The 55,918-nt window shown below is 59.9% G+C and carries 58 protein-coding genes (1 of these 58 only partly in view); 36 read left to right on the top strand and 22 right to left on the bottom strand.

Annotation, left to right across the window (positions count from 1 at the left end; all coding sequences use genetic code 11):
* Window positions 1–221, bottom strand: the beginning of a protein-coding gene (locus CAL20_RS11870) for a glutathione peroxidase (protein ID WP_094821201.1). 271 nt of this gene lie to the left of the window's left edge; only the first 221 of its 492 coding nucleotides appear in the window; the start codon lies at window positions 219–221; its stop codon lies off the left edge, out of view.
* A 263-nt stretch (window positions 222–484) separates the two neighbouring features.
* Between CAL20_RS11870 and CAL20_RS11865 the strand changes: the two genes are divergently transcribed.
* The 3 genes from CAL20_RS11865 (at window position 485) to arsC (ending at window position 2,760) form a co-directional block, all read left to right on the top strand.
* Window positions 485–811: a tetratricopeptide repeat protein gene (locus CAL20_RS11865; protein ID WP_094837958.1), complete on the top strand. Its 327-nt coding sequence runs from the start codon at window positions 485–487 to the stop codon at window positions 809–811.
* Window positions 812–927: 116 nt separating this feature from the next.
* A complete protein-coding gene (locus CAL20_RS11860; protein WP_094837957.1) occupies window positions 928–2,376 on the top strand; it encodes a CoA transferase in 1,449 nt (482 codons plus the stop codon).
* Between the two features lie 33 nt (window positions 2,377–2,409).
* A complete protein-coding gene (arsC, locus tag CAL20_RS11855) occupies window positions 2,410–2,760 on the top strand; it encodes an arsenate reductase (glutaredoxin) (protein ID WP_094837956.1) in 351 nt (116 codons plus the stop codon).
* Between the two features lie 2 nt (window positions 2,761–2,762).
* Here the strand turns inward: arsC and CAL20_RS11850 are convergent, their stop codons facing one another.
* The 7 genes from CAL20_RS11850 to CAL20_RS11820 form a co-directional block, all read right to left on the bottom strand.
* A complete protein-coding gene (locus CAL20_RS11850) occupies window positions 2,763–3,326 on the bottom strand; it encodes a peroxiredoxin (protein WP_094837955.1) in 564 nt (187 codons plus the stop codon).
* 26 nt (window positions 3,327–3,352) lie between these two features.
* On the bottom strand, window positions 3,353–3,757 hold the full coding sequence (locus CAL20_RS11845) for a DoxX family protein (protein ID WP_094821196.1): 405 nt from the start codon (window positions 3,755–3,757) through the stop codon (window positions 3,353–3,355).
* Window positions 3,758–3,844: 87 nt separating this feature from the next.
* Window positions 3,845–4,861: an XdhC family protein gene (locus CAL20_RS11840; RefSeq protein WP_094821195.1), complete on the bottom strand. Its 1,017-nt coding sequence runs from the start codon at window positions 4,859–4,861 to the stop codon at window positions 3,845–3,847.
* A 52-nt stretch (window positions 4,862–4,913) separates the two neighbouring features.
* Entirely contained in the window at window positions 4,914–5,555 is a 642-nt protein-coding gene (locus CAL20_RS11835) for a nucleotidyltransferase family protein (protein ID WP_254924022.1), read from the bottom strand.
* Window positions 5,556–5,643: 88 nt separating this feature from the next.
* The gene (gene ampH, locus CAL20_RS11830) at window positions 5,644–6,831 is read right to left on the bottom strand and encodes a D-alanyl-D-alanine-carboxypeptidase/endopeptidase AmpH (RefSeq protein ID WP_094837954.1); all 1,188 of its coding nucleotides are present in this window, start codon (window positions 6,829–6,831) and stop codon (window positions 5,644–5,646) included.
* A gap of 75 nt (window positions 6,832–6,906) precedes the next feature.
* Entirely contained in the window at window positions 6,907–8,481 is a 1,575-nt protein-coding gene (locus tag CAL20_RS11825; protein WP_094837953.1) for a serine hydrolase, read from the bottom strand.
* 70 nt (window positions 8,482–8,551) lie between these two features.
* Window positions 8,552–9,739, bottom strand: coding sequence for a hypothetical protein (locus tag CAL20_RS11820; RefSeq protein ID WP_141217679.1), 1,188 nt, complete (start codon window positions 9,737–9,739; stop codon window positions 8,552–8,554).
* 259 nt (window positions 9,740–9,998) lie between these two features.
* Here CAL20_RS11820 and CAL20_RS11815 point away from each other — a divergent pair, with 259 nt between their 5' ends.
* From CAL20_RS11815 to CAL20_RS11745, 15 genes are all read left to right on the top strand, one after another.
* On the top strand, window positions 9,999–10,559 hold the full coding sequence (locus CAL20_RS11815; protein WP_254924021.1) for a DUF4142 domain-containing protein: 561 nt from the start codon (window positions 9,999–10,001) through the stop codon (window positions 10,557–10,559).
* 41 nt (window positions 10,560–10,600) lie between these two features.
* Window positions 10,601–11,287, top strand: a complete 687-nt coding sequence (locus CAL20_RS11810; protein WP_094821190.1) for a PIG-L deacetylase family protein — start codon at window positions 10,601–10,603, stop codon at window positions 11,285–11,287.
* Window positions 11,284–12,207 (top strand): glycosyltransferase family 2 protein, encoded by a 924-nt coding sequence (locus CAL20_RS11805; protein ID WP_094821189.1) that lies wholly within the window; start codon window positions 11,284–11,286, stop codon window positions 12,205–12,207. Before CAL20_RS11810 ends, CAL20_RS11805 begins: the two co-directional genes overlap by 4 nt.
* On the top strand, window positions 12,204–14,936 hold the full coding sequence (locus CAL20_RS11800) for an ATP-binding cassette domain-containing protein (protein WP_094821188.1): 2,733 nt from the start codon (window positions 12,204–12,206) through the stop codon (window positions 14,934–14,936). Before CAL20_RS11805 ends, CAL20_RS11800 begins: the two co-directional genes overlap by 4 nt.
* Before the next feature lie 205 nt (window positions 14,937–15,141).
* Window positions 15,142–16,413: a glycosyltransferase family 4 protein gene (locus tag CAL20_RS11795; protein WP_094821187.1), complete on the top strand. Its 1,272-nt coding sequence runs from the start codon at window positions 15,142–15,144 to the stop codon at window positions 16,411–16,413.
* 12 nt (window positions 16,414–16,425) lie between these two features.
* Entirely contained in the window at window positions 16,426–17,154 is a 729-nt protein-coding gene (locus CAL20_RS11790; RefSeq protein WP_094821186.1) for an SDR family oxidoreductase, read from the top strand.
* Window positions 17,145–17,735, top strand: a complete 591-nt coding sequence (locus CAL20_RS11785; protein WP_094821185.1) for a D-glycero-alpha-D-manno-heptose-1,7-bisphosphate 7-phosphatase — start codon at window positions 17,145–17,147, stop codon at window positions 17,733–17,735. Before CAL20_RS11790 ends, CAL20_RS11785 begins: the two co-directional genes overlap by 10 nt.
* Window positions 17,736–17,737: 2 nt before the next feature.
* Window positions 17,738–18,853, top strand: a complete 1,116-nt coding sequence (locus CAL20_RS11780; protein WP_094837952.1) for a glycosyltransferase family 9 protein — start codon at window positions 17,738–17,740, stop codon at window positions 18,851–18,853.
* On the top strand, window positions 18,841–20,580 hold the full coding sequence (locus tag CAL20_RS11775) for a carbamoyltransferase family protein (RefSeq protein ID WP_094821183.1): 1,740 nt from the start codon (window positions 18,841–18,843) through the stop codon (window positions 20,578–20,580). The genes CAL20_RS11780 and CAL20_RS11775 overlap by 13 nt, the downstream gene beginning before the upstream one ends.
* Complete coding sequence (locus CAL20_RS11770) at window positions 20,577–21,569, top strand: glycosyltransferase (RefSeq protein ID WP_094837951.1); 993 nt, start codon at window positions 20,577–20,579, stop codon at window positions 21,567–21,569. Before CAL20_RS11775 ends, CAL20_RS11770 begins: the two co-directional genes overlap by 4 nt.
* Window positions 21,566–22,639, top strand: a complete 1,074-nt coding sequence (locus CAL20_RS11765; protein WP_094837950.1) for a glycosyltransferase family 9 protein — start codon at window positions 21,566–21,568, stop codon at window positions 22,637–22,639. The genes CAL20_RS11770 and CAL20_RS11765 overlap by 4 nt, the downstream gene beginning before the upstream one ends.
* Window positions 22,636–23,607, top strand: a complete 972-nt coding sequence (locus tag CAL20_RS11760) for a glycosyltransferase (protein ID WP_094837949.1) — start codon at window positions 22,636–22,638, stop codon at window positions 23,605–23,607. The genes CAL20_RS11765 and CAL20_RS11760 overlap by 4 nt, the downstream gene beginning before the upstream one ends.
* On the top strand, window positions 23,604–24,599 hold the full coding sequence (locus tag CAL20_RS11755) for a UDP-glucuronic acid decarboxylase family protein (RefSeq protein ID WP_254924020.1): 996 nt from the start codon (window positions 23,604–23,606) through the stop codon (window positions 24,597–24,599). Before CAL20_RS11760 ends, CAL20_RS11755 begins: the two co-directional genes overlap by 4 nt.
* Before the next feature lie 145 nt (window positions 24,600–24,744).
* The gene (locus tag CAL20_RS11750; RefSeq protein WP_176456497.1) at window positions 24,745–25,296 is read left to right on the top strand and encodes a ferritin-like domain-containing protein; all 552 of its coding nucleotides are present in this window, start codon (window positions 24,745–24,747) and stop codon (window positions 25,294–25,296) included.
* Between the two features lie 86 nt (window positions 25,297–25,382).
* Window positions 25,383–26,120 (top strand): HAD family hydrolase, encoded by a 738-nt coding sequence (locus CAL20_RS11745; protein WP_141217678.1) that lies wholly within the window; start codon window positions 25,383–25,385, stop codon window positions 26,118–26,120.
* Between the two features lie 97 nt (window positions 26,121–26,217).
* Here the strand turns inward: CAL20_RS11745 and CAL20_RS11740 are convergent, their stop codons facing one another.
* Window positions 26,218–26,910 (bottom strand): TetR/AcrR family transcriptional regulator, encoded by a 693-nt coding sequence (locus CAL20_RS11740; protein WP_176456496.1) that lies wholly within the window; start codon window positions 26,908–26,910, stop codon window positions 26,218–26,220.
* Between the two features lie 129 nt (window positions 26,911–27,039).
* On the opposite strand from CAL20_RS11740, the gene CAL20_RS11735 reads away from it, so the two are divergent.
* From CAL20_RS11735 to CAL20_RS11725, 3 genes are all read left to right on the top strand, one after another.
* A complete protein-coding gene (locus tag CAL20_RS11735) occupies window positions 27,040–28,488 on the top strand; it encodes an amidase (RefSeq protein WP_218830708.1) in 1,449 nt (482 codons plus the stop codon).
* A 2-nt stretch (window positions 28,489–28,490) separates the two neighbouring features.
* Window positions 28,491–28,715: a hypothetical protein gene (locus tag CAL20_RS11730; protein WP_094821175.1), complete on the top strand. Its 225-nt coding sequence runs from the start codon at window positions 28,491–28,493 to the stop codon at window positions 28,713–28,715.
* Between the two features lie 204 nt (window positions 28,716–28,919).
* Entirely contained in the window at window positions 28,920–29,900 is a 981-nt protein-coding gene (locus tag CAL20_RS11725) for a Bug family tripartite tricarboxylate transporter substrate binding protein (protein WP_094837947.1), read from the top strand.
* A gap of 151 nt (window positions 29,901–30,051) precedes the next feature.
* On the opposite strand, the gene CAL20_RS11720 is transcribed toward CAL20_RS11725, so the two are convergent.
* The 4 genes from CAL20_RS11720 to CAL20_RS11705 all read right to left on the bottom strand — a co-directional run bounded on the left by CAL20_RS11720 (window position 30,052) and on the right by CAL20_RS11705 (window position 33,590).
* Entirely contained in the window at window positions 30,052–30,723 is a 672-nt protein-coding gene (locus tag CAL20_RS11720; protein ID WP_094821173.1) for an isochorismatase family protein, read from the bottom strand.
* A 58-nt stretch (window positions 30,724–30,781) separates the two neighbouring features.
* Entirely contained in the window at window positions 30,782–31,759 is a 978-nt protein-coding gene (locus CAL20_RS11715; RefSeq protein WP_094837946.1) for a Bug family tripartite tricarboxylate transporter substrate binding protein, read from the bottom strand.
* 165 nt (window positions 31,760–31,924) lie between these two features.
* Window positions 31,925–32,818 (bottom strand): LysR family transcriptional regulator, encoded by an 894-nt coding sequence (locus tag CAL20_RS11710; protein WP_094821171.1) that lies wholly within the window; start codon window positions 32,816–32,818, stop codon window positions 31,925–31,927.
* Window positions 32,819–32,879: 61 nt separating this feature from the next.
* Window positions 32,880–33,590, bottom strand: coding sequence for an IclR family transcriptional regulator (locus tag CAL20_RS11705; RefSeq protein WP_094821170.1), 711 nt, complete (start codon window positions 33,588–33,590; stop codon window positions 32,880–32,882).
* Between the two features lie 119 nt (window positions 33,591–33,709).
* Between CAL20_RS11705 and CAL20_RS11700 the strand changes: the two genes are divergently transcribed.
* Window positions 33,710–34,615 carry an isocitrate lyase/PEP mutase family protein gene (locus CAL20_RS11700; RefSeq protein ID WP_094821169.1) on the top strand — a complete coding sequence of 302 codons (906 nt, stop codon included), beginning with the start codon at window positions 33,710–33,712 and terminating at the stop codon, window positions 34,613–34,615.
* On the opposite strand, the gene CAL20_RS11695 is transcribed toward CAL20_RS11700, so the two are convergent.
* The gene (locus CAL20_RS11695) at window positions 34,612–35,493 is read right to left on the bottom strand and encodes a LysR family transcriptional regulator (RefSeq protein ID WP_094821168.1); all 882 of its coding nucleotides are present in this window, start codon (window positions 35,491–35,493) and stop codon (window positions 34,612–34,614) included. The two genes, CAL20_RS11700 and CAL20_RS11695, sit on opposite strands and share 4 nt — an antisense overlap.
* A gap of 144 nt (window positions 35,494–35,637) precedes the next feature.
* Between CAL20_RS11695 and CAL20_RS11690 the strand changes: the two genes are divergently transcribed.
* From CAL20_RS11690 to CAL20_RS11680, 3 genes are all read left to right on the top strand, one after another.
* Window positions 35,638–36,762 (top strand): mandelate racemase/muconate lactonizing enzyme family protein, encoded by a 1,125-nt coding sequence (locus tag CAL20_RS11690; protein ID WP_094821167.1) that lies wholly within the window; start codon window positions 35,638–35,640, stop codon window positions 36,760–36,762.
* 39 nt (window positions 36,763–36,801) lie between these two features.
* Entirely contained in the window at window positions 36,802–37,752 is a 951-nt protein-coding gene (locus CAL20_RS11685) for a dihydrodipicolinate synthase family protein (protein ID WP_094821166.1), read from the top strand.
* Window positions 37,753–37,859: 107 nt separating this feature from the next.
* Window positions 37,860–38,855 carry a Bug family tripartite tricarboxylate transporter substrate binding protein gene (locus CAL20_RS11680; protein ID WP_094837945.1) on the top strand — a complete coding sequence of 332 codons (996 nt, stop codon included), beginning with the start codon at window positions 37,860–37,862 and terminating at the stop codon, window positions 38,853–38,855.
* A 104-nt stretch (window positions 38,856–38,959) separates the two neighbouring features.
* Here CAL20_RS11680 and CAL20_RS11675 read toward each other — a convergent pair whose 3' ends face one another.
* On the bottom strand, window positions 38,960–39,808 hold the full coding sequence (locus CAL20_RS11675; protein WP_094837944.1) for an SDR family oxidoreductase: 849 nt from the start codon (window positions 39,806–39,808) through the stop codon (window positions 38,960–38,962).
* A 123-nt stretch (window positions 39,809–39,931) separates the two neighbouring features.
* Here CAL20_RS11675 and CAL20_RS11670 point away from each other — a divergent pair, with 123 nt between their 5' ends.
* Complete coding sequence (locus CAL20_RS11670) at window positions 39,932–40,336, top strand: winged helix-turn-helix transcriptional regulator (protein ID WP_094821163.1); 405 nt, start codon at window positions 39,932–39,934, stop codon at window positions 40,334–40,336.
* Window positions 40,337–40,375: 39 nt separating this feature from the next.
* Here CAL20_RS11670 and CAL20_RS11665 read toward each other — a convergent pair whose 3' ends face one another.
* Entirely contained in the window at window positions 40,376–41,293 is a 918-nt protein-coding gene (locus tag CAL20_RS11665; protein WP_094821162.1) for a LysR family transcriptional regulator, read from the bottom strand.
* Between the two features lie 137 nt (window positions 41,294–41,430).
* Here CAL20_RS11665 and CAL20_RS11660 point away from each other — a divergent pair, with 137 nt between their 5' ends.
* From CAL20_RS11660 to CAL20_RS11645, 4 genes are read left to right on the top strand one after another with little or no spacing between them, the layout of a single operon-like run.
* On the top strand, window positions 41,431–42,459 hold the full coding sequence (locus tag CAL20_RS11660; protein ID WP_141217677.1) for a ketopantoate reductase family protein: 1,029 nt from the start codon (window positions 41,431–41,433) through the stop codon (window positions 42,457–42,459).
* Window positions 42,459–43,217: an SDR family NAD(P)-dependent oxidoreductase gene (locus CAL20_RS11655; protein WP_094821160.1), complete on the top strand. Its 759-nt coding sequence runs from the start codon at window positions 42,459–42,461 to the stop codon at window positions 43,215–43,217. The genes CAL20_RS11660 and CAL20_RS11655 overlap by 1 nt, the downstream gene beginning before the upstream one ends.
* Before the next feature lie 3 nt (window positions 43,218–43,220).
* Window positions 43,221–44,159 carry a polysaccharide deacetylase family protein gene (locus tag CAL20_RS11650; RefSeq protein ID WP_094821159.1) on the top strand — a complete coding sequence of 313 codons (939 nt, stop codon included), beginning with the start codon at window positions 43,221–43,223 and terminating at the stop codon, window positions 44,157–44,159.
* A 17-nt stretch (window positions 44,160–44,176) separates the two neighbouring features.
* Window positions 44,177–45,184, top strand: coding sequence for a Bug family tripartite tricarboxylate transporter substrate binding protein (locus CAL20_RS11645; protein ID WP_094821158.1), 1,008 nt, complete (start codon window positions 44,177–44,179; stop codon window positions 45,182–45,184).
* A gap of 95 nt (window positions 45,185–45,279) precedes the next feature.
* Here CAL20_RS11645 and CAL20_RS11640 read toward each other — a convergent pair whose 3' ends face one another.
* Window positions 45,280–46,401: an NADH:flavin oxidoreductase/NADH oxidase gene (locus CAL20_RS11640; RefSeq protein WP_094821157.1), complete on the bottom strand. Its 1,122-nt coding sequence runs from the start codon at window positions 46,399–46,401 to the stop codon at window positions 45,280–45,282.
* 188 nt (window positions 46,402–46,589) lie between these two features.
* Between CAL20_RS11640 and CAL20_RS11635 the strand changes: the two genes are divergently transcribed.
* The gene (locus tag CAL20_RS11635; protein WP_094821156.1) at window positions 46,590–47,795 is read left to right on the top strand and encodes a M20 aminoacylase family protein; all 1,206 of its coding nucleotides are present in this window, start codon (window positions 46,590–46,592) and stop codon (window positions 47,793–47,795) included.
* Between the two features lie 123 nt (window positions 47,796–47,918).
* Here CAL20_RS11635 and CAL20_RS11630 read toward each other — a convergent pair whose 3' ends face one another.
* The 4 genes from CAL20_RS11630 to CAL20_RS11615 form a co-directional block, all read right to left on the bottom strand.
* Complete coding sequence (locus tag CAL20_RS11630) at window positions 47,919–49,064, bottom strand: alpha-hydroxy acid oxidase (RefSeq protein ID WP_094821155.1); 1,146 nt, start codon at window positions 49,062–49,064, stop codon at window positions 47,919–47,921.
* Between the two features lie 61 nt (window positions 49,065–49,125).
* Window positions 49,126–50,349 carry a pyridoxal phosphate-dependent aminotransferase gene (locus CAL20_RS11625; RefSeq protein ID WP_094837943.1) on the bottom strand — a complete coding sequence of 408 codons (1,224 nt, stop codon included), beginning with the start codon at window positions 50,347–50,349 and terminating at the stop codon, window positions 49,126–49,128.
* 66 nt (window positions 50,350–50,415) lie between these two features.
* Window positions 50,416–50,691, bottom strand: coding sequence for a hypothetical protein (locus tag CAL20_RS11620; protein WP_179266663.1), 276 nt, complete (start codon window positions 50,689–50,691; stop codon window positions 50,416–50,418).
* Window positions 50,688–51,542 (bottom strand): DUF899 domain-containing protein, encoded by an 855-nt coding sequence (locus CAL20_RS11615; protein WP_094837942.1) that lies wholly within the window; start codon window positions 51,540–51,542, stop codon window positions 50,688–50,690. The genes CAL20_RS11620 and CAL20_RS11615 overlap by 4 nt, the downstream gene beginning before the upstream one ends.
* A gap of 124 nt (window positions 51,543–51,666) precedes the next feature.
* On the opposite strand from CAL20_RS11615, the gene CAL20_RS11610 reads away from it, so the two are divergent.
* The 4 genes from CAL20_RS11610 to CAL20_RS11595 all read left to right on the top strand — a co-directional run bounded on the left by CAL20_RS11610 (window position 51,667) and on the right by CAL20_RS11595 (window position 54,813).
* Window positions 51,667–52,887 (top strand): helix-turn-helix domain-containing protein, encoded by a 1,221-nt coding sequence (locus CAL20_RS11610; protein ID WP_094837941.1) that lies wholly within the window; start codon window positions 51,667–51,669, stop codon window positions 52,885–52,887.
* A gap of 79 nt (window positions 52,888–52,966) precedes the next feature.
* Complete coding sequence (locus tag CAL20_RS11605) at window positions 52,967–53,602, top strand: Vgb family protein (RefSeq protein ID WP_094837940.1); 636 nt, start codon at window positions 52,967–52,969, stop codon at window positions 53,600–53,602.
* A gap of 182 nt (window positions 53,603–53,784) precedes the next feature.
* Window positions 53,785–54,189, top strand: a complete 405-nt coding sequence (locus CAL20_RS11600; protein WP_094837939.1) for a RidA family protein — start codon at window positions 53,785–53,787, stop codon at window positions 54,187–54,189.
* Window positions 54,190–54,453: 264 nt separating this feature from the next.
* Entirely contained in the window at window positions 54,454–54,813 is a 360-nt protein-coding gene (locus CAL20_RS11595; RefSeq protein ID WP_094821417.1) for a DUF4148 domain-containing protein, read from the top strand.
* 154 nt (window positions 54,814–54,967) lie between these two features.
* On the opposite strand, the gene CAL20_RS11590 is transcribed toward CAL20_RS11595, so the two are convergent.
* The gene (locus CAL20_RS11590) at window positions 54,968–55,489 is read right to left on the bottom strand and encodes a ferritin-like domain-containing protein (RefSeq protein ID WP_094821148.1); all 522 of its coding nucleotides are present in this window, start codon (window positions 55,487–55,489) and stop codon (window positions 54,968–54,970) included.
* Between the two features lie 205 nt (window positions 55,490–55,694).
* On the opposite strand from CAL20_RS11590, the gene CAL20_RS11585 reads away from it, so the two are divergent.
* Window positions 55,695–55,883, top strand: coding sequence for a hypothetical protein (locus CAL20_RS11585; RefSeq protein ID WP_094837938.1), 189 nt, complete (start codon window positions 55,695–55,697; stop codon window positions 55,881–55,883).
* Window positions 55,884–55,918: the final 35 nt, after the last annotated feature.

The following is a 55,918-nucleotide window of genomic DNA, read 5'->3' as shown; positions in this document are numbered from 1 at the left end:
TCGCCGGGTTCTTGATGGCCAAACTGATCGCATGGAAAGCCCAGCACGGTCAGCCCCGCTGCGTGGTAATCGCGGTACAGCGTTTCCAGCCCCGCATACTGCGGTGTGAAACCGCATTTCGAGGCGACATTCACCACTAACAGTACCTGGCCGCGAAATGCCTCCAGCGCTTGTTCATTGCCCTGAATGTCTGTCGCGGAAAAATCGTAGATTGTGCTCATGGCGGCCTCTCGTCGTTCGGTCTGCAACGAGTCCCGTGAGACCGTGTGACAGGGCCTCGTGATGGGTCTCTCGGCTCAGTGTAGCGCGCTGTGGGCGGGAGTCATACGGACAGCAATTTCACGTTGACATGCAGCATTGCATGCCGAAATACCCTGACACCGCTGATTTGTCCTTGCCGCGCCCGCGGTTTCGGCATGTTTTTCGACCAAGCGCGCCTATGATGGAGGGTATAGCATTCACACCGAACTCGAACGGAGCCCACATGGACGATTTAGTAAAACGACTCGAAGCCATGCTGGCCAAAGGCCAAAACAATGCCATGTTGCGTTTGTCGTTGGGCAAGGCCTATACCGAACAGGAACAGTTCGATGTCGCAGCACCGCATCTGCGCGCTGCCTTGGAGCTGGATCCGCAATATTCCGTCGCGTGGAAATGGCTGGGCAAGGCATTGCAAGGCCAGGGCGATCTGGCAGGCGCACGACAGGCATGGGAAAGCGGCATCGCCGCCGCGCAAACGCGCGGCGATCAGCAGATCATCAAGGAATTACAGGTGTTTATCAAACGTCTGGATCGCGCCAGCCAAATGTAAAAGCGACAAGGAGATGTGTCCCGACCCCGGCCAGAACCCGCACGGCTATTGACGCCTGTAGGGGCACGGTTCTGTAATCGAAGACATGGACGAGAGTGATAGAGGTCAACGCTGAGATGGGCAAACCGATAGATTTACGATCCCCTTATGCCAATGGACCGGATCGCCACAGCAAAACGGCACGCGATGCCTTGCAATCGCTATGGCGCGGTCTGAATATGCCCGACGAGGCCATGGACGTCATCGAACTGACGGGCGCGGAGCCGGTATTTCCCTCGTCGTTTGCGGTAGGCACTGCGGCGCAGGCCAGTATGGCTGCTGCGGCACTGGCTGCAGCGGAAATCTGGCATCTGCGAGGCGGCACGCGGCAACGCGTTTCGGTCAACATGCTGCATGCGGCCCAGGAATGCCGCAGCTATTTCACGCTCGACGGGGTCGAGCTGGATGTGCACGACAAAATCACTGGCGTATATCGCTGTGGCGATGGGGGCTGGGTGCGTATCCACGCCAATTTCGCTCACCACCGGGATGGCGCGTTGGCATTGCTGGGATGCCCGACGGGCCCTGAGACCAGCCGCGAAATGGTAGAGCGGGCGCTTTCCACACGCAGCGCGTTGGACTTCGAGCAGCAGGCGGCTGAGGCAGGGCTGGTGGTGACGGCCATGCGCACCTTTGATGAATGGGACCGCCACCCGCAGGGCCTGGCAATCGCTGGTCAGCCGGTGTTGACGGTGACGCGCATGGGCGAGGCCGATCCGCGCCCCTTGCCCAAGTATTCTCAGGAGGCGCGCCCGCTGAAGGACATACGCGTGCTGGACTTGACGCGCATCATTGCCGGCCCAGTGTGCGGTCGGGCGCTGGCTGCGTATGGGGCCGATGTCATGCTGGTCAATTCGCCTCATCTGCCCAATATCGAGACGATTGCCGAAACCAGCCGCGGCAAACTGTCGGTGCATGCGGATCTAGAAACCGCCGATGGGCGCATCGCCTTGGCCAATCTGCTGCGCAGTGCTCACATATTCGTGCAGGGATATCGCCCGGGCGCGCTAGAGTCGGTGGGGTTCGGCCCGCAAGACGTGGCGCGCATACGGCCGGGCATCGTGTATGTCTCGCTGTCCGCCTACGGTGACAGCGGGCCCTGGGCGCAGCGCCGAGGATTCGACTCGCTGGTGCAGACCGCAACGGGCTTTAATCACGCCGAGGCACAGGCGGCCGGGAGTGACCGTCCGAAGCCATTGCCTATGCAGATTCTCGACCATGCGTCGGGGTATTTGATGGCCTTTGGGGCGCAAGTGGCTCTCGCGCGTCAGGCCACCGAAGGCGGCAGTTGGCATGTGCGCGTATCATTGGCGCAGACCGCGCGCTGGTTGCGTTCCTTGGGCCGGGTGGCCGATGGATTACTGTGTCCGATGCCACCGATAGAGAGCTACCTCGAGACGACGCCGTCAGGGTTTGGTCAATTGACTGCTGTGCGTCATGCCGCGCAGTTTTCATTGACCCCTGCGCGGTGGACGAGGCCCTCCGTTCCGCCGGGAACGAACCCGACGGTCTGGCCGTTTAATTGACGCATCGTTGTCGCTCTTTGCATAGGAACCCGTATGTCTACGACCATTTATCACAATCCGCGCTGCGGTACGTCGCGCAACGCTTTGCAGATGATCCGTGACGCCGGTATCGAGCCCACGATTATTGAGTATCTCAAATCACCGCCGTCGCGTCAGACGCTGGCCGGGTTGATTCAGCAATCGGGATTGAGCGTGCGCGAGGCCGTACGCGCCAAAGAACCCCTGTATGACGAACTGGGCCTGAGCGCAGCCGACGTGACGGACGACGAGTTGCTGGATGCGATGATTGAAAATCCCATCCTGATCAATCGTCCATTCGTCGTGACCGAACAGGGCGCGCGTCTCTGCCGCCCCGCCGAATTGGTCAAGGAAATCCTGCCCTAAGGCTATTTTTTAGGGGTCTGCAGCGGATGGCTGGCGCGCCAGTCCCGCAGCGCCTGCAGGGTGTTGGCCACATGCCGGTCCGGGCTCATGTCGGTATAGGCATAGCCGACCTTATGGTCCGGCAAAATCACGTACGACACCCGTTTCGCATAATCAGGCCGGCGGTCATGGACGGCATCATAGGCCTTCATGATGGCTTGATTCTCATCGGCCGCGACCGCGAACTTGCCTCGGCATTCGCTGACCGAGAATTTCCTTAACGTATCGATATCGTCGGCCGAGACACCGATCACGCTGGCGCCGAGGGCCTTGTAGTCGTCGATGGCCTCGGCAAAATTGCGTGCCTCGATCGTGCATCCCTGCGTGAAGGCCGCAGGATAAAAGTACAGCACGACCGGGCCTTGCTTGAGCGCCTCTGCCAATTTGAACGTGAAGACTTCGCCGCCCAAGGACGCCGGCGCCGAAAAATCGGGCGCTGCTGCGCCGACCGGCAATTCGGCATGGGCCAGTAATGGGGTGGCCAGGGCCGCAGCCACGGCCAGCGAAGTCAAAGCGCGTTTCAGCATAAGTCGCTCAAGTCTCAAGCCTCGGTTCAGTTCCAGCGGCCGCCGGAGCCGCCCAGGCTGAAGCGCCCGGCACCCATGAAGGCGATCGCCAATGCGCCAAACAGGAACATGCCTTGCAATTCCAGCGCCCAGCCGCCTTGCGCATTCAGACTGCTGAGTTGTCCGGTATGAGCCAGCAGGATCGCCACAATCATGTTGACGAAGACCAGCAGGCCACCCAGGCGGCTATAGAACCCGAGGATGATCAACAGAGGGCCGACGACTTCGCCCAGATAGGCGGCGTAGGCGAAGAAACCCGGCAGCCCGTGCGAGGTCAGCATGCCGGAGATGCCTCCCACGCCACTGGAGAGTTTCATGATGCCGTGCAACAGCACCAGAATGCCGAGGCTGAGGCGTAAAACGAGCTTGCCGGTGTCATCAGATTTGATCATTTGGATTCTCTTTGATTTGTAGGTGTACACCCGTTAATAAATAAATGGCCCGCAAAATCTATTCATTGAAAACGGCTGATGCGCTGATTATTGCAAATCCTTGGTGAATGACAAGGTGGAACCCGATACAGAATGTGCCGCGCCGGCAGAGGGTGCTTGCGCCGCACTGAGCGAGTTCCGGACCTGAACCAGTTCGGCCGCGACGGCCACGGCAATTTCCGCTGGGGTACGGCTGCCGATAGGCAGCCCCACCGGGCCACGCAGGCGGGCGATGTGCTCGTCAGTCAAGTCAAACTGGCTCAGGCGCTCGCGCCGTTTGGCCTGGTTTGGCCGCGACCCCAATGCGCCTACATAAAAGGCGGGCGATTTCAGCGCTTCCAGCAAGGCCATATCGTCCAATTTTGGGTCATGCGTCAGCGCCACGATGGCGGTGCGTGCATCGACGCCAACTTCCAGCACGGCATCGTCAGGCATCGCGGTCAGCAGCGTCGCTTGCGGCACATCCCATCCGCCATAGATTTCCTCGCGCGGGTCGCAGACCAGAACGTGAAAGTCCAGCATCGTGGCGATATGGCACAGCGCGCGTGCCGTCTGATTGGCGCCGATGATCAATAAACGCCATTGCGGCCCATAGACTGCACGTAGAATCCGGCCATCAAAATCCGGGCCGTCGGCGGGATTGGCCGGCGCCAGCGTGCAGGCACCAGTCTGCAAGTCGAGCGTACGCGCAACCAGCCGCTGTTCGGTGATTTCCGTCAACACGGCGTCGAGCCACTCGGGCGTTGGCAGAGGCTCCACGACCAGCCGCAGCGTGCCACCACAGGGCAGCCCGAAGCGCGCTGCCTCATCGCTGGTCACGCCGTAGGTTATGCGGTCGGGCCGATCCGGCAGCGTGCCGGCCTGGGCGCGAGCGATCAAATCGTCTTCGACACAGCCGCCGGAGACTGATCCCACCATGCGGCCATCACCACGCAACGCCATCAGCGCGCCCGCCTGGCGGGGCGCAGACCCCCACGTCTGGGCCACCGTCGCCAAATGTACGGCATGGCCTTCCCGAATCCATTCGCGCGCTTGGCGCAGTACATCCATATCCAGCGAGTTCATTCGAAAGAGCCTTGTATGAGGGTTACTAAAACGTGGATCAGCGAGGAGGGGGCTATGCCAGATCGGCCGGGACATCGACATCGCGCAAAATGCCGCTGTCATCGCAGTCGATTTCGAGCGCGCCGTGACGCGACAGTAATGCCCGTGCGCCTGTATCGCCGTTGAGTTCGGCCAGCTCTGGCAAGAACCGCGCGCCGAATATAACAGGGTGTCCGCGCTGGCCCCGGTGCACGGGTACAACGATGCGATCGTAGCCGGCATGCCGCAGCAGGTTTTTGATCGTGCCGGCATGTAGCCAAGGCATATCGGCCAGCGCCACCACGCAGCCCGGCACGTGGCCGTCCGGGTGTGAACCGCCCAACAACCGCCGGGCTGCCGCCGCCAGCGAGATCCCCATGCCGCGCGGTGCGCTGGACACGGTCAAGATATCGCATCCCGACTCGCTCAATAGCCGGGGCAACTCAGGCGGGTCCGTGGCAACTACGGCCACCGTCTCGGGCAGCACGGACAGCAGGGTCTGGGCACTGGCTTGCCCGACGCAGCGGCCGTCGGGCAGGCGTGCCAATAGCTTATGCGCCGCGTATGCCGAGGCGGCGTGTTCCGTGGGGCTATCCGCCATGGCCCGATACCGCAGACCCTCGCCTGCGGCTAGCAATATGCCGACATAGTGATGCGTTGCCGTTATCGAAGGCACGATTTCCTGGCCCTGTGGTCTATGACGAGGCACAGCTTAGGCCCCGTCGCCCGCCAACGTCAATCCATGGCAGGCACAGAGGGGCGGCCTATCGTGGACTCAGGCTGGTGATCAAGTTCAATACGCTGTGCTGCATGCCTTCGAACATGGCGAAATCCACTTTGCCGACCGAGACAAAGACACCGATATCGCGCTGAGGAGACAGGGCAACATAGCTCATGAATCCCACAAGACCGCCGCTCTTGCCCAGTACGAACGGCCGGTTTTCGCGCGGCAAGGCGACCACCCAGCCCAGCCCCATCCCATCGGCGCTGTCAGCCTCGACACCCACCGCGCTTTTCAGCCCATCGTTGGGCCGATACAAGGCGTGGGCTAGCGTACGGGCCTCGGAGCCGGATTGGGCATTGGACAAATGCCATTTCATCCAGCGCACCATGTCGTTCGCCGTGGAGTGCATGCCGCCACCGGCATCGAGGATGGAGGGAGTCTCCCAGGGTTTGGCGGGCGTACCATCCAGATCGATGCCCTGCAGCATGCGTGATTGCTGTTGCGGCGAGAGTCGGCCCACGGTATCGGCCATGTTCAAGGGGCCGGTGACATACTGCTTGAGCAGGTCCGCATAGGGCGCCTGGCCGGCTTTCGCCAGGGCTTCGCCCAGCAGCCCAAATCCGAAATTCGAGTACATCGCGACAGAGCCTGGGCGATACGCGGGTTTATTGGTCTTGAACCAATTCCAGTAGCCCTGGGCCGAGTACACCGCATAGGGGTTCTCATCGGGCGCAGAGGCGTGGTCGGGCATCTCGCGAGGCAGCCCGGCGGAATGTGTCGCCAGGTCCAGCAAGGTCACGGGGCGTTGATCCACCACCGGAATGCTGATACCCGCCGGCGCGAAATCAGCCAAGGGGGAGGTGAGTGATACTTTCTTGTCAACCACCATGGCGGCCAGGACGTCACCGGCGAGTACTTTCGATAATGATCCTATGCGTACGATCGAATCGCCATCGGGTTCGACGCCGCTGCCAGGGCGGGTTTCGCCAAAGCCCTCTACATAGACATCGTCTCCTTTGACCACCGCAATCACCATGGCAGGCTGATTCGCATTAAGCCAGATCTCGGCGCCGGCAAAGCTGGCAGCCTCGTTCAGGGCGACGTCTGCGCCATGCGCCACGGGAGGCAGGCAGCACAACGCGAGTGTGCAGACTAGCGCGCGCAACCGGCTCTGCGTGGGGGGCGTCACGGCGCTGACCATGCCGGCTAAAGGATGTTGTACTCGCATAGCTATCTCCTGCGGGAAAGAACGCCCGCGGTTAGTGCGCCAGCTGACGCCGTTCAATGACTCTGCTCATCGCGGTCAGGGCTGCGCTAGCCTCACGAATAGCGCGTCGGGAATATCGTCGAGCTCGGACAAGGTCAACGCGTCGCTGATCTGGTTCGATCCCGGCACGAAATTGACGGCTGCATCCGACAGCACGGGGATCCGAAAGGTATCGCCTTGCCAGTGCTGCAGCGCCCTGGGTGGAGCATTGCCCGCGATCATGAGCAAGCCCGCGCCATCTGGCTGAATGACAATGTCACCGTAATAGGGATGCGTATATCGACCCGCATAACGCTTGGTGTCGATCGTCTTGTCCGCACTGGCGGGGGGCGCGCCATGCAGACGGCCCGGACGGTCCAGCAACTGGATCAAGGCCTCATGCCATTTATCACGCAGATCGGGCCAGATATCCTGATCCGGACGATCACCGAACAGCAGGGACATGAGCTTGTATTCCAGCGCATCTGGCACGCCCATGGGCGGCGTGTTCGTGAGTATCACGATACCCAGGCGTTGAGCCGGCAAAAACGAGATCCGCGTATTGATGCCTTCCTCGAACGCGCCGTTATGCTCGAGCACTTTGCGGCCGTTATCGTTGCGGACCTCCAGCCCCAGTCCGTAATGCAGCGAGGGGAACGCGGGGTTGATGATGGTTTGCGCCGTCTGGGTTTCATGCATGGCGTCTTCGGAGACAATCTGTTTACCGTCCAACTGACCGGCATTCATCTCGAACGCGATAAAGCGCAGCATGTCATTCAGCGTGGAATACACGCCTCCTGCAGGAGCCTCGGCATTGTGCGAGTTGATCTCGGTCGCGACCGCCTTGCCATTGATGATCTCGTGGGCTGCCGAGCGGTTTTCCACCCCCAGGAATTCCTCGTGTGTGACGACGGTGTGGTTCATCCCCAGAGGCTTGATGATCCGGCTGCGCACCAGGTCTTCCCACGACATGCCTGCGGCCTGTGCAGCGACTTCGCCCGCCAGCGTGAGATTCCAATTGGAATAGGCATACTGCGTACGAAAGGGCGTGACTGGCGGCAGATATCGCAGCCGCTTGAACACCTCGGCGCGCGAATAGCTGAAGACCACCTCCAGGTCATCACCGTAGAACGACCCGTAGCCCGTGCGTTGCGACAGCAAATCGCGCAAGGTCATTTCACTGGTCACGTAAGGGTCCTGAAAACGGATGCCGGTGGCCAGGTCCGACACCTTGCTATCCCATTGCACAGCGTCATCGCCTACCAGCGCCGCGACCGACGCGCCGGCAAACACCTTGGACACCGAGGCCAAAGGAAACAGCGTATCGGCATCGACCGGTTTGCCGTTGCGGGCATCGCGCACGCCATAGCCGCGGGCCAGCACGGGTTTGCCGTCCACAAGGATGCCTACCGCCATACCCGGCAACCCACTGCGCGCCAGCAGATCGCTTGCGTAGGCCTCAAACGCCGGCAGGACTCGCGAGACTTGCTCTGTGGTCAACGCCCGGGCGGTCGTGGCCTCGCTGGTGTCCAAGTTATAGGCGTGGGCGCGGTCCACGCTGGCGATGGCCATGACCGCGGCAATCGCGGCGGATATCACACTGTGCCGATAGCACGGGAATAGCTGTTTCATACGAATCCCTATTCGGTTGTCCTGCAACGTAGTGCCTGTTCCGGATGCGAGCGTCAGTCCGACTTGTCCGCTATTGCCATCCCGTCTGATAAATCAATCGCAGCAATGCCTGATTGAATGCCACGCCTTGCTCCTGCTGCCGCAAAAATCCAGCTTGCACAATCAAGCCAAAATCCGTTTGATAGGCCGCCGTGGCCGACCAGCCCCAATCGTTGTTATCGACAAAGCCCTGGTCGGCCAAACTCCCTTGGATGGCGTTCAGATCACGCCGCGCCGCGGTGAGCGTGTACAGCATCTGGCCGTGGCTGAGGCTGGCTGACAGCACGGTATCGGTGGCGGCCGCCTGGCGTCCCATATAGCCGCGTAGATACACGGCTTCGGCAAACAATCGCAATCCCCAGGTCTCGGACAGTGGCGTGTCGTAGTTGACGGTGACCGACATGCCGGTTTCGCCGCGCTCGTCCGCCTCGCCGTCGCCACGCGCCATTCGGCCTACCGCGATACCGCCGCGCAAACCGGGCAGGCCGGGAATATCCGAAATGTCATAGGCGATTCCGCCGGATTGCAATCCATGAGTATTGCCTGGGCCTCCGTCTTCGAGTTGTGGCAGGGCGGGATAGTCTTTTGTCCAGGTATGCCCGAATATCGTGTTGTCCCGCTTGAACACAATAGAGGTCAGGGTGTGGCGCGCCGAGTCCGCGTTTTTCCATGACCACCGCGCACCCAGGCCCAACGAGCCGGGATAACTGTAATCCCCGGAAAATCCGCTATAGATGCCGTCGACGGTCTGCCAGGCCTCGCCATAGCCCACCTCGAATTTCCCCGCAAACAGTGTGGTGTGGCCGGCATCGTAGGTCACGAACAGATTGCGCAGCTGCCCATCCAGTTGTTCAAAGGCGCGATCTTCGGGCGCGGTGGCAAACGAGCGGAATTCCGCCAATCCCGATATCGCGAGCGCGGGAGTCAGTTTTGCAACGATGGCGCCCTGCATAAAGGGATCCACCGTGTTCCACGATGACGGCAGCCCCGAGCCCTCAGGGCCTTTGACATCATAGAAATGGGCGTTTTCGATGTAGCCGATGAACTGGCCGGAGACATGCGGATAGGTTTCGTGCGGAGCAATGGCCGGATCAACTGCCGGGTCCAGAATGATCTCTGACTGCGATGCCCGCGCCGCGCTGGGCCCGATAGCGTGGCCTGCCAGCATCGTAAAGATGACTGCGCCAGAGAGGGACTGCCATCTTCGGAGTGCCGGCATAGGTGGAGGCCAACCCAAAAGAAACAAAAAGTGTTGCGATATTAGCAAAAACTTCAATAAAACAACACATTGCCGTCTTTTGAAGGCGCCGAGGGCGGCAACACTGAATACCCAGAGTGGTTCAAAAAGGGCTTGAAAACGCGCGATCGCCGCTGCGGGACAGGGGCGTATGCGGCATGCGACTTGCTGATGGGCAGACAGGCGCCACGCCCTCGCGGCGCCGCCGCGGAATATGTGCCGCGCACATCAGGAGATAAGCATGATGAATCGCTTTGTAAACAGTGGTCTGGCCGTCGTATTGACCTTGGGCATGATGGGTGTCAGTGCCGCACAGGCGCCCACCACGCCACAGCCTAGTCAACCCGTCACCAAGTTGGACAGTACCGATCGGGAATTTTTGAATGATGCCGCCCACTCCGGCGCGTTGGAAATTCAGGCGAGCAAAGTCGCGCTGGAAAAGGGACGTCACGCCGACGTCAAGGCCTTTGCGCAAAAGATGATCGACGAGCATACCAAGGTCGCTCAGAAGTTGTCCGAGCTGGCCAAGAGCAAGGGATATGAAATCCCGAGCGACCCTTCAATGATGCAAAAGGCCAAGCTCAAGATGTTGGATGTACGTGACGACAGCTTTGACGAAGCCTACGCGAAAGAGATCGGTGTTTCGGCTCATGAGGACGCCGTGAAGCTGTTCGAGAAAGCTTCCAGCGAAGCGCAAGACCCCGACGTCAAACAGTTCGCGACAGAAACGCTGCCTAGCCTGAAGCATCATCTCGAGGAGGCTCGCAAGCTGCAGCAAACCGTGGCGCCGGCAAAACAGTAGACGGGAAGTCTCTGGCCGTTCCCTCATGGTGGTAGAAAAGCATGCTGACGCGTGAAAGGAATGCACTCGTCGTGGTGTCTCCGCATCTGGACGATGGAGTGTTCAGCTGCGGAGATCTCTTGGCCCGCAGTCGCCTGAGTACGGTCATTACGGTGTGCACGGGATTGCCGGAGGATCCCGCGCGCTTGACCTCGTGGGATCAGCGCTGCGGATTTCCGACTGCCCGGGCCGCGCTGAAGGGTCGTCTGGAGGAAAACCGCGAAGCGCTGAGGCTGCTGGGCAGCGACGGCGTGGAGCTGGGCCTGCCGGATAGCCAATACGTGCACAATTGGCAGCCCTTTATTCCTTTGCTGCGCGAGTCGCTGAAGAATGCGCTCGCGCGGCTGCATCCTCGTCAGGTTGTGATGCCGTTAGGGTTGTTTCACGAGGATCACATCCGCGTATCGGACATATTGCTATCGTTGTTGTACCTGTTTCCAGGTGCCGTCTGGATGGCATATGAAGACGTGCCTTATCGTGCACGCCCTGACGCCGTGCCGCAACGGCTGTCTGTGATTCGCCAGCGGGGCATAGAGACATCGCGGGTGCCCACACCATGTCGCTCGGACCGTAAATCCCGGGCGGTGTGCGCGTATGGCAGCCAGCTGCGAGGCTTTGGCGCCTGTCCGGACGATCTGGCGCGCCCCGAGGGCTATTGGCGATTGACGCCATCGGGAGACGGACCATGATCGCTTCCGATCAACGTGTCACGCCGCGCGTGTCGATCGTTCTGCTGACCTACAACCGCCAGAACGAAGTGTGCGCAACGCTCGCGCGCTTGAAGGAGCTGTCTACGGCAACGGGTCCGCCGCCGATTATTGTGGTGGACAACGCAAGCACCGACGGCACCGCGCAGCGCATCGCCGACGAATATCCCGATGTCGAGTTGGTCGTGTCGCAGACCAATCGGGGCGCGGCAGGCCGAAACCTGGGGGTGCAGCGCGTGCGTACACCGTATGTTGCGTTTAGCGACGACGATACCGCGTGGTCGCCGACGGCGCTGGACACCGCCACCGAAATTTTGGATGCGCACCCGCTTATCGCCGTACTCAATGCGCAGATCCTGGTCGGCAACGAGGGTCGGATAGATCCCGCCTGCGAGGTCATGGCCGCCAGCCCGCTGGCCGAAGTGGACGATGTCGGCCCGGAACTGGTCGGATTCATGGCAGGAGCCTGTGTCATGCGGACCGCGGCGTTCCGCGACGCGGGCGGTTATTGGCCGCCGCTGTTCATCGGCGGCGAGGAAACCCTGTTGGCGTTGGACATTCTGGAACAGGGCCAGTGCATCGTCTACGCGCCAAGCGTCGTGACGCATCATTGGCCGTCTTCGTTACGGGATAACGTGCGGCGGCGCCGGTTGATGACGCGCAACAGTATCTGGACAGCATGGCTGCGGCTGCCGGTGCATATGGCCATACGCTGCAGCATTGAGGAATTCAAGAACACGCCATCGCTACCTGCCCGGCTGCAACTGCTGACAGACGTATTGAGAGGGACCGTCATGATATGGCGTCACCGGCGGTGCGTGAATCCCTCTGTTTGTGCACGGGTCGAACGGGTATCGCGATCGCGTACCGTTGGACTCAAAGGACCGGTGCACAGCCTATGAACGGTAAGACAGACGAATTCGCCGGCATATCGGATCAGGACGTCACGGGTGACAGCTTTGCACGCAAAGAGGTCACGCGCACGATCTTGCAGGCGTTGTGGAAGCATCGGGGCAGGACCGGGGCTGCAATCGCACTGCTGGTCGCAGCCAAATTGCTGATGGTGCTGGTCCCGTTTCTGCTGAAGTCCATCGTGGACAGGCTCAGCGAACCCGGATTGCTGGTTTTGCCTGTGTTTCTGCTATTGGGCTATGCGTTGATCCGGTTTGGCGGTAGCCTGTTCACCGAATTGCGCGATGTGGTGTTCGTACGTGTGGCGCAGCGGGCCGTGGCCGATTTCACTTTGAGGGTGTTCGATCACCTGCAGCGTTTAGGGGCGCGATTCCACGGCACGCGGCAGACCGGCAAGCTGGCGCGCGACGTGGAAAGAGGCACGGCCGGCATCGGGTTTCTGCTCGGTACTGCGCTTTTTACGCTGTTGCCCACGCTGGTCGAAATGGTTTCCGTGGTGTTGATTCTGGTCATGGGTTATAGCGCGTGGTTTGCGCTGGTCCTGGCCGCCACGTTCTCGGCCTACTTTGTTTATACCGTGATCATGGTGCGTAAAAGGGTGGTCTACCAGCGCCATATGAATGACCTGGACTCACGCGCCAGCGGCCGGATTGTCGATAGTCTTTTGAATTACGAGGCCGTCAAACTCAACGCGAACGAGGGGCTGGAATCCCGGCGATTGAGCCATGTGCTGGGATCATGGGTTGATGTGGGGATACGCAATCAAGCATCCCTGTCGCGGCTGCATGTAGGGCAGAGCGCCATCATCGCCTGCGGCGTGGCGACCGTCATGTTGTTGGCCGGCGAGCAGGTCGTGGACGCGCGGATGACAGTCGGCGATCTGGTATTGGTCAACGCATACATCATTCAGATCTGCCTGCCCTTGAATACGCTGGGCTTGATCTTTCGCCAAGCCAAAGAGGCTTTCGTGAATGCCGAGCGGGTCTGCGATCTGTTGCGCAAGCCCACGGAAACGGGCGACGATGCGACGCTGCCGGATCTGGATCCCGGCATGGGAGAAATCCGATTTGAGAAAATCAATTTCGGCTACGAGGCCGGGCGCCAGATCTTGTGGGATATCGATCTGACGGTTCCCGCGGGAACGACGCTGGCGGTGGTCGGCGGCAGCGGATCGGGCAAATCCACATTGGCACGCTTGTTGTTCCGTTTTTACGATCCCAGCGAAGGCAGCGTGCGCGTCAATGGCCAGGACCTGCGTACAGTCAACGTACGCAGTATTCGCAAAGCTCTCGGTATCGTGCCGCAGGATACGGTGTTGTTTAACGAAACCATCGCCTACAACATCGCCTACAGTCAACCCGGTGCGACACGCGATCAGATCGTCCAGGCGGCGCGTGGCGCTCGGGTGCATGAGTTCATCGAGAGTTTGCCCGGCGGCTACGAGACGCCGGTCGGCGAACGCGGCATCAAACTGTCCGGCGGCGAGCGTCAGCGCATCGCCATCGCCAGAGCGATCCTCAAGAATCCCTCCATCATGGTCTTTGACGAGGCGACATCGGCGCTGGACACGCGCACCGAGCGCGCGATACAAGCCGAGCTGGAACGCCTGTCGCGCGGCCGTACCACGCTGATCATCGCGCATCGCCTGTCGACGATAGTGCACGCGGACAACATCGTGGTGCTGGATCGAGGCCGCGTCATCGAACAGGGCCAGCATAAGGACCTCTTGGCGCAGCAGGGCATGTACGCGCAAATGTGGGCGTTGCAGCGCCAGCAGTCCGAGCTGGAGGAAGCCCAGGACCGCCAGACCCGACAGCCCGTGAATCTGGTGGCAGTTGTGGCAGGGGTATTGGATGCGATACGGGAGGTCGCGGCAGAGCGCGGCGTAAACCTGTATACCCTCATCGGCAACGAGGCGGCGCGGATCAGTGGCGATCCCAGTACCTTGCAGCAGTTGGTATGGGATCTATGCCTGCATGCGATCGCGGTCACGCCACCTGGCGGACGCATCGAAATACGGCTGCAACGCAATGGTCCCATGGCGCATCTGGCAGTGACCGATGGGCGTTCGGACCTCGTGTCCTCGACGGGACAGGATGGTTCCGAAGCGCTGCGCCGCGCGGCGGCACTGGACCCGGCTCAGCTGGCTGCACAGGTCCAGCGCCAAGGCGGCGTCTTTCACAGCGCGGCAGCCGATGTAGGCGGAGTGACGTTCTCTGCGGATTTTCCGATTCGGGCCGTTGAGCCCACTGTCACACGGCGGGATGCGCAACGTGTCGATGTGCAGAATGTGTCAGTAATCGTGGTGGACGATCAGGACGAGGCGCGCGAGATGATCGCCGAGGTGCTGAGGGACAACGGCGCACGGGTGACCGAATATGCCGACGGCGAGCAGGCGTTGGCTGCGTTCAAGGCTATGTCCGCGGATCAATGGCCCGACGTGCTGATCTGCGACCTGTCCCTGGGCGAGATGGATGGCTACGAGGTCATTGGCAGGATCCGAGCCCTGGAGGCCGAGCGAGGCGCGGCGTTGGCGCATCGCCTGCCTGCCATTGCGTTATCGGGGTTTGCAGAGCCCGAATACCGATTGCGTACCTTGCTGGCCGGGTTCCAGATTCATTTGGCCAAACCGGTCAATACCCAGGAACTGCTGGCGACGGTGGGAGCCTTGTTGCCCGCTGCGCCGGCAAACGCCGGTAGCGGCCAGGACAAAGGCTGACTGCCGCGCAATCGCACGATTTCTAAAGCTTGATCGTCCCGCAGCACTTCTTACGCCTGCCGGTAAGAAGTGCCGCATCGCGCGGGCTTTCCTGTTGCACCGGCATACATCGCCGTATGCGCCCCTTAACGGCACAGCACTTGCTTCAAACGCGATACCGGCGTGCGTCACCCGTCGAGCGCTGGCTAGAAAACGGAGCTTCATTATGAGAAAGATTGCCCTCATCAGCGAGCATGCGTCACCGCTCGCGCTGGCAGGCGGCGTCGATAGCGGCGGACAGAACATCTATGTGGCGCAGGTTGCCCGTCAACTGGCGCGCGCAGGGCTTCAAGTCGATGTTTTCACGCGCAAGGATGACCCACTGCTGACAACAGAACAGGAATGGATGGACGGCGTCAATATCGTGCATGTTCCGGCAGGGCCGGCGAGCTATCTGCCAAAGGAACAAATGCTGCCGTATATGGACGAATTCAGCGCCTTTTTGCAACGGTACTTCGCACGGCAACGCCGTGGCTACGATGTCGTTCATGCCAATTTTTTCATGTCGGCGTTGGCGGCATTACCCGTATCGCAACGATTTGGCGTGCCGATGGTGGTGACTTTTCATGCACTGGGCAAGGTACGTCGCCGCTATCAGCAGGAAGCAGACCGTTTTCCTGATAGCCGATTTGACATCGAAGATGAAATCGTCCGTCACGCTGACTGCATCATCGCGGAATGTCCGCAAGATCGGCGCGACCTGATGGAGCTGTACGAGGCCGATCCCACGCATATCGACATCGTGCCCTGCGGCTACGATGCCGGGGAAATGAAACCGCAACCCAAAGCCGCCGCGCGCGCCGCACTCGGCTGGGATGAGGGGACTTTCACCTTGCTGCAGTTGGGACGCATGGTACCGCGCAAAGGCGTCGACAACGTGATTCGGGCGTTGGGACGATTGCGCCACCGCTACGGCATCGACGCGAAATTGCTGGTCGTCGGCGGAAACTCCGAAGACGCAAACGAAACCGCAACCCCTGAAATCGGACGATTGCGCGGCATCGCAGCAGAAGAGGGCGTCTCCTCGCTGGTGCAATTTACCGGCCGCCGCAATCGCGACCAACTGGCAACGTACTACAGCGCCAGCGACGTGTTTGTGACCACACCATGGTATGAGCCGTTTGGCATTACGCCAGTCGAAGCCATGGCGTGCGGCCGGCCCGTGATTGGCGCCGATACCGGGGGCATACGCACAACCGTCGTGAACGGAAAAACCGGGTTTCTGGTTCCCCCTAAAAATCCCGACAAGCTGGCCGAACGCCTGGCGCAACTGGCCTCGAATCCCGAACTATGCGAACGGATGGGCGAGGCGGGCCGATTGCGCGCCAGACGGCTTTATACATGGCAACGCGTGGGACAGGATCTGCTGTCGGTCTATGAGCGCCTCGAAGCAGGCAAGACCGGCCGCACTCGTCATGCCGTTCAAATTGCGGCGTAAAGGAGCGAAATGATGCATGAATTCGAAACACTGAAAGATCGCGCAATTCTGGTGACAGGCGGTGGCAGCGGGCTGGGCGCGGCATTGTGCCAGATGCTGGCGGCCGAAGGGGCCCGTGTCGCGGTGGCGGACATCGACGAACAACGCGCAATGAAACTGGCCGGGCAGTTGAAGGAGACCGGCGCCCAGGCCATGGCCTGCGGCATGGATGTCGGCGTGGTGGTGGATGTGCGCAATGGACTCGATGCCGTGGTCAGTCAATTCGGCAAGCTGGACGCCATCGTCAATAGCGCCGGTGTGGACGTGACGGCGCCAATCGACACGCTGGATACCGACGTGTGGGAAAGAGTGCTGCGCACCAATCTGACGGGCCCATTCCTGATGGCGAAAATGGGCAAGGACCGGTTGAGTCCCGGCGGACACATTGTGAATATCGCATCCACGGCCGCCCGGCGAGCCTGGCCGAATGCCAGCGCCTACCATGCCAGCAAATGGGGGCTGATGGGTCTGTCGCATGCCTTGCATGCGGAGCTGCGAGGTGCAGGCCTGAAAGTCAGCGCCGTCATCGCGGGCGGCATGCGCACGCCGTTTCTGCTGGATCGATTTCCAGACATTGACGTCGGCACCTTGCAGGATCCCGCCAACGTCGCACGTGCCGTGCGCTTTATCTTGACCCAGCCGCCGGAAACCGTCGTGCCCGAAGTCATGGTGTTGCCGATGAAGGAAACATCATGGCCCTGAGGCCCGCAGTGTTCCTGGATAAAGACGGCACACTGCTGGTTGACGAGCCTTATAACGTCGATCCGGATCTCATGAGTTACGCGCCGGGCGCCGCGCAGGCGCTCTCGTGTCTGGCGGCTGCCGATCTCCCCTTGGTTGTGATCAGCAATCAGGCGGGAGTCGCCCGAGGATACTTTTCCCCGGATGCCTTGATTCGAGTCGAGCACAAATTGGCCGAGATGTTTCGTGCAGCGGGTGCGCGGCTTGACGGTTTTTACTGGTGCCCGCATGACCCGGCGGGCATATTGCCGGATTACGCCGTCGAATGCGAGTGCCGCAAGCCTCAGCCGGGCCTGCTTTTACGGGCTGCACGGGAGCTGGACCTGGATCTGCAGGCATCGTGGTTCATCGGCGATATTCTCGACGATGTGCAAGCCGGTCATCTGGCAGGGTGCCGCAGTGTCTTGCTGGACGTGGGCCACGAAACCGAATGGCGCATGACACCGGAACGCGAGCCCGATCGATGCGCCGCGGACCTATACGAGGCAGCTCGCCTGGTACTGAACGCCATGGCCAATGACGCCGCGGCACGAGGGAGTTGACCATGGCGTGGGATTGGGCTGCGAAACGGCATGTTTTATGCGTGCGCTTGGACAATATGGGCGATGTGCTGATGTGCAGTCCGGCAATTCGCGCATTGCGCGAATCCGGCGCTTCGCGCATATCGTTGCTGGCTTCCGTCGCTGGCGCTCACGTGGCGCCCTATATTCCCGAGATCGACACGGTGCTGGCCTATGACCCTGCGTGGGTCAAAAACAATTCGTCCGGACAAGACGACGATATCAACATGATAGGCAGATTGCGCGCATTGCGCCCAGACGCCGCGGTGATCTTCACCTCTTTCAGCCAGAGCGCCTTGCCCGCGGCGCTGATGTGCCATCTGGCCGGCATACCGAGCGTACTGGCTCATTGCCGCGAAAACCCTTATCGCTTGTTGTCGGATTGGGTACGTGACACCGAACCTCAGAGCGGCATCCGTCACGAGGTCCAACGCCAACTCGATCTCGTCGCGCATGTAGGCGCGCATAGCGCAGAGACTCGGCTGTCATTTCGTGTCCGTGATGGCGATAGGCTTTCACTCAAGCACAAACTCGTGCATCTGGGCGTGAGCGAAACGGAAGGTTGGATTTGCGTACATGCGGGCGCTACCGCTGCCTCGCGCCGTTATCCGGCGGCATTGATGGTCCAGGCCTTGGTCGGGCTGCGGGGAGAAGGGCGCCGCATACTGCTGCTGGGCGGCCATGAGGATCTAGCATTATCCCAGGCACTGGCCGATCACCGTGCGCTATTGCCAGGTTTGATTGATCTGTCCGGTCAGCTGAGCTTGGGCGAATTAGGCGCCGCGCTGGAGGGGGCCGCAGTGATGATCTGCAATAACAGCGGCCCTGCGCATATTGCTGCCGCTTTGCAGACCCCGATTGTGGATCTCTATGCCCTGACCAATCCACAACACACGCCGTGGCAAACCGCCTCGCGCGTCCTTTATCACGATGTGCCCTGCAAGTACTGCTATCGCAGTGTTTGCGAACAAGGCCATCATGCTTGTCTCGCAGGCGTGGATCCACGCCGTGTCACAGCCGCGGCACGGGAGTTGCTGCAGCACGGGCGCGACGACAGCGTCGTTTCACTTCACGCGGAGGATGTCTCATGCTTACCCTAGGAATCAATGCCGCTTATCACGATTGCGCCGCGGCACTGGTGCGAGACGGCCAGGTGTTGGCCGCCGCGGAAGAAGAGCGCTTTACCCGGATAAAGCATGGCAAACGGCCCGTGCCGTTTACGGCGTGGCAGTTGCCGTATCACGCGATCGACTATTGTCTGGCGCAGGCCGGCGCTCATCTGGGACAGGTCGATCATATTGCGTACGCCTACGACCCAAAGCTGCTGATGCCGGCGGGCAATGCCGAGCCGAATGTTGTGCTGCCGCTCGAACCATCGAAGGCGGGCTTTGGACCTAACGGCGAATCGCCGTGGGATCCGTTGTTCATATCGTACCTGGTCAATGCCCCGCGGCAACTGCTCGATGGCGTGCCGCATCACCTCAGGTCGCCGCGGCTGGACGGCCTGACACTGGACCATATCAGAGACCGGTGGGTCAATCTGGACCATCATTTGTCGCACGAAGCGAGTGCGTTTCTAGCCGCGCCCTTTGACGAGGCTGCGGTGTTGACCATGGACGGCCGAGGCGAACGCACGACGACGAGTTTCGGCCATTTTTCGCAGGGCGAATATCACCGCATCAAACAAATCGATCTGCCGCATTCACTCGGCCTGCTGTATGAGGAAGTCACCCGGTACCTGGGCTTTCTGCATTCGTCCGACGAATACAAAGTGATGGCCCTCGCATCGTTCGGGAAACCGACGTATCGCAAGGAGTTTCGCGAGATCCTGAGCCTCGAGGACGAGGGGGGCTATGCTCTGCATCCCGCAAAGCTGGCCGAGCGATTCGGTCCTCCACGCCATCGCGGCGAACCGTTCGATGAACGGCACAAGGACATCGCCAGTTCCTTGCAGTATGTGTTGGAAGAAACCGCATTGCACATGACGCATTGGCTGCGCCAGCAAACCGGATCGTCGCGGCTGTGCATGGCCGGTGGTGTGGCGCTGAACTGCGTGATGAACGCGCGTATCGCGCGGGACGGGGAATTCGATCAAGTCTGGGTGCAGCCCGCTGCGGGCGACGCGGGGACGGCGTTGGGCGCGGCGCTATATGTGGATTATCAGCGCCGTGGCGGTCCCCGTGAATGGGTCATGGACCATGCCTACCTGGGCCCCGACTATACGGACGAGGAAATCGAGCGGTTCCTCTATCAATCGAGATTGGCATTTCGCAAGCTGGACGATGTGGCGGAGGAGGCCGCAGAGCTGCTGGCCCAAGAAAAAATACTGGGATGGTTTCAGGGGCGCATGGAGTTCGGCCCGCGCGCGTTGGGCGCCAGATCGATCCTGGCGTCGCCGTTGGACAGCGCGATGCAGGCACGCTTGAACGGCCTGAAAGACCGTGAAGACTTCAGGCCCGTCGCGCCGGTGGTGATGGAGGAACGCGCCACAGCCTGGTTCGACGGCCGCGGCGCGGCGTCGATCTGCGCGCCATTCATGTTGTTTGTCTATGACGTATTGCCGCATCGTGCGAAACAGATTCCCGCGGTGAGGCATATAGATGGAACCGCTCGCGTACAAACGGTGAGACGGGATCAGAACGCGCGCTATTACGACCTGCTGGCCGCATTTGAAAAGCGTACCGGCGTGCCTGTTCTGGTCAACACCTCATTCAACACGCGTGGCGAGCCTGTGGTGTGCAGCCCGCGCGACGCACTGGAGTCTTTCTGGACGTCGCCACTGGATGCATTGGTGATTGGATCTTATCTCGTTGAGAAACCGCGATGACCGCAACGACTGCACCTGCCATTCTGGTGTCGGTGATTGTGCCGACGTATCACCGTCCGGATCTGCTGGAGCGGTGTTTGCAGGCATTGGCCAATCAGCATTTTCCTCGTGACAGCTATGAGATCATCGTCTGCGACGACGGGCGCAGCGACGCCACGCGCCGGCAGGTCGGTAAATGGCAGCAGGCCCAGCATGACCGGCCCGCCGTGCGCTATCTTGCCGTGACGGGCACCAAAGGCCCCGCGGGCGCACGCAATATGGGCTGGCGCAATGCACGTGGCGGCATCATCGCATTCACGGACGATGACACGATCCCGGCGCCTGACTGGTTGGGGCAGGGGGTACAGGCGATGACTGCAAGCGTTGCGGCCGTCACAGGCGTCACGGAAATGCCGTTGCCCGATCCTCCCAGCGATTATGAACGCGATGCCGCTGGGTTGACTCGCTCGGCCTTTATCACTGCCAACTGCTTTGTCCGCCGCTCAGCATTAGAAGCGGTCGGCGGCTTTGACACGCGCTATACCATGGCATGGCGAGAAGACTCCGACTTGCATTTTGCGCTCCTGGATCGTGGGTTCTCGGTTCAGGCGGCGCCCTTGGCGCGCGTGCTGCATCCCGTGAGGCCCTTTCCGTTTGCGGCGGGGCTGGGAATGCAGAAAAAGGTAATGTTCGATATGTTGTTGCGGCGGAAGTATCCGTTCTTATATCGCAAGCATATCCGCAGCCGTTGGCCCACCTTTTATTTGTATGTGACTGCATCGTTTCTCGCGGCGATCGTCTTGGCGATCGCTGGACAGTATCTGTGGGCGGGCGCGGCTGCGGGGATCTGGTTGATGCTGACCATCATCTTCTTTGTGCGCCGGCTTCGCGGTACGCGCCGCTCGGTGCAGACTGTCGCCGACTTGATGATTACATCGGTCTGCATCCCCTTGCTGTCCATTCTATGGCGCGTAGTGGGACTCGTGCGATTCCAGAGGGCGGCAATATGACTGCGGTACTTGACCCCCAGCATCCCCCGCATCGCATCATCGTATTCCGTGCGCTGCAGCTGGGTGATATGTTGTGCGCGGTGCCTGCGTTCAGGGCGGTGCGGCAGGCCTTTCCGCGCGCTCAGATTGTCTTGGCCGGGTTGCCAGGGGCACGGGAGTTCGTCGATAGATTCCATGCCTATGTGGATGAATTGACACCATTCCCCGGGGATCCTGCCTTTCCGGAACAAAAGCCCGATGAGGCAGCACTACCGGAGTTCTTTGATCGCATCCGGGCGTGGCAACCCGATGTCGCATTGCAACTGCACGGCAGCGGGCGTCAGTCTAACGAGGTGGTGCGCCAATTCGGCGCGCGGCAATGGGCTGGCTTTGTGCCGGATGCCAGCGAGGAAGTCCCCGGTGCTCGCCTGGCATGGCCAGACCATCTGCCAGAGGTGCTGCGGTATCTGGCGCTGCTGCGTTTTGCGGGCTTGGAAAATGTACACGATGAACACCTGGAGTTCCCGTGTTCTCATGCGGATGAGCGAGACGCCATAGAACTGATGCGTCAATGGGACCTGGATCCTCGCAGACTCGTACTCATCCATGTGGGGGCTCGCCTGGCCTCGCGCCGGTGGCCGTTGGCGCGTTTCGCGGACCTCGCGCGAGGCTTGCATCAAGATGGTTGGCAAATCGCATTGACCGGGACCACTGGCGAAAGCGCAATGACCACAGAGCTGCAGCAGCTCGCTCAAGTCCCTTTGACCGATCTGTCGGGCCTGACGAACCTGGGCAGCCTGGCGGCGCTGGTGCGAGCGAGCCGCTTGCTGGTTTGCAACGATACGGGGATATCCCATGTCGCAGCCGCGATGCAGGCGCCTAGTGTCGTGGTGGCCTGCGGTAGCGACACGCGCCGCTGGGCGCCGCTGAACCGCAGACGGCACCGTGTGCTGTCGGCAGATGTGCCGTGCCGTCCTTGCGCGCATCCAGTGTGTCCGATTGGACACCCCTGTGCGCTGCAGGTGACAGCGCCCGAGGTGTTGGCAGCGGCGCGGGATCAACTCTATGCGCACGAGAGGGTGACAGGATGAGAACCGCCTTTGATCGCGAGCCCGGCCGCCGTCTGCGTATCCTGACATGGCATGTCCATGGCAATTATCTCTACGCACTGCATCATGTGCCTCACGATTTCGTGGTGCCGGGCCTGGACCACGCGATGCCAGGATACGGCGCGCTGGGCAATCGGATTCCCTGGGGCAGCAATCTCACCCAGGTGCCGGCGGAACAGTTGCGGCACATGCAGTTCGACTGCATCCTGTATCAGGCCCGGCAGAATATCGAAGACGCCCGTCTTTTGCTGACCGATCAACAGCGTGCGCTGCCCAGCGTCTATCTCGAACACAATCCGCCCGAGCCGCATCCTACGGACACGCAGCATCCGTTTCAGCATCCGCGGGGCCTGATGGTTCATGTCACGCCTTTCAATGCAGTGATGTGGAACAGTGGCGGCATGCCTGTCAGGATCGTCGAGCATGCAGTGCCTGACCCTCAGGTCTCATACGACGGCAGCTTGGCGCAGGGCATCGTCGTCGTCAACCATCTGGCCCGGCGCGGACGGCGTATTGGGCGGGATATTTTCGAGCATATGCGTTTGCATACGCCCTTGGAATTGATCGGCATGGACGCCGAGGCATTGGGCGGTCTGGGTGAAATCCCCAACCTGCAAGTCGCCGCGCACATGGCCCGCTATCGTTATTTCTTCAGTCCGATCCGCTACGCCAGTCTGGGACTGTCCCTCGTCGAAGCGATGTTCTGCGGCCTGCCCGTCTTAGGGTATGCCACGACGGAACTGCCCACGGTGATTACCAATGGAAAAGAAGGCTATGTTGATACGCGGCTGGAGCGGCTGATCGAAGTCGCTCGCGAACTGATCGCCGACCGTGAATTGGCCCGCAAATGGGGCAGGGCGGCACGGGAAAAGGCGCTGCAACGGTTTGGCATGGAACGCTATATCGCCGACTGGCTCAACGTATTCGATACAGTGATGGAGCAGAGATGAAAAACGATATGACAGAAACGGGTCGAGCTTTGGTGGCGGGCGGTGCGGGCTTTTTGGGATCTCATCTCTGCACGCGATTACTGGTGGATGGGTGGGAGGTCATCTGCGTGGACAACTTTCAGACCGGGCGTGCCGGCAATCTGGCTGCGTTGGCCGATCATCCCCGGTTTACGGTACTGCGTCACGATGTGGTCGAGCCCCTGGGCGATCTGGGCGTGACGCGCATTTATAACCTGGCGTGTCCGGCTTCGCCGGCGCAGTATCAGGCCGATCCGATAAAGACGTTGCGGACGTGCTTGCTCGGGGCTATGCAGTTGCTGGAACTCGGCCGGCGTACGGGAGCAAGGGTCTTGCAAGCTTCTACAAGCGAGGTGTACGGCGATCCCTTGCAGCACCCGCAGCGCGAGGCCTATTGGGGACATGTGAATCCGGTCGGGCCGCGGGCCTGTTATGACGAAGGAAAACGCTGCGCCGAAACGCTGTTTATGGAATATGAACATCGAGAGGGAGTAGAGATCAGGATCGCGCGGATTTTCAATACCTATGGTCCCAAGATGTCGCCAAATGATGGCCGGGTAGTGTCCAACTTCATCAGCCAGGCATTGGCGGGCAAGCCGCTGACCATCTACGGTGATGGCACTCAGACGCGGTCGCTCTGTTATGTCGATGATTTGATCGACGGTCTCGTGCGGCTGATGGAAAGCCAGGAAAATATCTCGCAACCCGTCAACCTGGGCAACCCCGTGGAACTATCGATGCTGGACATCGCGGACCTTGTATTGGCATCGACGGGTGCACAAGTCCCGCTGGTGCACCAGGATCTGCCGGTAGACGATCCGGCCCATCGGTGCCCCGATATTTCGCTGGCGCAACGGTGCCTGGGATGGAATCCGAAAGTCAGCCCGGCCGAAGGTATCGCGCGCACCGTAGCCTATTTTGCGGCGGAGGCCCAAAAGGAGCCAGCGTACGCGAAATCTATGGCCAATGCTTGAATTTTTGTTGCAATGCAACAGGATTTCGATACAGAATAGGGCCTTGTGCCTCGATACACTGGCCTGCGTCAGTTGGATTAAGGGCACCACCGTGCGCCCATGGTTGGGCAGGGTGCTCATCAGCCGGTCTGACTCAGGAGAAAAAATGGAACGTTCCATCCTAGTTCAGCAGCCGAATTTTTCGTCAACGGCAGGGGTCTCGCCCGATGAGGCCGCTGTGTCCGCGACCGTTGTCCCCGCCGAGCCGTTGTCTTCGACCGACCGGACGATGGTGCTGCGGATGCTGAACGAGGCCTTGTCTATGGAAGTCATGTGCGCGCAGCGTTGCCAGAGCCAGGCGGTGTTGGCCCGCGGCCTGCAGGCGCCCGCCGTTGCAGAGGAACTGGAACGTCACGCCGCTGATGCCGATAGCCATGCTCAGCGCCTGTTGCAACGAATCGCTCAGCTGGACGGTGGATCACTCGCCTCGACAGAGCACCTGGTACACGTCAGCCAATCCGAGTATGTAGAGGGCGTTACCCTGACCGACATGCTCAACGAGAACCTGGTCACCGAACGGATAGCTGTTGCGGGCTATCGCGAGATGGTCGATTACCTGGGCGAAAAAGACCCCGTCACGCGCGATCTGCTGGCGGACATCATGGCCATGGAGGCCGCCCAAGTCCAAGAACTGGCGCGGCAATTGGGCGAAAAATAGGGCGTCTGTCCCCAACCTCGGCTGCTCGGGCCGAGCATTTCGCGTCACTGCGGCTGATACCCGTGCAATGCGCTCGTCTTGTAGACGTGTTTCAATCGGCATACACGTTTAACTTTCATTCGCCTGAATACCCCACCATGACCGCACCTTTTTTGCTCGCTGACTGCAAAGCCATCGCTTTCGACCTGGACGGCACCTTGCTCGACACGATGCACGACATCCGCGCATCCGTCAGTGTGGCGCTACGCGATTGCGGCTACGGCGAGCTGCCCGAGAATTACCTCATGCCGAATCTGCATGGGGCTTTTCCCGCAGTGCTGGTGGCCGTCATGCAGGACCGGAACGTGCCGCTGTCCGAATTGGATGCGGTGATAAAGGCCTATACCAAGCATTACGCCTATCTTGCTCACCGTAATTCGCAGCCGTATCCGGGTGTGATCGATTTCCTGGAAGATTGCCAATCGCGGGGGGTAAAACTGGCCGTATGCACCAATAAACTGCACGCTTCGGCTTTGAAGGCTCTAGAACAAAAAGGCCTGACGAGGTATTTCTCGGTTGTATTGGGCAGTGATTCGGTCAGCCGGCCCAAGCCTGACGGAGAACCGTTGTTAAAAGCCTTTGAGGCGATGGGCGTGGCCCCGGCCCAGGGCGCGTACGTTGGCGACACGCACGTCGATGCGATGAGCGCAAACAACGCAGGTGTGCCGTTTATGTGGTTTCGCGCAGGCTATGGTGGCGAGTTAGTCCACGAGTATCCTCAGGCCTTGGCTTTTGATGACTACGCCGAGCTGCTGACCGTGCACGATACAACTTTAAGTTCGTAACGCCGGGTTAGACGACACGTAGGCCACGCGCATCGTCGTCATCATTGTCAGGAACAGCTTAACTCCGGCGTCTGCGATACATCAGTGCCGCAGGCTCTCACTCCAACGGCTGGCCGAACCCCGTCAGAATCATCGCAATCACCCGATCGATCTGCTTTTGATCCAACGCATAAGCAGGCACCTCGGGCAGTTTCTGGTCGGGCTCTTTTGCCAACAACTCAAACCGGCGCGAGACCGGATCCAGATTGGCCAGCATATGAATCGCCGACCCGCGCGCGAATTCATAGTGCCAGATAACGGCTTCGCGGCTGAGCTGCGGAAATGTCTTGGCAATCGCATCCATAAAGCGGCGCGCGACATGCTGGTTGATATCGAAGGTATGGTAGCCCGTGCGCGCGTCAATACGCATTTGGAACACGCTGCGGACATAGAGGCTGCCGCCATCGGCTGAGCGCGACATCGTGAGGATAGGCTCGATCAGCGCAGCCAGGATGTCGCGGGGCGCCAATGCCTGTCCGGCGGCATTCAATTCATAGGCATCGAGCCTGGCCAGACGCTCGCGGTTGACTTCGCCGGTGATCTCCCGGTGAGCCAGGTTCACCAGCCCGTCTTTCGATTGAAAGTAATAGTTCACCGCGGCGCCATTGGCGCCCGAGGCGGCGGTGATGTCGCGCACGGTCGTGCCGTTGGGCCCTTTGCGTGCCACCAGCTCTTTGGCTGCGGCCAGGATGGCCTGGCGTTTGGGGCTGTTACGGCTATCCGTGTCGTCGAATTCTTGCATGGTGTCCATGTCCGGGGTGTTCCCCACATTTGGCGTACTCGGGTTTTCACCGAGGAAAAACGTCTTGCGCCATGGGATTGCTCGACATGATAATTCAAACATATATTTGAAACAGTTGTTTTATACAGGTATATGAGTTTGAATTTCCTTTCCTCGGATGACCCGGCCGCGCTGTCTATTGCCCAGGCCGGCGCTTTATTGGCCGGCGGACAGTTACGATCCTCGGAGCTTGTGCAAGCGGTTCTGGACCGTATTCAGCAGGTGGACGGTGTGATTCATTCGTATCTGCGTCATGACCGGAATGCGGCATTGGCCGCAGCCCAGGCGGCGGAGGTGCGGGCGGGGCAGGGGCGGCGTCTCGGCCCATTGGACGGCATCCCTTTTGCCGTCAAGGACAACATCTACACCAAAGGGCTGGCGACGACCGCTGCATCGCGAGTGCCTCAGCGTCACGATCCGGCGTTGCACGCGACCTTGGTCGGACGGCTGCAGGCTGCCGGCGCCATCCTGGTGGGAAAGCTGAACACGTGGGAATACGGCACGGGGACAGGCGCCGTGCACTTTGATCTGGAGAACCCACCAGCGCGTAACCCATGGGATCCTCGTCATTTCACAGGCGGATCGTCCAGTGGTTCTGGTGCAGCGGTGGCTGCCGGTACGGCATGTTTTGCGATCGGTACCGATACGGGCGGATCGGTGCGATTGCCCGCCGCCGCGTGTGGTGTCGTTGGCCTGAAGCCCACGTTTGGCCGTATCAGCCGTCATGGTGTGATGCCGAATTGCTGGAGCTTTGACGGCCCTGGTCCATTGGCGCTGACTGTAGAGGACGCCTGCCTCGTGTATGAGGCAATGGCGGGTCACGATGCGGCCGACCCCGCCAGTTTGGCTTGCAGCGTGCAGCCGCTATTGCCTACGTTGAATGACGGCGTAGCGGGCCTGAGGGTGGGTGTGGTGCGCCGCCTGGATCCTGCGGATAGCGTAGAGCCGGCCATCGACGAGGCTTTGAATCAAACCTGCGACATTCTGCGAGACGAGGGTGCGCAGATACGTGACATCCGACTGCCGCTCGCACCTGCGGAATTTCGGGCGATTGCGCTACCCATCAACCGCAGCGAAAGTTTCTCGATTCACGAGCAAGATTATCTGGAACATCGCACCCTGATGGGACGAGCCTTGCGCGAAAAGCTGGAAATCGGCATGTATATCCGCGCGGCAGATTATCTCGCGGCATTGCGCCAGCGGCGCGAGCTGGTGGCGCGTATGGATGCGTTGTTCGACGATGTCGATGTGCTGTTGTTGCCCATGACGGATCGCGTCGCGCCGGCACTGACCGACGAGCAGGCCGTGATCGACTTTACCGCGCGTTCGGCGGGCAGTCCATTTTCACTGACGGGACATCCTGCCGTATCCGTGCCTGCGGGTTTTGACCATAACGGGTTGCCTGTAGCCATTCAATTGGCAACGGGATTCCTGCAAGAGGCGCGTTTGATGCGTGCCGCCCGCGTAGTAGAACGCCACTTTAGCCCGCAGCCGCGGCGCGCGCAGGTGGTGTCTCAATCCACTTCTTCGGTCCATAGCCCGGTTTGATTATGTCTACATCTGAATTCGAATTGGCCTCATTGGAATCGGCAGTGCGCATCATCTGGCAGCAATGCGGTCAGACGCCGCCCGAAGGCGAGGAACTGTCACGCGCTGCGTCAAATCTGCGTCATGCCTTGGCAGCGGGCCGCCATATCCCGAGAGTGGCAGACAAGACCATCCAGCCGATGACCGGCCGCCGCCACGACATTGAGTCGCAAGCACGCGCCGACTAGACATGGAGAAATAGCGGCTCGCCATTTGTGAACGACACCGCGTGTTCTGCTGCCGGAAGAACACGCTTGCGTATTACCCGGCACGATAACGATTCAAGAGGAAAATCATGCAGTGTATTTACGACGTTCTGTATCACGCACTCGATGACGCGTCAGCTTATGCGCGTCACAACGCTCTGTTTGTTCTCTGAGGAGGCCGCAACAATGAAGCTTTCGACTCTTTTGCGGCGTGTCGCTTTGATCCCGCTGTGTCTAGGCATGATGGCTGCGCCTGCCGCCATGGCGGCTACGTACCCGAGCCAACCGGTCAATTTGATCGTAGGTTTTCCTGCAGGCGGCCCTACTGATCTGATCGCGCGATTGATTGCCCAGCATCTGGGGTCTGATCTGGGCGAGAAATTCATCGTTGAAAACAAGGGCGGCGCGGGCGGCAATATCGGCACCAAGGCCGCAGCGCGCGCGCAACCTGATGGTTATACGGGACTGGTGGCCAGCCTGAACCTGACGATCAATCCGTGGATGACCGAGGGATTGGATGTAGACAGCCGCAAGGACCTGATGCCGGTACGCACCGTGGCGATTGCGCCGACGGTGTTGGTGGTGCGCAATGATTTTCCGGCTAAAAACTTCAGTGAGTTTGTCGAGGCAGTACGCCAGGCGCCGAACAAATACAATTCGGCAGCACAGGGAGCATCACCATTGCTCGCGGTGGAGCTGTTCACGCAGTTGACCAACACGCAGATAACGCCTGTACCGTACAAAGGTGCAGCAGCGGCGATGGTGGATTTGATTGCCGGGCACGTCGATATGTCGTTTGCGACGCTGGGGTCCGTGCTGCCGCATATCAAGAGTGGCAAGGTCCGTGTACTGGCGGTGGCATCGCCAGAACGCTATGCGCTATTGCCGGATACGCCGACCTTTGCCGAGTCGGGCATGCCGGATTTCCGTTTTGACTCGTGGACGGGATTGCTGATGCCGGCCGGTACGCCGCAGGCGGTCATCGATACCCTGAAGGTTTCATTGGACAAGCTGGTGATATCCGATGATTTTAAAAAGCAAGTTCTGGAAATGGGGATGATGCCCGTGCTGGAGGATACGCCGGCAGACTTCGCAAAAACCATTGACCGCGAGCTGGTGCTGTACGAGAAACTGGCGGCCTCGGCACGCAAGAAAGTCGAGAAATAAATAGCGGGCTGATAGCTTGCCTCGCTCCGCACGTAGAGCAACATCGTGCCGAGTCCACAGCAGTAATCAACGCGGACAAAAAAAGCGCTGGTCAGACACATCGACCAGCGCTTTTTTCATGATTGCGAGCGATTGATCGGCCGAGTTCCTATCAACCGAACTTTGCCACCAACGCATCGTGGACGTAGTCCAACGATTCAACGTCGGCGAATTTCATGTCCAGGTCAAACATATTCGCCTTGTGTGCCTGCGGGCTGCGATCGCCGCACGCGTCGTCTACCAAAATGACTCGAAAATTGTGCGAGAAGGCGTCCACGGCCGATGCTCGCACGCAGCCAGAGGTGGAAATCCCGACCATGATCACGGTATCGACGTCGTCATAGCGTAGAAAATCCGCCAGCATGGTGCCAAAAAATCCCGATGGCTTGTTTTTCAGAACGACGCGATCGCCCGGCCGCGGGCCATATGCCTCGGGCCACTCGTCCGCCTTGGGATCTGCTACGAACTCTACATCATCAGGCTTGGCCAATTTCCAGTTCCACGCGCCGCGATAGGACGGCAGGGAACGATCGTCGCGACGGGTATAGTAGATCGGCAGGTTCAATTGCCGGAATAGGGCGGTGATGCGCTCCAGTGCCGTCATCAGCTCGGGCATCGCCGCGCCGCAGAATGAGTACGACGGATCCACGAACATATGCGTGGTATCGATATTCACGAGAGCCGGCCGTTTCCCTATGCCCAGGCGATTGGCGAATCCTCCTTTGCGGTAGGTCTCCAACTCTGCGTCCGGCACGTAGCCGCGCCATTTTTCCAGCTTGTCCATCCATTGCTCCTGACTGCGTTGTTTGTGGTATTGCCTCGGCGTAGATCGCTTCGAAACATCACTGCTGTGTGATGTTGTTCTTGCGAATGACTTCGCCCCATTTTTCGGTTTCCGACTGCACAAAAGCGCGGAATGCTTCCGGCGTGCCTCCGCCAGGGCGGCCGGCCATGCCACGGATACGTTTGTCGATCTCGGGATCCTTGAGAATGTCGTTGACGGTGGCGTTCAGGCGCTGGACAACCTCGGGCGGCGTGCCGGCCGGCACAAAGATGCCGTTCCAGGACAGCACCTCGAAATCGGGATAGCCGGCCTCGGCCATCGTCGGCACGTCAGGCAGATCGGGCATGCGTTGTTTGTCAGCCACCGCCAGCGGCCGGATGCTGCCGTCCTGCATGCTGGGCAACGCAGACAATGCGGTCTTGAAACCTGTCTGGACGTGACCGGCAATGACGTCGGTCAAGGCGGGCGCAGCCCCTTTGTAGGGCACATGCAATAGATCGGTGCCAGTGCGCAGTTTGAACAGTTCGCCTGCCAAATGGGGAGAGCTGCCGGACCCTGTCGAGGCATAGCTCAATGCACCTGGCTTTTGTTTCGCGAGCGCTACCAACTCGTCCACGGTTTTCACCGGCAGCTTGGAGGTGACGACGAGCACACTCGGCGAGGACATGAATTGCACGACGGGAATGAAGTCCTTGTTCACATCGTGATGGATGTTCTTCAGCAGACTGGCATTAATGGCGTTGGCGATCGTTCCCAACAGCAGGGTGTAGCCATCGGCGGGGGCTTTGGCGACCTCTTCAGTGGCGATATTGCCGTTGACGCCGGGCTGGTTTTTGACGATCACCGGTTGCTTCAGCGCCGTCTGCATGTGGCCGGCAATCAGGCGCGTGATGACGTCGCTGGCCCCGCCTGGCGGGTAGCCGACGACGAACGTAATGGGCTTGCTGGGATAGGTGTCCGCATAGACCGCGGATGCGGTCGATAGCATGGTGAAACTCAGCACGGCGAGCGCCGCGCGTTTGAACATGACAGTCATGTTTTCCCCTTGTACGGATTGTTCCGTGCCGGTACGGCGCTGGCATGCGGCCAGCCGCCGTCCGGCTCTTGAAAACTGCTCCGATCATTCTAGGGACGAGACGATCCAGCCTCCAGCGAGGATTTCACACTTGCAAATGAGGAAAATCGAATGCTTGCGAGGATGTCAGAGCCAGCGATTGCGGCCTGCCGCGACATTGGCGGCGCGAACGACTGCGTCTTTGATGACTGACAGCACGCGGTCAGAGGTCTCGCCGCGGCGCGTCACAAGCGAGAAATGCATACGCGGCGCATGCTGGCCCAGCCGCACCTCGCGCACGGGATAGCCGACAAAGGCGCGGCGATCAGGCCAGGCCAGAATGGACACACCCAGCCCCGCCGAGACCATGGCCAGGATGGCATGCGTCGAATCCATTTCCAATGTCCCGCGCGCCGTATTGCCCGATGCTGCCAAGTATCGATCGATGGCCACAGCAATATTGGATCCCCTTCCATAGCGGATCAGATCATGAGCCCGCAACAGGGCAGCAGCGTTGTCCTCTGCCACGTCCTTGGGGGCCACCAGCACCATTTCCTCTTGCAAGAGCGGATACCAATCCAGGCGCTTGTTACGTTCGTCGTCGGCAAAAGCCACAATGGCCGCATCAATCGTGCCTTCTTTCAAGCCGCTCAACAAGCCGTGGCTCGTATCCCGTACGGGCCTGACCGTGAGCCGAGGGCTGTGTTCGCGCAGATACCGCATGGCCTCAGGCAGGATGTGGGCCTGCATGCTCTCAATAGCGCCCAGCGAAACGCAGCCTTCGATAACGGATGAGCCGCGACGCCGCAATGACTCCATTTGGTCCAGCGTGCCGCTGATCAGGCCGGCCACCTCATGAGCCAGGGGAGTGGGTTTGATGGTCGACGCGCTGCGGTCAAATAACGGTTGCCCGTAGTATTCCTCGAGCCGTTTCATCTGCAGGCTCACCGTGCTGGGCGACAGATTTACCTCTAGCGCCGCGCGGGCAAAACTGCCGTACTTGATGACAGCGTTCAAGGTAGCGAAGAAGGCCAGATTCATCCATTGCTCCAAGAAACCCGCAGCACGAACAGGGGCGTGCCCTCGCAAATCGAGGGACGAGTTATCCGCCGAGTGCCTCTGTCAACGCTTTGGCGGCACGCCGCAAGACAGGGATGTGCGTTTTGCGAAATCGATGTGCCGGCATGGTCAGCGTCAATGCGCCGGCGAGTTCTCCGCCTGGATAGAAGACGGGTGCGGATATCCCCGCCAGTTCACGTGAGCGGTCGCTGACCGGCAGGCTCATGTACCCGTCTTGTCGAATACGCTCATAGTGAGCGCCGGGCGCACCGGAAAACGCCTGCAATACGTGTCCGCCCGTACCTTTGTCCAAGGGCAGCAGATCGCCCGCACGGCTTTGATCCGATAGGGGTTGAGGCGAGTTGACGCGATAAAGCAATAAGCGTTGATCGCCCTGGCGCACGTGAAAAGATGCGCTCTCCCGTGTTTGATCAACCAGCGCACGCAGGGTAGGGAGTACGACGTCCTGCAAGCTGAACGAGGCAGCGTATACGCGATGCAGTTGCGCTGTAGCGGGCCCTAGCGTGTAGCGGGCATCGGCATGACGTTGCACAAAACCTGCATGAATGAGCGAGGCCAAGAGGCGCAGCACCGTGCTGGGTACCAATGCCACGCGATCGCTGATCTCACGCAAGGTGAGGCCGGTGTCTTCTGCGCGAAAGGCGGTCAAGACGGCCAGTGCACGATCAACGGCGGCTACGCCGCCCTCGGCGACTTGAGACGGATCAGGCTCGCGGACAGGGTATCGGGGCATGGCGTGACGGTCCTCGTCCTTGACAACAAAGGGGCGACGACAATATTCTATTTAAAAGAATTTAATTCTATTAGATAAAATTTAATTGTTCAAGTCCTTATTCTGGAGCATTCACCGTCATGCCTGATCCTCACGACTATCCCTTGGGCCTGCGTCAATCTAGCGGTCGCAACGCCGCGCTACGGCAACAGATCGCAGCGCCCGAGGTCTTAGTAGCGCCTGGCGCTTACGATTGCGTCGGGGCGCGCTTGATTGAACAGGCTGGCTTTCAGGCGCTGTACCTGACGGGCTCGGGCATGTCCATGTCGGCGCTCGGCGCGCCCGATGTCGGCCTGATGTCTTTCTCCGAAGTCCTGGATCGCGCGGCGCGCGTGGCGGATGTGGTGTCCATCCCGGTGATTGTTGATGCAGATACGGGATACGGTGGCCCCTTGAACGTAATCCGCACTGTGCGTGCTTTCGAGCGCGCAGGTATCTCGGGCATACAGATCGAGGACCAATCGTGGCCCAAGAAATGCGGGCACGAAGGCGGGCGCAACTTGGTTTCCACTCAGGAAATGGTAGGGCGTATCAAAGCCGCGGTCGATGCGAGGATTGACCCGGATGTGGCCATCATTGCCCGCACCGACGCGCGCAGCGACCATGGCCTGCAGGCAGCGCTGGATCGTGCAGCGAGCTATGTCGAGGCCGGGGCCGACGTCATCTTTGTCGAGAGCCCGGAAAATGAACAGGAATTGGCCGAGGTCGCCCGTAACGTCCGTGCGCCCGTATTGGCCAATATGGTCGAGGGCGGACGTACGCCGATCGTGCCTGCGGCTCGCTTGCGCGAGTTGGGCTTTGCGATGGCGATTTACCCTAACGCGATCACGCGTTGCTTTACCTATGCCGGGACGGAGATGTTGCGGGACTTGGCTGCAACAGGAACGACAGCAGGGTCGGCCGATAAAATGCTGTCGCACCGGCAATTATGGTCGCTATTCGAATACGAGAAATGGACAGCGACAGAAGAACGGTTGAAGGCTTAAGGCTTGGCCGGAAACAGCGGCGCGGCTAAATTCACCAACGCCTGCGCCAGCTGCGCGCGCACGTTCGCGCGCGTCCAGACGATGCCGACCTGCCGCTCCAGCCGGGGCGCAGGCAGCGTCCAGCGCTTGATCGCCATATTGGGTGGGCCGCCGACATTCCAGTCGGGCAATATGGAAATGCCCAGCCCCTCGGCCACGAGCCTGCCTATCGATTCGATGCCATCGAGCTCGAAACGTACGCGCGGGCGTACGCCATGATGCCGCAGATAATCATCGGCCAGTTTGCCGCCGACGACCTGGCGGTCATATCGGATGAAAGGCTCTGCCGCCAGTGTTTTGATGGGATCCCGCACCCGCATATCCGCAGGCGTCACCAGGGTCAGAGGCTCGTTGCGCAGCCTGTGCCAGGCACAGCTTTTAGGCAAGTCGAACAAGGGATGCACCATGACGGCGGCATCCAACTGGCCATCGAGCACGCGTCGATAGAGCACCGTAGTGGGCGCAGGTTCGATATAGATCTCAATATGAGGATGCGCCTGCACCCATTGCTTCAGCACGCCAGGCAAGATGTGCGTCAACCCCGTCGGCGTGGCTCCCAGACGTAAGGGGCCTGCCGGCAAATTGGTTTCCGAGGCGGCAGAGCGCAGATCACGGACTTCGCTCAATACCGTATGTGCGCGCTGCAGAATGCGATTGCCAGCCAGCGTGGGCTTGACCGTGCGTCCGGCGCGTACGATCAGTTGGCTGCCTACGTCAGCCTCCAGCGCCTTGATCCGCTGTGCGACCGATGCTGGCGTCAGATCCAGCCGGCGTGCGGCGCCGGCGATCGATCCGGTTTCCACCACATAGATAAAGCTCTGCAGGAATCGTGTGTCCATTGGGGTGTGAGGCGATATCGAATCGACTAAAAAGATGGATTTTATAACTTCACAAAATGCCAGAACATTATTTTTCTTTTTCTTTAGCAGGCCCAGAATACATCCATACGCTTTCTTTCATATGCCCACCCTGAGGAGCCCCACGTGCCCAAGATTCTTTCCGTCGACGTTTGCGCCGCCGCCGTCCCACTGGATAAAGTCACCTCGTTTTCCACCCGTACCGTGAGCACTCGTTATTACGGCCTGGTCAAAGTCCGCTCGACAGACGGTGTCGAGGGCATCGGGTTCTGCTATGTCGGCAGCGCGGCCGGCGAGTTGTTCGTCAACGCCGTGGAGCAACTGCTCGCGCCGGTTCTGATCGGCCAGGACTCGCACGCCGTCGAACGCCTATGGCAGAACATGTATCAGGAATCGCTACTGCAGGGGCGTGCCGGCACCGTGATGCGTGCCATCAGTGCGCTGGATACGGCGCTATGGGATTTGAATGCGCGCACTGCGCAATTGCCTCTGCATCGTTTTTTGGGCGCATACGAGTTGGAGTCGGTCCCGGCATACGCCAGCGGCGGCTATTACCTGGACGGAAAGACCCCGCAAATGCTGGGCGAGGAAATGGCCAGCTACGTGGCCAAAGGCTTTAACGCCGTGAAAATGAAATCCGGCCGACTGTCGCCTGCCGAAGAAGAAGCGCGCTTGCGCGCCGCACGCGAGGCAGTGGGTCCTGATGTCGAAATCATGATGGACATGAACAATGCCTGGGTGGATACCACGCAGGCGATGCAGTACGTGCGCCGTTTTGAGCAATACAACCCGTATTTCATCGAGGAACCGTTCTCTCCCGACGACGTGGACAGCCATGCGAAATTGGCCAAGCTCACCAACATCCCCGTGGCAACGGCCGAGATCGGCTATGGCCGCTGGTATCACAAGGAACTGCTGGACAAAAACGCCGCCGCGATCTTGCAGCATGACGCGGCTGTCTGCGGCGGCATTACCGAATGGCGGCGCATCTCGGCGACGGCCGCGAGCTACGGCGTCATCGTATGCCCGCACTGGTTCCACGATCTGCATGCGCCTCTGGTCGCTGCCACGCCCAACGCGCGGTATGTCGAGTTTTTCTGGGACGACCAGGTGCTGAATTTCCGCAAACTGGTGGATCGTCAGCTCGAACACAAAAACGGCCGCGTGCTGTTGCGGCAAGACCCCGGTCTGGGCTTTGATTTCGAGGAGTCCATGGTCGAGCGCTATGGGCAATGGCGCACCGTGCGTTGAGGCGTTCACGATTAACTTTGCGATGGAGTCCGCTCGATCATGTCTGCATTGATCCCTGACACGCCGCGTTTGCGTGGCGTGCTTTCTCCGGTATTGACACCGTTCAATCCCGATTATTCACCCTCGGCGCCGCGTTTTGTGGCTCACTGCAAGAACCTGCTGGAGCAGGGCGTAGGTCTGGCGATATTCGGCACCAACTCGGAGGCAAACTCGCTCAGCGTTGCCGAGAAGCGAGCGTTGCTCGATGCGTTGTTGGAAGCAGGCCTGCCTGCAGCCCGCATGATGCCTGGCACTGGCGCATGCGCGTTACCCGACGCGATTGAGCTGACCCGCCATGCGGTATCAGCGGGATGCGCAGGCGTGCTGATGTTGCCGCCGTTCTACTACAAAGGCGTCAGCGACGAAGGACTATATCGAGCCTTCGCACAGGTGATCGATGAAGTCGCCGACGAGAGCCTGCGCGTGTATCTGTATCACATCCCGCCCGTCGCGCAGGTCGGTATCAGTATGGGGTTGATCGAGCGCTTACTAAAGGCCTATCCCAAGAATATCGCCGGCATCAAGGACAGTTCCGGCGACTGGAGCAACACCGAAGCCATGCTCAAGGCGTTCCAGCCGCAAGGGTTCGACGTGTTTGCCGGCAGCGAGACATTCCTGCTGCGCACGTTGCGAGGCGGCGGTGTGGGATGCATCACCGCCACCGGCAACGTCAATCCAGGTCCCATCGCCGAGCTGTATCGAGAATGGCAAAGCGATAACGCCGACACGTTGCAGGCCGGCCTGGATGCCGTCCGTAATGTGTTCCAGAAATTCCCCATGATTCCCGCAATGAAAGCCGCCATTGCGCAACGAGCGGGCGACGAGGGCTGGGCCACCGTCAGGCCGCCGCTCGTCGAGTTGACAGCGGCGCAACGCGCGTCGCTGGAGGACGGCCTGGCGTCTGTGAATTTTGAAATCCCGGGCGCGCAGACACTGGCATTACCCAAGTAGCGCATCCCTCAGAAAAGCCATATGTCTACGCATCACTTTTAAAGCCGGAGGACATCACCGGCACCGCTGAACAACAACCCGGAGCGAGATCCGGGAGGAGACACCTCATGAACCGCAGAACTTTCGTGGCGGCCGGCTTGACCGGCGTCGCCAGTGCAGTCGCATGTGCATTCGGTATCACCCCGCGCTCCGCCCGGGCCTCGGTAGACGCCTGGCCCAGTAAACAGATCAACTATGTGATTGCTTTTGCGCCCGGCAGCAACAGCGACGTGCTGGGCCGCATCATGGCGCAGAAACTGGGCGAAGCGCTCAAGGACAATGTCGTGGTGGAAAATCGCGCCGGCGCGACCGGGATGATCGGGTCCGCCTATGTCGCCAAGGCACCGCCTGATGGCTACACGCTATTGGGCGCCAGTATTGCGACCCATGCGATCAATCCCAGCTTGTTCAAAGACATGCAATACGACCCGGTGGCGTCGTTTCAGCCGATCACGATCATCGGCATGAATGCAAATACGCTGGTCGTATCTAACGAAAGCCGATTCAAATCGGTCCAGGACATCATCGACGCCGCGCGCGAGAAACCGGGCACGATCTCGTATGCATCCTCCGGGATCGGCACGACACAACATCTGTCGGGAGTCTTGCTGGAGCAGATAGCGGGCATCAAGCTCGTGCACGCGCCATACTCGGGCCGCTCGGCCATTCCGGATGTGATCGGGCAACAAGTCGACTTCATGTTCGAGGGACCGACAGTCGTGCCACAGGTCAAAGGCGGGCGCCTGCGTGCGTTGGCCGTGACCTCGCCCCAGCGGCTGAAAAGCCTGCCCGACGTGCCTACCATGCAAGAGGCGGGCGTCAAAGACTACGAGGTACAAGCCTGGCAAGCGATCTTTGCACCTGCCGGCACACCGCGGCCCATCGTGGACAAGCTGTACCAAGCACTCGCGCAGATTATCCATTCACCCGATATGCAGGCGCGTCTAGAGGGAATGGGCGTCATACCGTCTGCGATGTCGCCAGACGATTTCGCGGTTTTCCAGAAAAAGGAAATAGCGAAATGGGGCGACTTGGTGAAATCCACCGGGACGAAGGTGGAATAACGACCGCGTTGCTGCCGCACGATACGCCGCCCGCTGATGGCCCATTGGTGGGGCAGTGCGGCGGGCGGCCGATGATTTATCGACGCGTGCCAGATCGAGGGGGGTCAGGCTTTCAGCGCTGCAGCAACGGCATCCTGCAGTGAGCCCGTGGCCCGGCCGATCAGTTTCGAGAGTTGCCGGCTATCGTCGTATAGCGCTCCGTGAGATACGCCCACGTCCCACGAAGCGATGGCGGCCGCGAGTCCTTCTGGCAGACCTGCGCCCTTGAGCGCGGCAGCGTAATCTGCCTCCGGGATGTCCCGATAAGGGATGTCCTTGCCCGTCTGCCTGGAGACCTCTGCTGCCAGCTGGGTCAATGTGTACGACGTGTCGCCCGCGAGTTCATATATTTTTCCGTCATGCCCCGCACCCGTCAGTGCCGCCACGGCAGCATCCGCATAGTCGGCTCTGGGCGCAGACGAGATTTTGCCGTCCTTCGCGCTGCCATAGAGCGCGCCGTGGGCGAGGGCGGGGGGAATAGCACCGGTGTAATTTTCGGTGTACCAGCCGTTGCGCAGGATGGTGTACACCAGACCGGATTGTTTCAATAGCGCTTCGGTCTGCGCATGCTCTGGCGCCAGACTCAATGGTGATGTATCCGCACGCAGAAGGCTGGTATAGACGATCCGCTTCATTCCGGATTGCTTGGCAGCGTTAATGACGTTGGCGTGTTGCGCCGTGCGATGCCCGATGTCATTGCCCGAGATCAGCAGCAGGGTATCTATCCCTTGCAGTGCCGCCTCCAGTGTGGCGGGCTGCGTGTAGTCCGCGGCGCGCACCGTGATGCCCAGATCGGCGGCTTTTTCAGGGCTGCGCACCAGGCCGACGATATCGCCAGGATTGATTTTTGCTTTCAGCTTTTGAACAACGAGACGTCCTAGCTGGCCTGTGGCGCCAGTGATTGCGATGGTCATGATGCGACTCCAAGAAATGTGCGGTGAACACACTATAGAGCCAATACTTATTTTTAGTAAGTACGTACAAAAATGTTAGTTAAGGGGCTACACTGATTATGTTGTTGTGAACTCATCACCGATATGTCTAAGCCCCGTTCTCCTAAATCCTCCGTCGCGGAATCGCTATCGGCCAAACTGCGCCGCGGCGACGTGATGGCGGCGGGCTGTCCATCGCGCCCGATTCTCAAGCATCTGACGAGCCGCTGGGGTGTATTGGTATTGATTGCTCTCCAGTCGGGGACCCTGCGATTCAGCGATCTGCGGCGTCAGATCGGCGGCGTGAGCGAGCGTATGCTGGCCCAGACACTGCAATGGCTCGAAGGCGACGGCATGGTGCATCGGCGCGCTTTCAATACCGTGCCGCCCCATGTGGAGTATTCGTTGACGCCCATTGGCGTCGAGGCGGCCGAAAAAGTGCGCGGCTTGGTGGATTGGCTGGAGCTCAGCTTGCCCAGGATTCTGGAGAAGGCCGCTTCGACAGATTGAATGCGGCGCGAGCGATAGCAGCTGCGTGCGCATCCCGCGCTACGTGCCCGCCAAAAGCTTCTGTATTTCGACCACTTTCCGGTCCGCGCATCGACGCAGCTCTTCGACAAAGATCTCGGTAGCAGGGCTACGCCGTTTTCCCCGCGGAAACACCATACCGTAATGCAGCTTCGCGACCGGTCGGAATTTTTTCACGACGATGTTCAGATGCCGCTGCGCAAGCGCGGCCATGGGCTCTGCGAGAGCGATGCCGCAACCCATCGCGGCCAATTGGATCGCGGTGGTGCTGAAAGAAACCTCCAGTTCGCTGTTGGCACTGGCATTAGTGGCCTCGAATGACGCCAGGCAGCGCTGCTCCAGAATGCTGCGGCGTCCCAGGCTGATGTAGGGTTCGGCCTGGGTGTCTTTGGGTTCGATCTGTGTACGGTCCGCATAGGGATGATCCGGATGCATCACCGCTACGATCTCGCTTTGGCAGAACAGCTCTGTCTCGATGGCGGGGTGCTCCAGCGGCAACTGTACCAACGCCACGTCAAACTGCTGCTGCGCCAGCCACCATTGCAGCTCCGCAGGCATGCGGGCCGTCAGCGCGGCCGAGAAGCCGGGATTCTGCAGGCGGCAGTTGCCTAGCGCCTCTGCCGCCATGCCATCGATGATGTGATTGGCTGCGATGATGCGCACCCGGTCTCGCCGGCCGTGCCGCATGTCTTCTGCAAAATCGTGTACGGCATCTTGGGCGCGCAGCAGTCCATAGACCCGCTGATAGAGGGCTTGACCGTCCTCCGTTAGTTCGAGCCGGCGTCCGACTTTAGTCAGGATCTCAAATCCCGCGTCCTCCTCCAGTTGGCTGAGCAGGCGGCTGATTTGGGGCTGTGTACGGTTCAATCGCATCGCGGCTTGCGCAATGCTGCCACCTTCCACAAAGGCGTGTAGCGCCTCGAAAGCGCGGTAATTCATGTCGCTGGTCCTGGTGTATTACTTACGTTTTATGCAAGTAAATGGCCAAATTAAGAAATTGAATTATATGTTTTGGCGCTTCAGAATTTCGGTCTGGGACGCGCCGTGCGGTGCATTATCGAAATCAGGGGGTGGTAGTGAGTCAGGAACCAATCGTTGTTTGGGGGGGTGGCGCGATCGGCGGCGTCGTGGCGGCAAAGCTCGCCGATGCCGGGCAGGCGGTGTTGCTGGTGGATGTGGTTCCCGAACACGTTCAGGCAGTCCGCACCCATGGTCTGGAGATCGTCGGACCGGATGGCAGCAGCACGTTTTCTCGTATGGACGCTTGTTTAGCGTCGGAAATCGAGGGCGTTTATGGGCGCATATTGCTGTCTGTCAAAGGGCAACACACGCATGACGCCGTTACCATGCTGCGCCCACATCTGCGTGACGATGGCTGGGTATTGGCGTTGCAGAACGGCCTGACAGAATCCATCATCGCGAATCTGATTGGTGCCGAGCGCACCATGGGCGCACTGGTGAATTTCGCCTCGGATTATCTGGGCCCGGGGCGAATTCAGTTCGGTGGCAAAGGATGTATTCGCGTTGGCGAACTGGATGGCCGTGACACGACGCGGTCCAGAGACGCCGAATCATTGGTGCGGATGGTTGACCCGGAATCGAGCTGGACGGCGCATTTGTTGGGTTACAAGTGGAGCAAGGTCGCTATCGGCGCGCTGCTGTTCACGACGGCGCTGTCCAACGACACCATCGTCGAACAACTAGGCAATCGCCACTATTTGCCCCTCTGGCGCGCTTTATGCGGCGAAGTCGTCAAGGTAGCCAACGCCAACGGCGTTCAACCCATGCCGTTTGACGGTTTTGCCCCCGAGGCTTTCAGTGCGCAAGCGAACGAGGACGACGCCTGGGCCCAGATGCAGCAGATCACTGATCATTGCCGCCGCTGGGTCGGAAAGCCCCGCAGCGGCGTATGGCGTGACCTGGCGGTGCGCAAACGCGCGACAGAGGTCGACCCGCAGATTACCGACATTGTCGCGCATGGCCGGGCTGCCGGTATTCAGACCCCGACTGTCGCGCACATGATCGCCATGATCCGCGAGATGGAGACGGGACGCCGTGATTTTGGCAATGCCAATCTGGACGAACTCATGGAGAGGGTGGTGTGATGAACGAGGCGTATCGGGGCCAGCACGTACTGGTGACGGGCGGGAATGGCCATTTTGGACTGGAGTTGGCGCACGCATTTATCGCAGAGGGCGCCACGGTGACGAGCATCGACCGCGAGCATTCGTCTCAAGTAGGTAAAGCCATTCGAACCGTGGTGGCAGACATCACCGATGCGGCCGCTATCGAGAAACTGGTCGCCAGCTGGAGCGATGAAGCATTGCCCCGTGTGCTGGTCAATAACGCTGCCGTATTTCCCTTTGTAGACATCCTGGACGCGACGCCAGATCTGTGCCGCAGCATCGTGGAAGTCAATGTGCTGGCACCGTTGCTGCTGACTCAGCTGCTGGCCAAACGCTGGATCGCCGCCGGCATCCGCGGGGCAGTGGTCAATATCAGTTCGGCCTCGGCCGAGGTGGCGCGGCCCAATGGGGCGATATACGGGCCATCGAAGGCCGCGCTCGAGCAGATGACCCGCATTCTGGCGGTGAAGCTGGCGCCTCACGGCATCCGTGCGAACGCGGTCCGACCCGGGCTGGCGCAGGGGATGAACAGCCCTGCATTGCCGGGCGATCATCTGAAGACACTATCCGCGGCGATTCCACTTGGCCGCATGATCCAGCCCGGAGAGCTGAGCCGCGCAGTGCTTTTTCTCGCGAGCGACGCTGCGTCGTTCACGACAGGCCAAGTGCTCTCTGTAGACGGCGGAGGCGGGATCAATCGTCGCCCAGATCCGAGCAAACGCATCACTGAGGATTGAACCATGAATAGCACACCGAGCCCCGCAAACGTGCACGAGACCTGCGTGAACATGCACGACGACAGCCGCATTTCTTTTCCGGACTACACCTGGCCGTCGGGCAAGCGCAGCGCCGTCGCTTTCACGTTGGACCTGGATGCCGAGTCGCCGTACTTTTGGGTAACACGACAGCAGCAAACCAAGTCTCTGGGAGAGCTGGAGCAGCGCCGCTATGGCCCCAGACAAGGGGTGGCACGGATTTTGGCCTTGTTGAAAAAATGGGATATCAAGGGCGCCTTCTACGTGCCCGGCGTCGTCGCCGCGACTTATCCCGATCTGTTGCCCACGCTGTTGCAAGCAGGCCATGAAGTCGGGTATCACGGCTATTTCCACGAGCGGCTGGATACGCTCGATGATGCGTTGCTGGACGATTACCTCAATCGCAGCATCGATGTGTTTCGCGCCCAGACAGGCGAGGCGGTACGCGGCTATCGCGCGCCCTCATTTGAACACTCGCCCGAGAGCCTTGCTGCATTGGCGCGGGCGAATATCGCCTACGACAGTTCGCTGATGGGGTTCGATCATCCCTACACAATCGACGGCCTGGTGCAGGTTCCCGTCACCTGGACCATCGACGATGCACTGTATTTCCGCTATACGAACGGGCCGCGCGACAAGACCCATCCCGCCAATCCCAATGCGGTTCTGGAAAGCTGGATCGAAGAGTTCGAAGGAACGCGGGAATGGGGCGGGCTCTGCATGATCACCGTCCATGACTGGATCTCGGGACGCCCGCAGCGTCTGCGGCTGTTGGACAGATTTTTCGCGCATATCTCAGCCGCGAAAGATGTCTGGTGGGCAACGCCGATGCAGATTGCCGAATATCACCGTTCGTCGGCCAATGCCAATCGTTTCGATGTCAGTGCACACGTGGGGCGATTTGCCCCAAGCGTGAGCAAGTAAACAAAAAAGGGGATTCCATGAACGTAAAGCGCCGCACGTTTTGTGCGCAATTAGCGAGTTTGCCGTTAGTGGGCGCCGGCGCCATGATGCCGTGGCGCAGTGTGCAAGCGGCTTCGAAGTTTCCGGATAAACCGGTGTCCATCGTCGTTCCGTTTGCGCCTGGCGGCAATACGGACATCATCGCACGCCTGATAGGAACCGTGCTGTCCAAACACCTCGACGCGAATCTGGTCATCGAGAATAAAGCTGGCGCCGGCGGCAACATCGGCGCAGCCGCCGTGGCGCGCGCCCGACCCGATGGCTATACCTTGCTGTACAGCACCGCCAGTTCATTCGCTATCAACCCGCATGTGTACTCGAGCCTGCCGTTTGATCCGCGCACGGCGTTCGAACCGCTGGCGGTCACTATTCAGGTGCCCGTGGTATTGGTCGTCACAGCCGAGTCCGGCATCAAGACCCTCGACCAGCTGGCCGCACATTTGCGCGAGAATCCCGACACGGCAACCTACGGATCCAGCGGTACAGGGACGTCCAGCCATATCGCGTGCCACGTGCTGGCCCAGAAATTGGGTGTGCCCAAGGCGGTGCACGTACCCTACAAACAAGGGCCCCAGGTGCTGACGGATCTCGCAGGCGGGCAGTTGACTTACGCGTTCGACGCATGGTCGGTGGTCGGTCCCCAGGTCAAATCAGGACGTCTCGTTGCGCTGGCCGTGTCGGGCAAAGCGCGCCTGAAGGCTGCCCCGGACGTGCCTACGGTAGAGGAACTGCTGAATACCGATTTTGATGTCGTGACGTGGAACGCCTATGTCGCGCCCGCCGGCTTGCCGGCCGATATCGCAGCGCAATTGAGAGAGGCGATTCAAGCCTCACTCAGGGATCCAGCCATCAATGCGCGTGTAGAAAATGAGGGCGTTCCCGCCTACGCGCCGATGACGGCGGAGCAAACGCGAGCTTTTTTCGAGAGCGAGTATGCAAAGTGGGGCGAGTTGGTAAAACTCGTGGGCGCTACCGGGATTTCCTGAGTTCGCGCCTGGATTTCACCCGGGCCCGTAAGCGAATGCTGGCTGGCAGGAGATGTGTGCCAGCCAGCATTGCCGCTGCATGATGAGGCGACGGCCTACGTTTTTGCAATGTCGGGCGCAGACGTCAACGAGCGCAAGTATTGAGGCGGAATCTGCAGCTGTCCCTTCAGTTGCGCGGCGGCGCGCCATGGCCAATGCGGCTCGAACAGCATTTGACGCGCCAGTGCCACCATGTCGGCGCTGCCGTCTTGCAGGATTTGCTCGGCCTGGTCCGGCTCGGTGATCATGCCGACTGCGATGACGGGCACGGATACGGATTTTTTGATGCGTGCAGCAAACGGGACTTGATAACCTGGATGTACCGTGATCTTTTGTGCCGCGGATAATCCTCCGGAGGAAATATCAAAGAAATCGCAACCCATGGGCAGCAATCGCTGACATAGCGCCTCGGTTTCGTCCTCGTTCCAGCCGCCGTCAACCCAGTCAGTGGCCGACACGCGTACGCCTAGAGGAATCTCTGTCGGGATTGCCTGACGTACCGCATCAAAGACCTCGAGCGGATATCGCATGCGATTTTCCAGCGAGCCGCCATAGTGATCCGACCGCTGATTGGCCAAGGGAGACAAGAACTGATGCAACAGGTATCCATGCGCCATGTGCAATTCGATGAGCTCAATCCCCGCAGCCAATGCACGATGAGCGGCTTGAACGAATGCTTTGCGGACCTCGGCGAGATCGTCCATGGTCATTTCGACAGGCAGGACAGTATCGGAGGGCCGGGAGGGTATTGCGCTAGGCGCCAGCGTGCTCCAGCCGCCTTGTTCGGCATCCAGACGGGCGCCACCGTGAAACGGGACTTGGGTAGATCCTTTGCGTCCCGCGTGCGACAGCTGGATCCCGAAAGCGCCTGTCGAGAATTTACGGCTCGCTTCGAGCGTAGCGGTCAAGGCTCGGCCTTGATCTTCTCCCCACAACCCCAAGCATCCCGGACTGATGCGGCCGTCCTCTGTCACTGCCGTGGCCTCCAGCATCACGAGCCCCGATCCATTACTGCCGAGCATGCCGAGATGCATGCGGTGCCAGTCGCTGGCCAGTCCATCGACAGCAGAGTACTGGCACATGGGTGCGACAGTGATCCTGTTGGCCAGATTCAGTTGGTTGATCGAAATGGGTTGAAAGAGCAGGGGGCCTGCGCTGGCGCGGCTGTCTTGGGTCATTGTTCGTTCCTGATGCGATACGTAATGCGATTGGGCGTCAATGATGAAAGGATGCAGTGCTACCCGTCAATTTCCAAAGATAGCAGTTCACTTGCGTGAACGGTAAGTGTTTCGGCCCCTGCCGGTTTTGCACCAGATACCGTCTGGAAGTAACCTAACCAACGATTTCATCGCTTCAAGTTCTTTCCATGTCAACTATCAAGAATTCCACCGAGATCTCAGACCTCAATGCCTTTGACGCAGAGTTGCGAACACTGCGGCATCATATTCACGAGCATCCGGAACTCGCTTTCAACGAGCAGGCGACAGCATCGCTGGTGGCGGAAAAACTGAAAGAGTGGGGCTATGAGGTCACCACGGGCCTTGGCAAAACCGGCGTAGTGGGATCCCTGCGATGCGGCTCCAGTGCCCGCAGTATCGGCATTCGCGCCGACATGGACGCCTTGCCCATCCTCGAGGAAACCGGCCTCCCATACGCCAGTCAACACAACGGCGTCATGCACGCCTGTGGCCACGATGGCCATACGACCATGCTGCTGGGTGCGGCGAAACACCTCGCGCAGACTCGCCGTTTCGACGGCACCGTGCATCTCATTTTTCAGCCTGCTGAAGAGCGTGGTTTTGATAGCGGCGCAACCGCTATGCTCGACGATGGCTTGTTTGAACGGTTCCCTTGCGACTATGTCTTTGCGATTCATAATCACCCGGGCATGCCGCAAGGGCAGATGCTGTTTCGCGAAGGCCCCTTCATGGCCGCCGGCGACCGGGTGTTCATCAAAGTAAAGGGAGTAGGGGGCCACGCCGCCCGGCCGCATCAGGCAGCCGATCCTCTGGTCGCCGCGGCGCACATCGTGGTAGCGTTGCAGACCGTCGTTTCCCGCAATGTCGATCCGGACGAGGCGGCAGTCGTCACCGTGGGCCGGCTGCAAGCTGGCCAGGCGCTCAATGTCATCCCGGATTCCGCCGAAATAGGCATCAGCGTCCGCTCGTTCAGTACAGACGTGCGCGCGCTATTGAAGAAACGCATCATTGAGATCGTGCAGTCCACAGCCATCGCGCAGGGCGTCACGGCGGACATCGATTATGTCGAGGGCTATCCTGTATTAGTGAATGATGCCGCCGCCAACGATCTCGCGATCGAGGTGGCGCGTATGGTGTTACCCGACGATCAGGTTGTGCCTCAAACCAAGCGTTTGATGGGCAGCGAGGATTTTGCCTACATGCTGCAGCGCTGCCCTGGTGCGCTTGTACGGCTGGGCAACGGGCCCGCGACTGACGGCCGCGGGCTGCATAATCCCAAATACGACTTCAACGACAACAACTTGGTTATCGGTGCGGCGTATTGGAGCCGTCTGGTGGAAACCTATTTGCGGATCGATGCCGACGCGACGTGATGGCGTATCGGCGGAAACGCGACTCGTTGGATAGACACAGCGCTTGAGGTTTACCGAGCAGGTCTACGTTGCCGACTAACGTAGACCGTGCGAATTCGCGCACACGAGACGCGGAGCTATCGTTCAACGGAATCGCAGGTTCTCACGCGTCAATTGCGACACTGAGGTGCATCCCATGAGTTTCATATCGCGTTCGATCTCGGTGCGCAGTTGACCCAGCGCACGCTCGACCCCGGGTTGCCCGGCTGCCGCGAGAGGGTAGAGGTAGAACCTGCCAATACCCACCGCCTTGGCGCCTAATGACAGCGCCTTCAGCACGTGCGTGCCGCGCTGTATCCCGCCATCCATCATCACGTCGATCCGATCGCCCACTGCATCGACAATCTCGGCCAGCTGATCAAAGCCCGAACGCGAACCATCCAATTGGCGCCCACCATGGTTGGACAAAATGATGCCCGTGCAGCCGATGTCCACCGCACGCTTGGCGTCTTCTACGGACATGATGCCCTTCAGGCAAAACTGACCGCCCCAGAGCTTCACCATCTGGGCCACATCGTCCCAAGTCATCGCCGGGTCCAGCATTTCGGTGAAATACCGCCCGATAGACATCGCGCCGCCGCTCATGTCTACATGCTCATCGAGCTGAGGCAGCCGAAAACGCTCGTGCGTCAGGTAGTTCAGCGCCCAGGCCGGCTTCACAGCGAACTGCGTCAACCCAGCGAGGTTCAGCTTGAAGGGAATCGAGAACCCCGTGCGCAAATCCCGTTCGCGATTGCCGCCCGTAATGCTATCGACCGTCAACATCATGACGTTGACGCCCGCGTCCTTCGCTCGCTGCATCATGGCCTGATTCAGGCCACGGTCTTTATGAAAATAAAACTGGTAGACCTGCGGGCCGCTATACGTTTTGCGTATCTGCTCGAGGCTGACCGTACCTAGCGAGGACACGCCAAACATCGTGCCGAATTTCGACGCCGCGGCTGCGACTGCATTTTCCCCATCGTGATGAAACAGGCGCTGCAGCGCGGTAGGGGAGCAATACACCGGCATCGCCAGTTTCTGTCCCATCACCGTGACCGAGAGGTCCACATCCGTCACGCCGCGCAGCACATTGGGCACCAGGTCACATTGCTCAAAGCTCGCCGCATTGCGCCGCAATGTGACCTCGTCGTCCGCCGCGCCATCGATGTAATTGAAAATCGGCCCGGGCAGACGACGTTTTGCTAGCTCACGAAAATCGTGAAAATTGTGGCAATTTTGCAGGCGCATGGCGTCTGATGTCTCCTCTCGATGGATTTATTATTGAATCAGGATAGAGAGATACCTATCCTCAGACGCCGCCCTTGCGCATCCGGCCCAAGAAGCGGTCAATCCGCCCGATCGCCTCAGTCAAATCGTCGGCGTTCGGCAGGAACACCATCCGGAAATGGTCATGGTTGGCCCAATTAAAGCCGGTGCCCTGGACCACCAGGACGCGCTCCTGGTCCAACAGGCTATACGCAAACTGCTGATCGTCTTGTATCGGGTAAACCGCTGGGTCCAGACGGGGGAACAGATACAGCGCGCCCTTGGGCTTCATTACGCTGACGCCCGGAATCTGGGTCAGCAAATCATAGGCCAGGTCTCGTTGCCGGCGCAGTCTGCCGGTGGGGCCGACCAGTTCGTTGATGCTCTGGTATCCGCCCAGCGCGGTCTGAATGGCGACCTGGCCAGGGGTATTCGAACACAGGCGCAGCGAGGCCAGCATGTTCAGCCCCTCGATATAGCCCTGTGCGGGCCGCTTGTCGCCCGAGACCACCATCCAGCCCGCACGGTAGCCGCAGGAACGATAGTTCTTGGACAGGCCGTTAAAGGTCAAGATCAATACGTCGTCCGCCAGCGACGCCATGCTGACGTGGGTCAGATCGTCGTAGATCGTCTTGTCGTAGATCTCGTCCGACAGGATGACGAGATTGTGTTCGCGCGCGATCTGGATGATATCCAGGAGTACCTCACGGGAATACAGAGCCCCGGTAGGATTGTTTGGGTTGATGACGACGATGCCGCGGGTGCGGGGCGTGATCTTGGCGCGGATATCCGCGATATCGGGCATCCAGTCAGAGCTCTCGTCGCACAAATAATGCACCGGGCGCCCACCGGACAGACCCGTCACCGCCGTGTACAGCGGAAAATCCGGGGACGGGATGAGCAGCTCATCGCCATCGTTCAACAGCGCATTGATGCTCATCGAGATCAGTTCCGATGCGCCGTTACCCAGATAAACGTCATTGACGTCGACGCCGTGGACGCCCTTGCTCTGCATATAGTGCACGACGGCTTTGCGCGGCGCGAACAATCCCTTGCTATCGGTATAGCCTGCAAAATCGGCCACGTTGCGGATGATGTCCTGAATGATTTCGTCCGGCGGTTGGATCCCGAACGCGGCGACATTACCGATATTCAGCTTGATAATACGTTGCCCGGCTTCTTCCATTTCCCGGGCGCGATCCAGAACCGGACCGCGTATATCGTACGCAACATTGTTCAGCTTGACGGATTTATCGATGGTTTTCACGCGCAAATTTCCAGAGAGGGGCTCGCGCGCAATAATAAACCATCGCCCGGCAGTATCGTTTCCGGCTTACCTCCGGGACGCGACAAACTTCAGCCACGGGGCCGCGTGGAAAACGCTCATCAGCAAATACATCAGGCCCATGCCGCTAATCGGCGAGCCACGATCGCCGCCCAGGCACGTCATCGGGTGCGCATCGCCGCCCAGCAAAAACGTCATCGCCGCCATGGCTGCAAAGGCCGGGGCAGCGGCCAGGTGTAACCAACGGGCCATCCGCAGGGCGCCCCCACGCGCCTCCCGTGGCGGAGGCGCACCCGACCATTCGCTTTGGCTGAGCGGGGTCATGGCCGTGCTCCACTGGCGAGATCGGCGTGGCAACACGCCGATTTGACGGTATCGAGCAGCTCCGCGACCGTACCTTGAGCCGCGGCGTCTTGTGCCGGCTCCGTTTGATAGCGATCGTGGTGGCGCACCCATTCCATTTTGTTCTCCACCTCTCGTTCATCGCGTCCCTTGGGCGTGATGTCCAGCAGGTTATACGTGCCCATCATGATCTCGACGCCACGCGTATAGCAGGAATACGTATGGAAAACTTCGCCTGCGTCGGTTTTCAGAAAGACACTGATTCCCGGCCATTCCTCGTACGCATAGGGCCAATCGCCATAGTTGTACTGCAGCGTTCCCCGCGCGACGTCTTCCGGCGAGAAACTCACGCCGAAATCGTAATTAAACCGGCTACCCTGGGATGACACCCAGTTAAATTTCCATCCCATCCGTCGACGAAAACGCTCGATATCCGCCAGCGGGGCACGCGAAATCGCGATAAACGTCACGTCACGCTGAGCCAAATGGGTCGTCATCCCATCGGTATGGTCGGCCATGTAGGAACAACTCCGGCAGCCTTGCTCCCAGCCGGGCGCGAACATAAAGTGTTGGACAATCAACTGATGGCGGCCGTCAAATAGATCGATCAGCCTGCGGGGGCCTTTATTGGTATTGAAGACGTACTCTTTCTCGACACGAACCCAGGGCAGGGCACGGCGTTCTGCGGCGAGCTGATCGCTCAAGCGCGTCAGTTCTTTTTCGCGCGTCAGCAAGGCTTTACGTTCGGCAATCCAGTCGTCTCGGGAAACGATGCGATGATCGCCTGCGTTGACTTTGGCACTTTCGGTCTGGGGGGCTGTGGTCTCGTTCATGGCTTGATTCCTCGTTGGCTAATTGACAAACTGCGCTGCATCATCGATCTGTCAGGGCAGGGCTGGATACCATGGTCGCACCAGGCCTCGACATCATGGGAGTGACAAATGTGACGGGAATCCAATGGACGCTTTGATTCGAGCGGCGGCGCAAGCCCTGGCCAGGGGCGATGTCCTTGACGCTCTCAAGCACGTCGCGCTACGTGAAGAACCGGCAGCGCTGGCGCTGCGTGGCATCGCCATGGCGCAGTTGGGTGATTTCGGCCGCGCACAAGCGCTGCTCAAGCGCGCGGCGAGGGCATTCGGCCAGACAGACCAGATCGCCCGTGCGCGCTGCATCGTCGCCGAGGCCGAGATCGCCCTGGTCTCACGCAACCTGAACTGGCCCGTCCCAGCCCTGGATGCTGCGTATACAGTGCTCCAAACGCATGGCGATCTCATGAACGCCGCCCATGCGCGCAACCTGGCTGCCCGCCGGCTGTTGTTGATCGGGCGGGTGGACGAGGCGGCGCAGGCGCTTTCCAATGTGGATTCGGCCAGCTTGACGCCCGCGTTGCGGGCGGCCGTCGAGTTGACGTTAGCGGGCATCGCCGTTCGCCGCCTGGACACGGTTGCCGCGCGCTCGGCGTTTACCCAGGCCGCCGACGCCGCGCGCCAAGCGGATATTCCCGCGTTGACTGCAGAGGTCCAGCAGGCAGCAGGCATTCTCGACCAGCCCGTTGCATGTGCTATCACCGGCGGCGCGAAGCGTCTGGTCCTGCTCGATGAGGTCGAGTCGTTGTTGACATCAGGGGCGCTCGTTATCGACGCATGCCGCGGCCTGGTACGCGGCTCCAACGCGATCGTGCGGCTGGCGAAGCGGCCGGTCTTGTTCACCTTGGCCCGTTGCCTGGGCGAAGCCTCGCCGAGCGACGTTGCGCGGGAAACCCTGCTGCTGCGGGCGTTTCGGGCAAAACACATTGACGAATCGCATCGGGCGCGCTTGCGCGTGGAAATAGGGCGTCTGCGCGTGGCGCTGGCGGGGATAGCCAAACTTGGGGCGACCAAACGCGGCTTCGTGCTGACGCCTTGCGATGCGCAGCCCGTTGTGGTGTTGGTGCCCCTTGTTGACGAACGAAACACGGCGATTTTGGCGCTGCTCGCCGATGGCGAGGCGTGGTCGAGTTCGGCCCTGGCGATCGCGCTAGGCATGAGCGCGCGCACCGTTCAACGGGCGCTGGAACCGCTGTGTGCAGCAGGCAAAGTGCAGGCCTACGGTGCGGGCCGGGCACGTCGCTGGACGGTTGCCTCCGTGCCAGGATTCCCGACAGCCTTGTTACTCCCCGACTTGTTACACGATAAGTAGACTATCTGGGTCAGAACCTAATCAACCAGCGTGCCTCATGTGGCAGTTGCTACTTGAGCGGGCGGAACCGGAGCAACAGATGAAACATTCCAACGCCGAAATTATCCGCGAATACGGCCCATTCGAAGGCGCAGCCGAAGTCCACGGCGTGACCTATGATGGGCAACTCGTCTGGTTCGCCTCGGGAGACAAACTCAACGCATTCGATCCCAACACCGGTGCGATGGTGCGCCAGATTGATGTCCAGGGTGATGCCGGGACGGCTTTCGACGGCAAACATCTCTTTCAGATCACCGGCCAACACATCCGGAAAATCGACGTGGCGACCGGTCGCGTACTCGCCACAATCCCGGCACCGGGCGATTCAGGCAATAACTCTGGGCTGGCCTGGGCAGAGGGCACACTTTGGGTTGGCCAATATCGCGACCGGAAAATCTATCAGATCGATCCGGATACCGGGAAAATCCTGCGGACCATTGAATCCAATCGTGTCGTGACTGGCGTAACGTGGGTGCAAGGCCAGCTCTGGCACGGGACGTGGGAAGGCAAAGAAAGCGACTTGAGAAGGATCGATCCGGAAACAGGCGAGGTCATCGAAACGATAGAGATGCCGGTCGGCACAGGCGTGTCGGGTTTAGAGGCAGGTAGAGACGGCCAGTTTTTCTGCGGCGGTGGCGGTAGCGGCAAGCTGCGCGTGGTTCATCGTCCGAAGTGATTGGGAAGGGCGGGGCGGCCCATGCGCCAACCCGGATCCGGAGTGCAACAGAGAGCAAAATGGTAGAGGCCGATCAAAATTATCCCTTTTGATCGAATAATGTTTTTGGATTTGGCTGGTTTATCAGCGATTAACGCCCTTATATAGTGGCTCCGCCTGCCACAACTTAAGGAATTTGTCAGATGACCACCCGCGACGTTGTTATTCCGGCCGAACGCCACGCCCTGTACGAACTACACCGATATTCCCCTGCTATCCGTGCCAATGGCCTGTTGTTCGTGTCAGGCCAGGTTGGTAGTCGGCTCGATGGTTCTCCCGAGCCGAATCTTGATGACCAGGTTCGTCTGGCGTTCAAAAATCTCAATGCCATCCTCGCCGAGGCCGGATGCACTTTCGACGATGTGGTCGATGTGACGGTATTCATGATCGACCCGCAGACGCATTTCGAACGGGCGTGGGCTGTTGCTGCAGAGTTCTGGGGCAAAGCGCCGTATCCGACTGTGACGGCTGTCGGTGTTACCTGGTTGGCTGGCTTCCAGTTTGAAATCAAAGTGATCGCCAAGTTGCCGGAGACTGCGGCCGCCTGAGTTGGCGCGCACCCGCCAACAGTCGGTGGGTGCAGACCCGCATTCACGTCGAATGCTATTCATCAATCCGCGACATCGTTACGTTGATCCGGCGAATGCCGAAGCCCCACCGGGATGAATTGTTGCCATACATACAACTCTGAAGTGTCAGGCAAATGGCTTCTGCCAGTCCGCAAGCCTAATTAATCTTCGTGAACGCAGTCCGGCAACTAAACGGCCTGGGCTGATACCCAAGTTTTCCCATCATTCACGAGGAGTATCACGATGAAAATCGCACTGACCAGCTTGATCGTTTTTTCCGCCTTGATCGGCACCGCCCACGCTGATGGCGGCAATGGCGAGCCGCTGACTCAACTCGCAGCAAGCGAAGCGAGCTTCGGCGAAGCACCGTCCCCGCTGCCTGCATCCATTGTCAGCACCAAGACCCGCGCGGAAGTTCGCGCCGAACTGGCCGCCGCTCGCGCAGCAGGTCAGATCAGCGATGGCGAAGCCCCATATCCGGTGCCCGTGGCTATCGCCAGCGACAAGAGCCGTGCCGAAGTCCGTAGCGAATTGGCCGACGCCAAGGCGCAAGGGCTGATCACGTACGGCGAACAGGAGTACCCCGTAGCACAACACGGTTGATTGACATTTTGTGTAGAACGCCTATGCAACCTGATCGATATATATGGGGCACGGATCCCGCCGGATCCGCCCCATGGTGCCGGCCTTGAGTTGATCAATTAATAAACGAGACGGCACATGCAGCGACGCCTCCACGTCGGCCACAGATATTTCGTTATCGCTTTGCCTGCGCGTCCGGATCTTGCGCACGCGCCAGAAAATGGCGCACAAGGGCAGGGGAGTTGTCCGCCAGCCATTGGGCCATCGCCTGTTCCTCCACCAGAATTCTTTGGCAGATCTCGGCGGTCTCCGTATCGCCTACAAAGCTGGCGGCCTCTTTCAGTTGGGTATACGCCGCGATTTCGAGGTTTTCAAAGGCGAAGCTGAACAGACTGCCTTTCACTACCTCATCGGACGCAAAAACGCCGGAAAATCCTTGAAAAGTTGCCATTGCCTTGGCGGTAAGATCCTTGAGCATCGAGGTATCGCCGCCACGCCGCTCGATGCAACTGCGCACCAAACGCTGTTGTTCGCGCGTTTCTTCGATATGGCGTTGAATACGTTGATGCAGGTCAGGGTAGTTTTCAATACGTGAGGCCATGCTGGTGAGCATCGTTTCGGCCTGTTCTTCCATGGCGTGCGCATCCCTCAGCCAGTCCATGAGGTGCTCGCTTGCCTTTGAGTCATTTCGTTCCATAGCAATCTCCAGTCAGGCCATCGTGAGTGCGGCCCGCGGAGGATCGTCAGCATCCGGCGTTCCCGTAGCAGACTCGAATTCTCGCGTTTCATGCGCCGCGCAAATCGCTGGTGTGTCTGTGACTAACGCGCCGCCAGACGCATGCTTAGGTATGGCGCTTGCGACCAAATGGGCTCCCAGAACCCATCATCAACTGGAGCACTCAATGAGCCCTCATCAACCGGAAGGTCAAAAGGAACATCTAGGCGAGAAATTGCAGGAGCTTGCCCGAAAAAAGCCATTGGAAAAGACCAACACCGATCCCTATAGCGACTCCGGCTATCCCGCTGGCGGCGAGCGGACGCGGCCGGGTAGGGATGCCTACGAAAAACCGACGCACGGAAAAGACGACTGACTGAAACCCGGTGGAAAAAAGACTACGTTATAGTC

Origin of the sequence: Bordetella genomosp. 4, assembly GCF_002261185.1 — a bacterium.
In the GTDB taxonomy this organism is placed as follows: domain Bacteria; phylum Pseudomonadota; class Gammaproteobacteria; order Burkholderiales; family Burkholderiaceae_B; genus Bordetella_A.
This window is presented reverse-complemented; position numbering and strand designations above follow the sequence as displayed.

Excerpts from the sequence above, each read along its gene's own strand:
- CAL20_RS11695 (WP_094821168.1), bottom strand. The coding sequence starts at position 35,493 with ATGGACACACGATTCCTGCAGAGCTTTATCTATGTGGTGGAAACCGGA.
- CAL20_RS11770 (WP_094837951.1), top strand. The coding sequence starts at position 20,577 with ATGACCGCAACGACTGCACCTGCCATTCTGGTGTCGGTGATTGTGCCG.
- CAL20_RS11755 (WP_254924020.1), top strand. The coding sequence starts at position 23,604 with ATGAAAAACGATATGACAGAAACGGGTCGAGCTTTGGTGGCGGGCGGT.
- CAL20_RS11815 (WP_254924021.1), top strand. The coding sequence starts at position 9,999 with ATGATGAATCGCTTTGTAAACAGTGGTCTGGCCGTCGTATTGACCTTG.
- CAL20_RS11715 (WP_094837946.1), bottom strand. The coding sequence starts at position 31,759 with ATGACTGTCATGTTCAAACGCGCGGCGCTCGCCGTGCTGAGTTTCACC.
- CAL20_RS11670 (WP_094821163.1), top strand. The coding sequence starts at position 39,932 with ATGTCTAAGCCCCGTTCTCCTAAATCCTCCGTCGCGGAATCGCTATCG.
- CAL20_RS11585 (WP_094837938.1), top strand. The coding sequence starts at position 55,695 with ATGAGCCCTCATCAACCGGAAGGTCAAAAGGAACATCTAGGCGAGAAA.
- CAL20_RS11600 (WP_094837939.1), top strand. The coding sequence starts at position 53,785 with ATGACCACCCGCGACGTTGTTATTCCGGCCGAACGCCACGCCCTGTAC.
- CAL20_RS11850 (WP_094837955.1), bottom strand. The coding sequence starts at position 3,326 with ATGCTGAAACGCGCTTTGACTTCGCTGGCCGTGGCTGCGGCCCTGGCC.
- CAL20_RS11720 (WP_094821173.1), bottom strand. The coding sequence starts at position 30,723 with ATGGACAAGCTGGAAAAATGGCGCGGCTACGTGCCGGACGCAGAGTTG.
- CAL20_RS11680 (WP_094837945.1), top strand. The coding sequence starts at position 37,860 with ATGAACCGCAGAACTTTCGTGGCGGCCGGCTTGACCGGCGTCGCCAGT.
- CAL20_RS11700 (WP_094821169.1), top strand. The coding sequence starts at position 33,710 with ATGCCTGATCCTCACGACTATCCCTTGGGCCTGCGTCAATCTAGCGGT.
- CAL20_RS11635 (WP_094821156.1), top strand. The coding sequence starts at position 46,590 with ATGTCAACTATCAAGAATTCCACCGAGATCTCAGACCTCAATGCCTTT.
- CAL20_RS11775 (WP_094821183.1), top strand. The coding sequence starts at position 18,841 with ATGCTTACCCTAGGAATCAATGCCGCTTATCACGATTGCGCCGCGGCA.
- CAL20_RS11640 (WP_094821157.1), bottom strand. The coding sequence starts at position 46,401 with ATGACCCAAGACAGCCGCGCCAGCGCAGGCCCCCTGCTCTTTCAACCC.
- CAL20_RS11865 (WP_094837958.1), top strand. The coding sequence starts at position 485 with ATGGACGATTTAGTAAAACGACTCGAAGCCATGCTGGCCAAAGGCCAA.
- CAL20_RS11630 (WP_094821155.1), bottom strand. The coding sequence starts at position 49,064 with ATGCGCCTGCAAAATTGCCACAATTTTCACGATTTTCGTGAGCTAGCA.
- CAL20_RS11760 (WP_094837949.1), top strand. The coding sequence starts at position 22,636 with ATGAGAACCGCCTTTGATCGCGAGCCCGGCCGCCGTCTGCGTATCCTG.
- CAL20_RS11610 (WP_094837941.1), top strand. The coding sequence starts at position 51,667 with ATGGACGCTTTGATTCGAGCGGCGGCGCAAGCCCTGGCCAGGGGCGAT.
- CAL20_RS11840 (WP_094821195.1), bottom strand. The coding sequence starts at position 4,861 with ATGAACTCGCTGGATATGGATGTACTGCGCCAAGCGCGCGAATGGATT.
- CAL20_RS11785 (WP_094821185.1), top strand. The coding sequence starts at position 17,145 with ATGGCCCTGAGGCCCGCAGTGTTCCTGGATAAAGACGGCACACTGCTG.
- CAL20_RS11765 (WP_094837950.1), top strand. The coding sequence starts at position 21,566 with ATGACTGCGGTACTTGACCCCCAGCATCCCCCGCATCGCATCATCGTA.
- CAL20_RS11810 (WP_094821190.1), top strand. The coding sequence starts at position 10,601 with ATGCTGACGCGTGAAAGGAATGCACTCGTCGTGGTGTCTCCGCATCTG.
- CAL20_RS11645 (WP_094821158.1), top strand. The coding sequence starts at position 44,177 with ATGAACGTAAAGCGCCGCACGTTTTGTGCGCAATTAGCGAGTTTGCCG.
- CAL20_RS11740 (WP_176456496.1), bottom strand. The coding sequence starts at position 26,910 with ATGGACACCATGCAAGAATTCGACGACACGGATAGCCGTAACAGCCCC.
- CAL20_RS11750 (WP_176456497.1), top strand. The coding sequence starts at position 24,745 with ATGGAACGTTCCATCCTAGTTCAGCAGCCGAATTTTTCGTCAACGGCA.
- CAL20_RS11805 (WP_094821189.1), top strand. The coding sequence starts at position 11,284 with ATGATCGCTTCCGATCAACGTGTCACGCCGCGCGTGTCGATCGTTCTG.
- CAL20_RS11665 (WP_094821162.1), bottom strand. The coding sequence starts at position 41,293 with ATGAATTACCGCGCTTTCGAGGCGCTACACGCCTTTGTGGAAGGTGGC.
- CAL20_RS11605 (WP_094837940.1), top strand. The coding sequence starts at position 52,967 with ATGAAACATTCCAACGCCGAAATTATCCGCGAATACGGCCCATTCGAA.
- CAL20_RS11820 (WP_141217679.1), bottom strand. The coding sequence starts at position 9,739 with ATGCCGGCACTCCGAAGATGGCAGTCCCTCTCTGGCGCAGTCATCTTT.
- CAL20_RS11860 (WP_094837957.1), top strand. The coding sequence starts at position 928 with ATGGGCAAACCGATAGATTTACGATCCCCTTATGCCAATGGACCGGAT.
- CAL20_RS11595 (WP_094821417.1), top strand. The coding sequence starts at position 54,454 with ATGAAAATCGCACTGACCAGCTTGATCGTTTTTTCCGCCTTGATCGGC.
- ampH (WP_094837954.1), bottom strand. The coding sequence starts at position 6,831 with ATGCGAGTACAACATCCTTTAGCCGGCATGGTCAGCGCCGTGACGCCC.
- CAL20_RS11725 (WP_094837947.1), top strand. The coding sequence starts at position 28,920 with ATGAAGCTTTCGACTCTTTTGCGGCGTGTCGCTTTGATCCCGCTGTGT.
- CAL20_RS11705 (WP_094821170.1), bottom strand. The coding sequence starts at position 33,590 with ATGCCCCGATACCCTGTCCGCGAGCCTGATCCGTCTCAAGTCGCCGAG.
- CAL20_RS11790 (WP_094821186.1), top strand. The coding sequence starts at position 16,426 with ATGCATGAATTCGAAACACTGAAAGATCGCGCAATTCTGGTGACAGGC.
- CAL20_RS11730 (WP_094821175.1), top strand. The coding sequence starts at position 28,491 with ATGTCTACATCTGAATTCGAATTGGCCTCATTGGAATCGGCAGTGCGC.
- CAL20_RS11825 (WP_094837953.1), bottom strand. The coding sequence starts at position 8,481 with ATGAAACAGCTATTCCCGTGCTATCGGCACAGTGTGATATCCGCCGCG.
- CAL20_RS11795 (WP_094821187.1), top strand. The coding sequence starts at position 15,142 with ATGAGAAAGATTGCCCTCATCAGCGAGCATGCGTCACCGCTCGCGCTG.
- CAL20_RS11650 (WP_094821159.1), top strand. The coding sequence starts at position 43,221 with ATGAATAGCACACCGAGCCCCGCAAACGTGCACGAGACCTGCGTGAAC.
- arsC (WP_094837956.1), top strand. The coding sequence starts at position 2,410 with ATGTCTACGACCATTTATCACAATCCGCGCTGCGGTACGTCGCGCAAC.
- CAL20_RS11590 (WP_094821148.1), bottom strand. The coding sequence starts at position 55,489 with ATGGAACGAAATGACTCAAAGGCAAGCGAGCACCTCATGGACTGGCTG.
- CAL20_RS11675 (WP_094837944.1), bottom strand. The coding sequence starts at position 39,808 with ATGACCATCGCAATCACTGGCGCCACAGGCCAGCTAGGACGTCTCGTT.
- CAL20_RS11620 (WP_179266663.1), bottom strand. The coding sequence starts at position 50,691 with ATGACCCCGCTCAGCCAAAGCGAATGGTCGGGTGCGCCTCCGCCACGG.
- CAL20_RS11845 (WP_094821196.1), bottom strand. The coding sequence starts at position 3,757 with ATGATCAAATCTGATGACACCGGCAAGCTCGTTTTACGCCTCAGCCTC.
- CAL20_RS11655 (WP_094821160.1), top strand. The coding sequence starts at position 42,459 with ATGAACGAGGCGTATCGGGGCCAGCACGTACTGGTGACGGGCGGGAAT.
- CAL20_RS11800 (WP_094821188.1), top strand. The coding sequence starts at position 12,204 with ATGAACGGTAAGACAGACGAATTCGCCGGCATATCGGATCAGGACGTC.
- CAL20_RS11615 (WP_094837942.1), bottom strand. The coding sequence starts at position 51,542 with ATGAACGAGACCACAGCCCCCCAGACCGAAAGTGCCAAAGTCAACGCA.
- CAL20_RS11685 (WP_094821166.1), top strand. The coding sequence starts at position 36,802 with ATGTCTGCATTGATCCCTGACACGCCGCGTTTGCGTGGCGTGCTTTCT.
- CAL20_RS11780 (WP_094837952.1), top strand. The coding sequence starts at position 17,738 with ATGGCGTGGGATTGGGCTGCGAAACGGCATGTTTTATGCGTGCGCTTG.
- CAL20_RS11710 (WP_094821171.1), bottom strand. The coding sequence starts at position 32,818 with ATGAATCTGGCCTTCTTCGCTACCTTGAACGCTGTCATCAAGTACGGC.